We start from the raw sequence: 57,671 nt of genomic DNA, 5'->3' as shown, positions 1-57,671 counted from the left end.
TATATTTAGGATTGGACGAATTTTATTTCGATAATTATATCAAAAACGGAAACAGCATTTTGCGCCCGATCCACTATCCGCCAATTACAGATGAACCTGCTGACGGGGCTGTTCGCGCGGCAGCACACGGCGACATCAACCTGATTACGCTTTTAATGGGCGCTCAGGGCAAAGGATTACAAGTACAAAATCACGACGGCGAGTGGTTGGATGCCATTGCAGAACCGGATGAATTGGTGATTAACGTTGGTGATATGTTGTCGCGCCATACGAATAACAAATTGAAATCGACTATTCACCAGGTGGTAAACCCGCCGAGGGAATTGTGGGGTACTTCACGTTATTCGATCCCGTTTTTCATGCATCCGGTGAGCGATATGAAACTCGATTGCCTTGAAAATTGCATCGATTCTGAACATCCGAAATTATACGAAGACATCACTGCCGGCGAATTCCTGCATGAGCGTTTGGTTGATTTGGGATTGATCAAGAAATAATAATAAGCTTATATTTGTAAAAGGCATTGGGTTTTCCTGATGTCTTTTGCATTTTGGATTGACACAGATTTCACAAATTTTCACGAATTTATATTCGCGATTTAATTAGAAATTTGTGAAATTCGTGTTCAATAAAATTATAATAGCAAAGCGAGTAAAATGGACGTCAAAGACCAACTAAAAAACCTCTTCCCCGACCACCAACCTGAGCCGGAAGAAGCCCCAACCACCGAAGAAAAACAGCTCTGGGTGCAAAAAGAACCCATGATCTGCAAATTCGAAAAACGAAAAGGCAAACCCATAACCATAATAGAAGGCTACACCGGCGCAGACGAAGATTTCAAAATCCTCGCTAAAGAACTCAAAACAAAACTCAGCGTCGGCGGCACCTTCAAAGACGATTCGATAATCATCCAAGGCGATTACCGCGACAAGATCATGAAAATCCTAGTAGATAAAGGCTTTAAAGTCAAACGCGTCGGCGGATAAAACAGCCAGCAGATTGCAGACTGCAGTTTTCAGGCATACCAACACCCAAAACCCTATACCCAAACATGATCCTATCCTCAGAACTCATCCTAAACCCCGACGGCAGCGTATACCACCTGAGCCTGCGTTCCGGAACATATCGCGCACGACATCATTTTCGTTGGCGACCAGAACCGCGTAGAAAAAATCACGCAATTCTTTGACAGCATCGAATATTCCGCGCAAAAACGCGAATTCAAAACCCAAACCGGCATCTACAAAGGCAAACGCATCACCGTAATGTCAACCGGAATAGGCTACTGACAACATCGATATCGTCTTAAACGAACTCGACGCGCTCGTCAACATCGATTTGGTGACACGCGAACCAAAGGAAACGCTGGTGTCGTTAAATATCATCCGCATCGGCACATCAGGCTCGCTGCAGGAAAATATTCCCGTCGATAGTTTCGTAATGTCAAAATTCGGCCTCGGCCTCGACAACATGCTCCGTTCCTACCGCATCGACGAAGTTTCCAATAAAAATATCGAAGACGCCTTCATCAAGCATACCAATTGGGATGCGAGAAAGGCCATCCTTATGCCATCGCCTGCAGCGAAAAACTCGAAAAGTTAATCGAAAGCCAGCATATACACAAAGGCATCACCGCAACTGCCGGGGGATTTTACCGTTCCGCAAGGCCGCATCTTACGCTGGAAATCCAGGATCCGGAACTCAACAACAAAATGGATAATTTCAGTTTTGAAGACACGCCAATCACCAACCTCGAGATGGAAACCGCCGCCATTTACGGACTTTCAGCACTGCTCGGCCACAACGCGCTGTCGCTCAACGCCATCATCGCCAACCGCGCGTCGGGCACTTTCAGCAGCGACCCGTATAAAGCTGTCGATGAATTGATTGCTTACACTTTGAATAAACTCGCGAAATAATCTTATTTTTAGTTAGAAGCTAATCCCGCTATCCGCAGTAGTTTTGCGGCTGAACACCAGCCACAAAAGCTACTTGCTGCTATCGGGGCTAGGGCATCCGAGAAACCTGAAACAATATGCATTTAAGAATCGCCCGACATACTGGAAACCTTGAAAAATCACCGCTTTTTACACCAAAGTGCTCGAATTTAAAATTCTTGGGAGTTTCGAAAATCACAGCAATTACAACGGCATTTTCATCGGAAACCCTGAATCTGACTGGCACTTTGAATTTACATCTTCGCCGGAAAATCCAGTACATCAGCCAGACGATGACGATTTGATTGTATTATATCCCACCGAAAAAACAAAATTCGATCAACTGCTGCAAAACATTAAAAATCGCAATATCAAGATCCGCCAGGCCAAAAATCCATACTGGAATGAGAACGGCATTTTGATACAAGATCCCGATGGATATGGGATTGTGATTGCTGCTTTAAAAATAAGGTAAACACCAATTTCACGAATTTCCACAAATTATTTAAATTCGTGTAAATCTGTGTAATTTGTGTTTATTCAATTTAATTATGAATTCAATTATAACCGAACGACTTATATTGCGACCACTGACAATTTCAGATGTTGATGATTTTTTTCTGATGAACAACAATCCGAATGTAAACGCTTATTTGAGAAATCCAATCACAACAAAAGCAGAAGCGAAACAATACATCCAAAAAATCATATCTGAATACGAAAGGAACAATATTGCAAGATTTGGTGTAATTCTAAAAGCAACCAACCGCCTCATCGGCTTCTCCGGGTTAAAATACAGAAACACTCTTGAAAATAACCACATTGATTTTTACGATTTAGGTTATCGCTTTTCTGAAAAACAGTGGCGCAAAGGTTTCGCAACCGAAGCAGCACTGGCTTGGCTCGATTACGGATTTAACACAATGCAATTATCAAAAATTCATGCCTGTGCAGTTCGTGATAATATCGCTTCAAATTCGGTTTTAAAAAAAATTGGCTTTACATTTATGAACCAATATTCAGTCAATAACGAATTGCACAATTGGTACACCATCAAAAAACAAAATTTCAAACCATGAACCTGATTCTCGAAACCGAAAGGCTTCTCCTGCGCCCTATCACACCATCAGATGCCGAAGGAATGTTCGCGCTTGACAGCAACCCGAATGTCCATAAATATCTTGGCAATAATCCGGTGACATCTATTGAGCAAATCCATAAAGTCATTCAAATGATCAATGAACAGTACGAAAAAAATGGCATTGGTCGTTTTGCCGTAATTTTAAAAGAAATAGGTGAATTTATTGGCTGGAGCGGACTCAAATTCGTCACAGAACCTGAAAACCACCACGTCAATTACTACGACATTGGTTACCGGCTCATCGAAGAACATTGGGGAAAAGGCTACGCGCAAGAATCTGCGAAAGCTTGGCGCGATCATGCATTTGACGTAATGAAGGTGCCGGCTATATTTGCTTCAGCACATATTGAAAACGCAAGTTCCATCAATGCTTTGCAAAAAATCGGAATGGAAATCAAAGAACAATACCTGCATCAAAACCTGCCTTGCCATTGGTTGGAGCAAAAATCGCCTCATCGTGGAAAATAGACTTACATCAGACGGAAAATTTACACAACTAATACTTGAAAAAGGTATTGCGACATTTTCAGAAGCGATTCAATATGTTAAAAATCTTCCCTATGGAAGAAACGCGTCGCGCACAGATTTCAGTCTTGTCATTTCCGAAAATAAAGGAAGCTGCAGCACGAAACACGCTTTTTTAAAATCTTTAGCCGATGAAAATAAAGTTCCAGATGTAATGCTTTTCATCGGAATTTATCAGATGAATGGCACCAATACACCAAAAACTGCCAAAATTTTGTCAGAAAATAACATCGATTTCATTCCGGAAGCGCATTGCTATCTCAAAATCAAAAATGATTATCTCGATTTGACTTCTCCAACCGCTTGCTTCGACAATATAAAAAGCGTAATTTTAGAGGAAATAACAATCGATCCGTTGCAGGTCGGAGATTTTAAAATCGGTTACCATCAGGCATTCCTGAAAAAATGGCTTTCTGACTCCCAGTCAGCATTCTCATTTACCGGTTTCTGGAACATCCGCGAGCAATGCATCGAAGCATTATCATCCTGAATCTAAATGAAAACAATAAGAATCGCGGGCGTTCCCGAGCATTTTAACCTACCTTGGCATTTGTCGATCGACAACAATGAATTCGAAAAAGAAAACATCAACCTGCAATGGACAGACATTCCTGAAGGCACCGGAAAACTGTGCCAGATGCTGCGCAACAACGAAACTGATATCGCGGTAATCTTAACCGAAGGTATCGTAAAAGACATCGTTGCGGGAAATCCATCGAAAATCGTTCAGGTTTATGTGGAATCGCCTTTGATCTGGGGAATCCACGTTGCTGCCAGATCCAGATACAAAAAACTTTCAGAACTTGAAAATACCAAAGTTGCCATCAGCCGTCCGGGTTCAGGCTCGCAATTGATGGCGTATGTTAACGCGGGAAATCAGGGCTGGGACACGCAAAAACTCGAATTCGTGACCATCAATACCATTGGCGGCGCGGTTGAGGCCTTGACCAACGGAACAGCAGATTATTTTATGTGGGAAAGATTTATGACGAAACCGCTTGTTGACAATGGCACTTTCCGTAGAATTGCCGATTGCCCTACGCCGTGGCCTTGCTTCGTGATTGCAGTTACTGATAAATTGCTCGAAAGCGATCCTAAAATCGTTCGGAAAATCCTGAAAATCATCAACGAAAGAACCAAGGTTTTCAAGGAGATTCCGCATATTGACATTACGCTTTCCGATAATTACCACCAAAAAATAAAAGACATCCGCGAGTGGCTTTCGCTCACCAAATGGTCGCAAAAACAATTGTCTGAAGAAATGTTAAACAATGTTCAAAATCAATTGCTAACGCTTTCGATTATTGATAAAAAAGGTACTTTTGCTGAAATTGTTAAAAGCTGAACTGAGGTTCCTCACTTCCTGACATGATAAAAATCGGCAAATTTACTTTAGCAGAAATACGGCAGAAACTCCAGATCAAAAGGCCCTGGATTTGGTCATTATTTCTGTGTTGAACCTGCTGATTTCGATCCCGGTCTTTATCATCATTCACCAGAATCTTATTGATCCGGACTGGTATTTTCACATTGACAGGATTTTATTGTTTTTGGTAATTGTCACAGCTTTGTATTTTCTTTTGCGATTGGTGCGGCGCATCATATTAGCGTTCATTCTGCTGTATTTACTGGTACTTTTATACGGAACGCTGTTCAGCGACTACAGCTTTTCAAGCGTTGCAGAAGATTATCGCTCGATGATTTATACGATGTCTGATGATCCGAATCCGCAGGATATCATTATTTCCAAACTGCTTCCTTTTCCGAATAAAAATAAAATCCTGAAAGCCATCGATTTTGACAATCCGAAAGTGCGTAACTTCGCTTTGATGGCGACAACGAAGCATTTTCGCAATGTAAAAGATTACCACAAATACCGCATGATTATTCAGTGTTTCGCTGTTTTTAAGGAAATCCGGAACAATTGGAATTACGTCAACGACCCGAAAGGCCAGGAATATATTGCCAACGCCAGTGAATCGGTCGAACATTTTTCGGGCGATTGCGACGACCACGCGATTTTGATGTCGGCGTGCATCAGGGCAGTTGGCGGCACTCCGAGAATTATCAGTACAGATGCACATTTATATCCCGAAATGCTCATCGGCACCAAAGCCGATTTCGAAGACATCAATTACCTTATTAAAGAAGTGTTGTTCAAGGAAGAAAGCAAAGGAAAAGAACTGCATTACCACATTGACGAGCACGGGCAAATCTGGCTCAATCTCGACTATACAGCCAAATATCCCGGCTGTACCTTTTATGTCTGAGGAAGTTCTGGGTGCACTTACACTATATTAACTTTCTGCGATTTTTTCTGAATTTGATTTAAAATCAGGTATTTATACGTGTATTTTAACAAAGGTTAACATTTACATTTGTCATAACAAAATTAACCTTAACCAATAATCATGAAAAAAATTACATTAAAATTAATGGCTGTTGCTATAGTTGCAATTGCCGTTTTCTGGGCTTGTAAGTCCAGGGAAGAAGCAGAAATCGCAAGTTATTTGCCGCAGGATGTATTGCCGTCATGCACCTTGACCAATGCCGAATTCGACGCTTGGTTTGCCGACGGAAAAGCCACTGAAAACGGCTTCGTAGCTGCTGCGAACAGTCTCACTTTTCCACTCACGAAAAATTGCGATTTCTACCAATGGTCGGAACAAATGTTCTTGTGGATTACGTCGCCTGCAGGAAAAAAATTCGGTGATGGAAGATTTGTTATGGAATCGCCATCGTTCTACACCGTTTCTCCTGAAGATTCATTAGGAAAGCGTACTTTCATCCGCCACGAAAAAGGCAAATTATTGAGCGCTTTTCCAGGAGTAGAGAAAAGTTTCGGTGTTGACAGCGAGCAAGGCCAGGCAACGGGAGATGCATTGATGTCTAAAGATGGTGCCATCGTATATTATATTTCTATGGTCAACGACGTGTATGCACAGTGGCTTACTGCGGTTAAAAATAATCAGATGTCTGGATAAAGATTTCCTACTACACAAGCTGCAGTAGACAGTATTGCCGCATACGCAAAAACAAAAGGTTCTGTTTTACTCGATCCGGAAACACTGGCAATGGAGCTTAAGACTTCCTGGGTAGAAGCCAGCACATTAAAAGATGTAAGTTCTTATATCGTCATTGATGCGATAATTCCAACATACACCAAAACAAAAACCGCCTGGATCATCAGCAAACAGACAAAAACCAAATTGGCTTTGATTGGAATGCATATTGTCGGCAGTACCGCCGGACATCCGGAAATGATCTGGTCGACTTTCGAGCATAAGAAAGTGGCGCCAAATTTAGAATATACTTATCTCGACAAAGACAGCATCGTAAAAACCCGCGCGGCAGATACCGGAAACGACTGGATTTTGAATTCAAATTCAGCAGATACGACTTACAATCACTCACACATGAAATACAAAGGCGACAGTATTTATGCTGACTTTCCGGGAGCTCCTGCCAACAATACGGTTAGCCCGAGTAATACAAAACGCACCAAACCATGGGGATTCGCTAACGGCGGTGTTCCTAACAGGCAGACTGCTACTGTTGCCGAAGCGAACAGCCAAGTGATTTCAATCAACAATTCAATCGACGGAATGCTGGTAGGTAATGATGTGCGTAAGAATTATATGTTCGTAGGTTCTACATGGACACGCAACGGATTCGCGCCAGACGGAACAAGTTATGCTGTTGGTAATACACAAGATGGAACTGCGGTAGGAGGCAGCCAATTGGCCAATGCAACGATGGAAACTTACATTCAAAACGGCGTTTCTTATAACCTTGACGGAAGTTGCTTTAACTGCCATCACGATTATAAATCGCCAAAACCAACATTATTGCCGGATTATCTGAGTCATATTTTCAATGATTTGATTCCGTTGTATACGACGGCACCTGACGGCAAATTCTTCAACAGAAATATCGAAAGTGTGCGGACAGAACCGACCACTGCGAAAAGATCCTAACCAATTTATTTGGAAATTAAACGGGAAATGATTGGCGAAAGCTGATTATTTCCTGCTTTTTTTTTACCACTCAATTTCTTTCTTTCCTTTTGATTTCAGGAATGCATTCGTTTTGCTGAAATGTTTATTGCCAAACCATAATCCGCGATTGGCGCTTAATGGTGAAGGATGCCCACTTTCCAGAATACGGTGTTTGCTGCGATTAATGGCAGCGCCTTTTTTCTTCGCAAACCCGCCCCAAAGTAAAAAAACTACATTCTCTTTCTTATCCGAAATATGCCTGATCACCGCATCTGTGAATTCTTCCCAACCTTTATTCTGGTGGCTTCCGGCTTCGTGCGCGCGAACGGTTAAAGTTGCGTTTAAAAGTAAGACACCTTGGTTCGCCCATCTTTCGAGATTTCCAGATTTTGGAAAAGGTTTATTCAAATCGGTTTCGATTTCCTTGAAAATATTGACTAAAGATGGCGGAATCGCGATGCCGTCGTGAACAGAAAAACACAATCCGTTGGCTTGTCTTGGGCCGTGATATGGATCCTGGCCAATGATGACAACCTCCACTTTATCAAACGGGCAATGGTCAAAAGCTGCAAAAATTTCCAGTTCCAGGCGGATAACAAGTATGCGCTTTATATTCACTTTTCACAAAATCCATCAAATTATTGAAATATGGTTTTCCAAATTCCGGATTCAAATCTGCCTGCCATGATTCTTCAATTTTTACCGCCATTGCTTTTTTCCGTAAAGGTCAAAAAAATCGTTCATACAAGCACTTTTATTTAATAGATTTTAACTTCTGTTCTTCGTAACTTTGTGCGAAATACTGCCTGAGTGCCTGAGTACCTGACCAGCTTAGTTATAATACTGAACTCAGGCGCTAAGTTACTCAGCTACTCAGCAACTTAGTAAATGATATCGATTACCGAAAAAACCTTACAGGATTTACAATTTCCGACGGTTTTAGAGACTATTTCGGCGATTTGCAATACAGAAATCGGCAAACAGAAAGCCCTCGAAATAACACCTTTCAAAGACAAAGAAACCTTGATGGAAGCGCTTTTGCAGACATCGGAATATTTGTCTTCGTTCCAGAATAACAATGCGATTCCGAATCACGGATTTGATGCTATTTCGCATGAATTGAAATTCCTTGCGATTGAAAATAGCTTTCTCGAAGTGGGCAGTTTCAGGAAAATCGCGACTATTTCTGAAACTGCCAATACGCTTTTACAATACTTTAAAAAGTTTGACGATTATTATCCGACATTGAACAGAAAAGCTTCGGAAGTCCAATTAACAAAAGAAATCATCAAATTCATTGACGAAGTCGTAGACAAATATGGAGAAATCAAAGACAACGCTTCGCCTGCATTACTCGACATCCGACGTGATATGAATTTAGTGCGCGGAAAAGTCAACCAAAGTTTCGGAATGGCATTAACGCATTACAATTCGCTCAATTATCTCGATGAAATCCGTGAAAGTTTTGTGCAGAATCGTCGTGTTTTAGCCGTTTTGGCGATGTACAGAAGAAAAGTGAAAGGTTCAATTTTGGGAAGTTCCAAAACCGGAAGCATCGCTTACATCGAACCAGAAGCGACTTTGAAATATTCGCGCGAACTCGCCAATCTCGAATACGAAGAAAAGGAAGAAATTACGCGTATTTTAAAACAACTGACCAATAATATCCGTCCATATTTAGAACTTCTGATTCAATACCAGGATTTTCTGAGTGATGTTGATGTGATTGCCGCGAAGGCGAAATACGCAAGCCGTATCAATGGGATTTTGCCGACAATTACCGAAGAACGGCGATTGTATTTCCGTGATGCCTACCACCCCATTTTGTATCTGAATAATAAACAAAAAAACGAAATCACGCATCCGCAGACCATTGATTTGAATCAGGAAAAACGCATTATCGTGATTTCCGGACCGAATGCCGGCGGGAAAACCATTTCGCTGAAAACGGTCGGATTATTACAACTGATGCTGCAATCCGGGATGCTGATTCCTGTGCATGAACGCAGCGAGACGTTTTTATTTGACCGGATCCTGACGGATATTGGTGACAACCAGTCGATTGAAAATCATCTGAGTACGTACAGCTATCGACTCAAGAACATGAATTATTTCCTGAAGAAATGCAACAGGAAAACAATGTTCCTGATTGACGAATTCGGTACCGGTTCTGACCCTGAACTAGGTGGCGCTTTGGCAGAAATATTTCTCGAGGAATTTTATCATCGGGAAGCTTTCGGGATTATCACAACGCATTACTCCAACCTGAAAATTCTGGCGAATGAACTGCCTTTTGCCATGAATGCAAATATGCTTTTTGATGAAAAGACGCTTGAGCCGATGTACAAATTGGTTTTAGGGCAAGCAGGAAGTTCATTTACATTTGAGGTCGCGCAAAAAAATGGCATTCCGTTCGGACTCATCAATCGTGCGAAGAAGAAGATTGAAGTCGGAAAAGTACGCTTTGACAAAACGATTGCGACTTTGCAGAAAGAGCGCTCCAAGCTAGAAAAAACTTCTCATAATCTCAAAGAAGAAGAAACCAAAGCGCGTGAGGAAAGCAAAAAGATGGAAAACATCAACGTAAAAATCAAGCAAAAACTCGAAAGTTACCAGGAATTATACGACGCGAACCAAAAGCTGATTTACCTCGGGCAAAAAATCGATGAAATGGCTGACCGCTACGTCAACAACAAAAATAAAAAAGAAGTCATCGGCGAATTCCTCAAAATAATCGAAATTGAAAGCTCCAAGCGCAAAAAAGCAACAGTAAAGGAAGTCAAGGAAAAAGAAATAAAGCAAAAACAAATTATCAAGGAAGTCGAAGTCAAGGTCGAGGCAATCCGCAAGGAGAAGAAAGAAAAGAAAATCAAGGCAGCGATGGTGCCTGAAAAGCCGAAACATGTGCTGAAAGTCGGTGACCGCGTTCGTATGCAGGATGGCCGCTCAATTGGTTCAATTGATAAGATTGAAAAGAATAAAGCCGTTGTGAATTACGGGATTTTCACTTCGACTGTGAGTTTAGAATCGCTTGAATTTGTTGAAGCGAAGAAATAACACGAATTACACAAATTAACACGAATAAATTTGTGCTAATTTGTAACCCGAGCGTTGGCGAACTGACGAAGTAAATTCGTTGCAAATAAAAAAGTTATGGAAAATCTTCCAAGAAATAAAAAAATAATCTTGTTTGACGGCGTTTGCAATTTGTGCGATGGCATGGTGCAATATGTCATTAAACACGATAAAAAAGATGTATTCAGATTCGTGGCTTTGCAATCTGAATTGGGACAGCAAATCCTGAATTATATCAGAATTGACACCAAAAATATCGACAGCATCATTTTATACGAACCCGGAAAAGCCTATTTCTATAAGTCCTCGGCGGCAATTGAAATTGCGAAAGAATTGGGTGGAATTTTCACTATTTCAGGAATTTTCAGGATTATTCCGAAAGGACTGCGCAATTTCATTTATGATTACGTTGCGAAAAACCGTTACAAATGGTACGGCCAGAAACAGGAATGTATGATTCCGACGCCGGAATTAAAAGCAAAATTCCTTTAATCTTCTTTCTCCCATTTCCCCACAACAGAAGTTGCCAACGCGTTTCCTAAAACGTTGGTTGCGCTTCTGAACATATCACAAAAGTGATCGATCGGCAAAATCAATGCAATGCCTTCCACCGGAATTTTGAACATACCGCAAGTAGCAGCGACGACAACCAAACTGGCTCTCGGCACGCCTGCAATTCCTTTACTGGTGAGCATTAGAACTAAAAGCATTGTCATTTGTGTACCAATGTCAAGGTGAACGCCATAAGCCTGGGCAATGAAAATACTGGCGAAAGTCATATACATCATGCTGCCATCAAGATTGAAAGAATAGCCGAGCGGCAACATGAACGAAACGATTTTGTCTTTTACACCGAAACGTTCGAGTTCTTCGGTCAGCTTTGGAAAAACTGCTTCACTACTTGTCGTTCCGAACGCGATGAACAATCGGACCGACAATTCTTTTTAATAATGCGGTCATTCGGTTTTTCAGGAAAATGTAGCCGACGAGCAGCAGCACAATCCAAAGCGAAGAAATGCCGACCATGAAAGAACCGAAGAATTTGGCGTAGGTCACTAACAATTCATTGAAATCGCGAATGGCGAAAACGCCGCAATCGCTCCGAAAACACCAAGCGGCGCGAATTTCATCACATAATTTACCATTTTTAAAACGATGTGGGAAGCCTTGTCTAAAGCCGAAATCACGGGTTTTGCGGTGTCACCGATTGAAGCGGCTGCGAGTCCGAAGAAAATGGAGAAAATTACGATTTGCAGGATTTCGTTGCCAGACATCGCCTCGACGATACTTTTCGGGATAATGTGCTCGATGAAATTCTGTGCTGAAAATCCCTGTGTTTTTTCGGTCACCTCTGACGCTGTTGACATGTCGATGTCGGAAAGATGGAGTCCGTGGCCGGGTTGCAGGATATTTACCCAGAACATTCCAATCAATAATGAAATAAACGAAGCGGTAAAAAACCAGCCAAGTGCCTTACCTCCTATCCGCCCGACGGCTTTAATGTCGCCGAGTTTTGCGATTCCGACTACCAAAGTGGTGAAAACCAAAGGCGAAATGATCATCTGTACCAATCGGATGAAAACCGTTGCAAGCATTTTGATGTAACCGCTGAATTCCTTGGCAGCATTGGTGTCGTAACTATTGTGGATGAAGATGCCGAGCACTGCGCCGAGCGCCATCGCAATCAGGATTTGCACGGTAAGATTGGATGCAAAGGATTTCTTCTGGATAGTATTTGTTTCAGTCATTTTATGGTTGTTGGTTTACGGGATGCCTTAGCCCGGATAGCAGCGGTTATCCTTTTATTTTTTTCTTTAAAAAATAAAAGATATTAGCGGATAGCCGGATTAGCTTCTAAAATTATAAATAAGTTTTATTAATCAGGTAAAAATCGGCTAAAACTATGGCTGCCATGGCCTCGACAATCGGCACGGCGCGCGGGACTACGCAGGGATCGTGGCGGCCTTTGCCCTGCATTTCGACGATATTGCCCTGATTGTCGAGGGTTTCCTGCTTTTGCATAATGGTGGCGACGGGTTTAAAAGCAACGCGAAAATAGATGTCCATTCCGTTTGAAATGCCGCCCTGAATGCCGCCTGACAAATTTGATTTTGTTGTGCCGTCGGCGTTGTATATATCGTTGTGCTCGCTGCCTTTCATTTTCGCGCCGCAGAAACCGCTGCCGATTTCGAAGCCTTTTACAGCGTTGATCGACAGCATTGCTTTGCCTAATTCGGCGTGGAGTTTGTCAAAAACCGGTTCGCCAAGACCCATTGGTACGTTTTGGATGACACAGGTAATTGTACCTCCAACGGTATCGCCTTCTTTGCGGATTTCGCGGATGTAGGCTTCCATTTTTTCGGCGGTGGCTTCGTCGGGGCATCGCACAGCATTGCTTTCGGTTCTGGAAAAGTCTAAAGCCTGGTACGGTTTATCGATGAAAATTTCACCTACTGAAGAAACGAAAGCGTTGATTTTGATGTCTGGTAAAATTTGTTTCGCGACAGCTCCAGCCACTACCCGGCTCGCCGTTTCACGCGCTGAACTGCGTCCGCCGCCACGGTAATCACGGATGCCGTATTTTTTTTCGTAGACATAATCGGCATGACTTGGGCGATAAGTGTCTTTGATATGCGAATAATCGTCAGATTTCTGGTTGGTGTTCGGAATGATGAAACCGATTGGCGTTCCGGTGGTTTTGCCTTCGAAGATTCCGGAGAGGAATTGTACCTCATCATCTTCTTTTCTTTGCGTGACGATGGCCGATTGTCCGGGTTTGCGGCGTGTCATTTCGTTTTGGATGGCGGTGAAGTCGAGTGCGATTCCCGGCGGGCAACCGTCGATGATGCCGCCAAGTGCTTCTCCGTGCGATTCGCCGAAAGTGGTGATTCTGAATAATGTTCCGTAAGTATTTCCGGCCATTGCGTTGTATTTGGTTTTTACAAATGTAACGAATTAGATAATTAGTCAATCAGGCAATTAGCGAATTAGCCGATGCCAATATTGTGAAAAGTGGCAGTAGTGTCTTGCCACACTTAGTTTGATGCTTCCCGGCTTATATTCACTACCTGCCGCTGCCTCGCTGATGCTTTCGGCTTATGTTTGATCTTTGACGTTGCCTGGCTGATGTCTTCCGGAAACGGCAGTCATTACATCTGCTAATTTTCTCATTCGCTAATTCGCTAATTTTCTCATTACCTAATTGACTAATTATCTAATTGATAACATTCCCTTATCATCAACATTACACTAAATGTTTTTATTTGCTAAACTTCTAAACCAATTCCGATGAAAAAGAGGAAAGTAGAACTCGTCGTGATTTCCGATTTGCATTTGGGAACTTACGGCTGCCACGCAACAGAATTGTTACAATACCTTTCGTCGATAAAACCGAAAACTTTAGTGCTGAACGGCGATATTGTTGATATCTGGCAATTCCGTAAATCGTATTTTCCGAAATCGCACCTGAAAGTCATCAAGAAAATCATCGATTTTGCTTCGAAAGGAACCAACGTTTATTACATCACCGGAAATCATGATGAAATGCTTCGGAAGTTCAGCGATGCGGTAGTTGGTAATTTTTCAATTGTCGATAAACTCGTTTTAGAACTTGATGATAAAAAAGCGTGGATTTTTCACGGAGATGTATTCGACGCGTCGGTAAATCATGCGAAATGGATTGCCAAACTCGGCGGAATCGGCTACGATTACCTGATTTTAATGAACCGGTTTGTCAATTGGTGCTTGAAGAAGATGGATCGCGAACCGTATTCCTTTTCGAAAAAAATCAAGGCAAGCGTCAAAAAAGCAGTGAAATTCATTTCTGATTTCGAAACTACCGCAACTGATCTTGCGATTGAAAATAAATACGATTATGTGATTTGCGGACACATACACGAACCGAAAATCATTAGGAAAGAAAATAAAAACGGGTCAACGATGTACCTGAATTCAGGCGATTGGATTGAAAACCTTACTGCGCTGGAATACAACAAAAAGCGCTGGAAACTGTACAGTTATTCCGAAGATACCTCACAGGCGGAAGAAGATTATTTTGAAATGGAAAACCAATTGAGCCGACAACTTGTGGCATCGTTGATTTTTTCGAACCGATGAAATCGGAAATTCCGAAATTTAAATTCCAAATTCCAATACAGACATTTCTCGATTCGAATTTGATTTTTGAATTTGATTTTTGAAATTTATTTAGTTTGTTTTAGTATTTTAGCCAAAAAACTAAATTAATCTCAAATTATGAAACATACTGCTCTTATTGCAATTGCTTTGTTCGGTTTGCTGGCTTCGTGTTCACCAAGTGATGATGAAGGTTCGGCTTCGGCTAACGTTTATCTTCCTTTAGGCGCTGATAATTATTGGAATTATGATGTTACCGGAAGTGCCGCTGCCGCAGGGAGGGATTCGCTTTTTGTAGCCAATGATACGGTTATCAACACTAAAACTTACCAAAAATTCAAAACAGGTGCCTTGCCGGTTGGGTTTTATTCGAATTCGCTTAATGGCAACAGCGTAAGGAAAGAAGGCAGCAAATTATTATTAAGTGGCGGTGCCGGATTGGACGTAGCATCAACATTGCCGGTCGATTTAAATCTTACAGATTTTGTTGTTTTCGACGAAAATGCTGCTGATGGCCAAAGTCTGTCGGATGTAACTGATAATATCAGCCAAACATTCCAGGATATTCCGTTGACAATTAAGTATACATTGAAATCAGCTGCAGTAACAACGCTGCCAACCTACACTTCTCCGAATGGTGACACTTATACGGATGTGAAGTCTGTTAAGACTACGCTTCAGGTAAAAGTTGTCGCGACTTACACGGTTGAGGGCTTACCTGTGCCAATTCCGATTACGATTTTGGATAACTATGCAAATGATTCAAATCTCGTTTCTTCGACGCAATATTTTGCGAAAGGTATTGGTGTAGTTTATTCAACGACGACGATTTCTTATGCATTGGCAACCGCAATTCCGGGTACTGATATTCCGCAAAGCGGTACGCAGACACAGGAAGAATTCTTAGACACTTATCATGTTGAAAATTAATCTTATGTGATATAGATTTAACGTAAATCGAATTGAAAACTCCCGGATTGCTTCGGGAGTTTTCGTTTTATTGAGGCATTTCAAAAGTAGGTTTCGTCTGTAAAATCTATGTGCTGCAAAAGTTAATCTTTATATAATATCTTATGATTTGGGCATTTCTTACAGTAAATTAGTACAAATAACCCAAACATAATTATGAAAAAGATTGTTTTATCAGCTGCAATGTTAATCGCATTAGCGTTCAGCACACAAGCACAGGAAATTTCGAAGAACGCTATCGGACTTCGTTTAAGCGATGATAACGCATTTGGCGTGGAGGCAAGTTACCAGCGTGGTTTATCCAAAAACCATCGTTTGGAATTTGATCTAGGATGGCGTGATGCCGATTTTTATGACGAAGCCAAACTGGTTGGAATTTTCCAATGGGTTTGGAATATCGACGGCGGATTCAATTGGTATGCCGGACCGGGCGTCGGAGTTGGAATGTACAGATATGACCACTACTACGGTCGTGAAATTCAAATCATGACGAAGACAGAGGGGCTTTTGCAATCGCTACCGGAGATATTGGTGTTGAATACTTGTTCGACTTTCCGTTGCAACTTTCGCTCGATTTCCGTCCTGAGATTTATCTGAATGATTACAGGGACGATAATTTTGGTGCGAATTTAGGTGTAAGCGCGAGATATAGATTTTAGTGATCGGTATTCAGTGGTCGGTGTTCATTTTACGCTGCCGGACAGTTTGAAATTAAACAAAAACATCCTTTTTACGGGATGTTTTTTATTTTGATATAGCCTTGGAGTTATATTTTACTTTATAATGATCTCTTTTTAGAATTAATTCTTACCACGCAATAAGGCGCCGTAAAAGCATCAGTAGCCACTGCTCCGGGTTTCGGAGTGGTTTCTTTTACGGTAACGATGATGTTTTTATCAGTTTCAGTAACGGTATCAATACCAATTGAATAACCGCCAGTAGGTTTCTCACCCATGCTTAAAATCAGGAAATTAGCGGTATTGATATCATTCGCTCCGATTTTCGATTTTAGATCAGGATCATTTTTTATCATGATAAATTCATCCGGCTGCGAAATGATTTCGTAAAATTTGACTTTCGCACCGTCATAGCTTTTCTGCACTAAAATTTCATACAAAGGCTTTTCGCTAGAAGTTGATTTTGTTGCGCCACAAGAAACCATTATCACCGCTATTGTAAATATTAAAATTCTTTTCATGTTGTTTTCTGTTTTAGCGCCTTTCTGTATAAAGCTTCATACAACGGCAGGATATTTTTGATATCAAATTGCTGCGCAGATTTGAGCGCGTTTTCTTTAAACGTATTTAAAGTTTCATTATTGCTCAGGATTTTAATCGCATTTTCGGCCATTGCGTCAGTATCGCCGACATCACTAAGGTAACCGGAAATGCCGTCGAAATTGACTTCCGGTAATCCTCCAGAATTACTCGAAATCACCGGAACACCCAGGCCATCGCCTCTAAAGCTGCCAGACCAAAGCTTTCCGTTTCAGAAGGCAGCAGGAATAAATCGGAATAACTCAGGATTTTATCAATTTCGTTGCTGTTGCCAAAGAAAATCACTTTATCGGTTATATCAAGTTCACGGCACAGGCGTTCTGCTTTTTCTTTTCGGTTCATCGCCAACCATCATTAATTTTGCCGGCAATTCCTGTTGGATTTTATAAAATATTTTGATAATATCTGGAATACGCTTGACTTTCCTGAAATTACTGATGTGTGTGATAATTTTTTCTGATTCCTTTGCAATAACCGAACGGTAACACGGAATATTCTTATCATCGAGGTTTTTGCCGAGTTCAATAAAATTCGGAATTACATGAATTTCATTCTTGATATTGAAAAGTTTCTGCGTATCGTCTTTAAGGCTTTGGGAAACCGAAGTCACTATATCCGATTTATTGATGCTGAAACTCACCGCCGGCTTATAAAACGGGTGATTACCAACCAATGTAATGTCAGTGCCGTGCAAAGTTGTTACCATCGGGATCTTGATGCCTTCGCCTTTGAGCATCTGCTTGGCCATATAACCCGCGTAAGCGTGCGGAATGGCATAATGTACATGAAGCAATTCAATCTTATATAATTTCACCATATCAACGAGCTTGCTTGACAGCGCCAGTTCATAGGGTTGATAATGAAAAAGAGGATATTCCGGAACGTTGACTTCGTGGTAATGTACATTCGGACTGATCAATGCCAACCTGACGGGCTGGCTGTAGGTGATGAAGTGTATTTCGTGTCCGCGCCGTGCGAGTTCCAGTCCGAGTTCTGTAGCAACGACGCCACTTCCGCCAAAGGTAGGATAACAAACAATTGCTATTTTCATAGTAGGTTTTTAATGACCCGAATTTACAGAAAAATCGCGGATTTTATTTTAAAAATCCTCAAAATAAAAAAGCCAATCCTGAATAAGGATTGGCTTTAAATAATTCATAAATGTTAATCCGCTGATATTACATTTAAATAGAATGTGCTCTGGTAAAGTTTTGGAAAGATTGTCTCAGCCGTTGCCCGTATCTTTAAATTTACCTTCGATAAATCCTGTAATTGTTTTGTTTTCCGCTGAAGTAAGCACTCCGTTTGCAACTACATTGTTAAAGTCTATCCTGAACCTGTCATGGCCCAGATCTGTAAATTTTAACGTGCCACTTCCAAATTGGAAAATGGCATCATTACCTTTGGTAAAAAAAGCTTCAAGTATAAAATCCTGGGTGTTATCCGTAAATCCAAATGTTCCGTTGATTGATTGATTTATCGGTAATGTGATAGCTACCGTAATACGATCATTCGTTGCCTGTCCCACTTTTTTTATACTAAAGTTCCGATGATTTGTTGTTCCGTTATCGGTTACAACGAAACTTGTGGTAAGGTCAGCAGCTGAAGTTGGCGCAAATAAAACACCGTCAATAAAAATTTGAGAATTAAATGAATTGTCTTCGTCATCATCTTTTCCGGAGCATGAAATAAATAATGAAATTGCAACCAATGCCAGGCAGAGATTTTTCAGACTGCTCCCGTATTTAATTTTTATTTTCATGATTATTTGTTTTAAAATTTAACAAATATGATGAAAAAATTAAATATTAACAAAATTTTAACGAACAATTGCCTCTTGGATAACCTTTTGTATGTCTTCTCTCACATTCCCTTTAGAAAGATTATTAACGGGCGAATCCGGAAAAGTACGGTTGGATAAAAACACATAAACAATTTCAGTTTCCGGATCTGCCCATGCGATTGTTCCTGTAAATCCGGTATGCCCAAAGCTGGATGCAGACACGCAACCACAGGTGGCGTGTGTTCCGGGCAATTGCTGCTTGTCAAAACCCAATCCGCGTCGGTTGCCCTCTGCGCAGAAATAGCAGGTATTGAAATCGTCGAAAGTTTTAGGAGAAAAGAATTCAACACCGCCGTAATTGCCTTTCTGCAAATACATCTGCATGATTTTGGCGATATCCATCGCGTTGGAGAAAATCCCGGCATGACCTGCAACACCGCCTTCCATGGCTGCTTCCATATCGTGAACGTAACCCTGAATGGTTTGATGGCGGAAATAATTATCAATTTCAGTTGGCGGAATATTACTTTTTTCAAAACGCTGCAGCGGATTGTAAAGCGTATTGTTGGCACCGAGTTTCCTGTAGAAATTTTCGTAAGACAAAACATCAAGCGATTTGTGCGTGGTTTTTTCTAGATATTCTTTTAGAATAATGAAAGTAAAATCGCTGTATTTGTATTCTTTTTTCGGAAGCAACTTACTGTCGGCAATCGCCTTCATAATCGTGTCGTGGTAATCATTCCTCATGAAAAGGCTGTCAGTAACTTTCTTCGAAAACTGATGATCAGCAACTTTTCGGTAATATTTATCCGAAGGAAACGTCTTCTCATCAAGCGTCGCTTTGTAAAACGGAATCCATGCCTCGAATCTTGCATAATGCGACAGCAAATCCTTGAACGGAATGTCGGCTTTATCCGTATTTTGAAAAACCGGCAACATGTCACCTAATTTGGTTTCGAGATTCACCTTTTTCTTATCATACATTTGCATCACATTCGGCAAAGTCGACACCATTTTAGTCACCGAAGCTACATCATAAATATCGGCGTCCTGTACTTTTTGAGTATTGGTATAATCGTGAAAACCAAAAGATTTCTGGTAAATCACTTTTCCTTTTCTTGCAACCAAAATCTGGATTCCGGGCGTCATTTTTTTGTCGATGGCATTCTGCGCGAGCTTATCGATTTTGGCCAGAACCGCCGAATTCATTCCGACATTCTCAGGCGAGGTAAATCCTAAACGATTGATTTTATGCGTCGATAATCCGTCGTTGACTTTAAATTCGCTATTAATTGTCACAGGCAATTTTCCTTTGGCTTCGACGGCTCCGAAAAGTAATTCAGCCGAAACCTGTTGTGCAATGTCTGAATTTTGATAGGAAACGACAACTCCTTCGATATCAGGAAATGAAGTCACCGGCGAGAGCGAATACGGCTTGGTGAAAACATCTAAAATGACGTTGTTATTCTTGGCAATCTGGTCAAGCCAAAACAATTCCGTGTCTGAAAAATAGTGTTTTTTCCAGGCTTTGTCAGATTTGTGATAACCGATGATTACGGTATTAAATTCTTTTAATCTGCAATTGAGCGTGTCGACATTCGTATCTGCAACTTCTGTAACTTCTGTGTATTTTTTTAATGTCGAAAGGAAAGCGCTGTTCACATCGTCGCCTAATTTCACATAAGCGATTTTGTTGTTTTCAAGCGATTTTATCGGAAGAATTTCGTCTTTGTTTTTCAAAACCGTAATCGCATTTTCATACAATTGGTATTGCAAAGCGTCATTTGCAGGTGGATTGATGTCTTTCGGGATATTCACAATTTCAACCGGTTTGTAATGATTCAGTCCGATTTTATATTTGTATTTCAGGATTTTTTTAACCGAATAAGATAATCTTTCTTCAGTAATAATGCTGTCCTGGTAAGCGATACAGAGTTTTTCAACCGCTACCGGAACATTTTCTGCACAAAGCAGCATGTCATTTCCGGCCAGAAACGCTTCAAGATCTATTTCGCCTGGCTTTCTGTAGTTGGAGGCAGCTTTCATGTTGAGCGCATCGGTAAAAATCAGTCCGTCAAAGCCCATTTCCTTCTGCAATAAATTTGTCACGATATTATAAGAAATCGACGACGGATAACTTTCGCGCGGCTCTAAACTTGGCACATTAAGGTGTGCAACCATGACAGAAACCAATCCTTCGTTGAACATTTTCTTATACGGATACAATTCCACTTCTTCGAGCCTGTCCTTTGAAAAATTGACAACCGGCAGCGAATAATGGGAATCGGTTTCAGTATCTCCATGTCCGGGAAAGTGTTTTCCTGTTGAAAAAACGCCTTGGTTCTGAACACCTTTCATCATGGCAACAGCGTCGTCGGTCACCGTATTTTTATCTTCACCGAAAGAACGGAAACCAATGATTGGGTTTTTCGGATTCGTATTGATATCGAGCACCGGCGCAAAATTGAAATGTACGCCGACGCGTTTGCTTTCTTTTCCCATCTGCTCGCCAACTTTCTCAATGAGCTTGCGGTCTTTTATCGCGCCAAGCGTCATATTGAAAGGAAAACGATAGGTTGAATCGAGGCGCATGCTTAATCCCCATTCGGCGTCAATTCCTATAAATAAAGGTATTTTTGAAATGGCTTGAAAACGATTCGTCAATCTTGCCTGACGCACCGAACGGCCCTGAAAGAAAATCAAACTGCCGACTTTATAATTCTTTATCAGCTTATCAATTGCATTAAAATGAACCGTATCTTTATTTGAATACGCAGAAATCATGAACAATTGTCCAAGTCTTTCATCAAAAGTCATTTGGTTGTAAACGCTGTCAACCCATTTGGTTTCGGCATTGGAATCTTTCAGAAATGGGAATTTATCTTTCCGCGAAGACGGCAAAGAACTATTCAATTCTTCTGCTACAAATTTATGAACGGTGTCAGAATCGGCGACAACTTTCTTTATTACGGCAGGTTTCGAGCCGCCGCAATTAATCAGTAAAAAGGAAAGGAAAAAGAGCGCAAATATATATGGGAGAGATTTTTTCATCAAAAATTGTTTTAGAAGAATCGGCTGTGCCAGCTGTCTTCTGCGGGAACTTCCCACGATTCATTGTATTCGGCAATATTATTAACGAGGTTGTTGAATACAATCGTATTGCCCGAAACGGCTTTGTCTTTGGCCATCTTTTTGAATTCTATCAGTGGTTTGTGGGCGATGTGCTGTCCGAGTTTGAAAGTGACGTTCATTTTGTCGAGCAAATCGACTTCGTATTTTTGCTCCAAAGATTGTATAAATTGCACTGAAGAATCAATCGAACAACCGGTCGCTATTTGGTTTTCCTGATTGACGGCGAGAATGATGAAACGGTTGTATTTCAATTCGAAAGAAGCTTCCAAACCTGTTCCATGCGCTGCCCAATTTTCGACGAAAGTCTTTAAATCCGTTTCGATTGCGGCGAATTCTTCGTCGGTAAATTTTCTGTTCGACTGGTAAATCCACACTTTGGATTCTTCGGGTAGGGTTTCAAAAGGAACGTACATGATGATAGATTTTAGATTTTAGAATTGAGATTTCAATTCGTTACAAATCCTGCGCATTGGCAATTAATTCGGCGATGTCCATTACTTTGATTTCGCCTTCTTTTTCTTTGTTTTTTACGCCGTCGGTGAGCATTGTGTTGCAGAACGGACAGCCTGCGGCGATGATATGCGGATGGGTTTCGAGTGCGTCTTCGGTTCTTTCGATGTTGACTTCCTTGTTTCCGGGTTCTGCATCTTTGAACATTTGCGCGCCACCAGCTCCACAGCACAATCCGTTCTTTTTGGAGCGTTTCATTTCTACGAGCTCAACATCGAGTTTTTCGATTAAATCTCTTGGTGCTTCGTAAATATTATTGGCGCGTCCTAAATAACACGGGTCATGGAAAGTAATTCTTTTTCCTTTGAACTGTCCGCCTTCAATGGTTAATCTTCCGGCATCGAGCAAAGATTTCAGGAATTCGGTATGATGGATGACTTCGTATTGTCCGCCCAATTCCGGGTATTCGTTTTTTAAAGTATTAAAGCAATGCGGGCACGCGGTTACGATTTTCTTGGCTTCATAAGCGTTCAAAACCTCGATGTTCATCATCGCCTGCATCTGGAACAGGAACTCATTCCCTGCCCTTTTTGCAGGATCGCCCGTACAGCTTTCTTCAGTGCCTAAAACCGCAAAAGACACATTGGCGCGGTTCAAAATCCGCACGAACGCTTTGGTGATTTTTTTTGCCCTGTCGTCAAAACTTCCGGCACAGCCTACCCAGAAAAGAACTTCGGGTTGCTGTCCTTGGGCTAACATTTCGGCCATTGTCGGCACTGTTAATACTTCTGACATATCTTTATTTTAGTTGCAAAGTTACAAAGGCGCAAAGTTGCAAAGTTTTATTTACTCGTGTTTTCCGTCGTCGAAAACCTGGATGGTCACTTCTTTCTCAATCAAATCGGTGAAATGGCCTCTGTAACGCGTGGCTTTCACCAAATGATTGTCAATCCAGTGATAGTTGCCGCCGCGTGGTTTCCCGAAGACGATTCCGTGGTATTTGAAGCCGTGCTTTTTGAGCCAGATTTCGGTGTATTCACGGTGTGCTTCTGTTCTTGATGTGAAAAAAAAGATGATATGGCCTTCGTCGTACCAGCGGTTTAATGTTGCGAGTGCGTCCGGATACAATTCGGCTGTAAGCATTCTTTCCGGCTCTTCGTTCGGGATATCGTCGCAAACGGTGCCGTCGATATCAATGAGGTAATTTTTAATCCCTTCAGGCAAAATCGGACTAATCGTTTGTCCATTCTCTGTTGCAGTAACTAACTGCTTGTCTAAATCTTCAGTTTTCATTTTCGTTTTGTTTCTAATTTAATTTGAGTCAAATTCATTAAAAACACCCTTAACCTCACCTATAAGAGAATTTTTATTTTATGTTAGTTTTCGTTTTTCCAGTTTAAGCGGTCTTGCTGGCTGTATTGCCAAGGTGCGCCGTTGTTTTCGACATTCGTCATCATTGCGTTTAACGACATTGGCGCGGCACTTTGTTCCATTACCAAATATCTTCTCATGTCCATGATAATTGAGAGCGGACTGATATTTACCGGGCATTCTTCTACGCAGGCATTGCAAGACGTACATGCCCAAAGTTCTTCCGGAGTGATATAATCGTTTAGTAATGTTTTGTTATCAGGCACAAATACGCCTTTGTTCGCATCAATATTCTTGCCGACTTCTTCAAGTCTGTCGCGCGTATCCATCATGATTTTGCGCGGAGACAATTTTTTTCCGGTGATATTCGCCGGACAGGAAGAAGTACAACGTCCGCACTCCGTACAGGTGTAAGCATTCAGCAATTGCACCCAGTTTAAATCCTGCACATCACTGGCACCGAATTTCACCGGAGCAGCATTTGCATCGGGCGCAGGCGCTGCAAACGGATCGGCGTTTGGATTGAGCATTAATTTTACTTCGGCGGTAACCGATTCTAAATTGTTGAATTTTCCCTGTGGATTTAAATTCGCAAAATAAGTATTCGGGAAAGCCAGTAAAATATGTAAATGCTTAGAGAAATAAAGGTAATTCAGGAAAATCAGAATTCCGGTAATATGCAGCCACCACGCCGTTCTCTCAATCACCGCGACAACGCCAACGTTCATTCCGTCAAAAATTGGCTTGATGAAACCGCTGATCGGAAATGCGCCGGCTTCATGATAATGCGAATAGCCCATTTGCTGCAGCCATAAATCCGATGCGTTCATGATTAAGAAAAGGCTCATCAGGACCATTTCAAAATATAGAATGTAATTCGCGTCGCTTTTCGGCCAATTCTTCAAATCTGAAGAAACAAATCTTTTGAGTTTTATGATATTTCTTCTTGACCAGAAAATGATTACCGAAGCCAATACCAAAAAAGCCAGGATTTTCAAAAAAGCCAATCAGGAAACTGTAAAATCCGCCGAGGAAACTGAAAACGCGGTGCGTGCCGAAAATACCGTCAACAATGATTTCAAGTACTTCAATGTTAATGATTATAAATCCTGCGTAAACAATAATGTGCAGAAATCCCGCAACCGGACGTTTCACCATTTTAGATTGCCCGAGCGCAATCATTGCCATGTTTTTCCATCTGGCTGAAGGGTTATCGGAACGGTCAACATCCTGTCCTAACTTGATATTGCGGACGAGTTTTTTTACATTAATCGTAAAATACCCAACTGCAAGGCCGAGAATAATTACAAATAAAATATTGTCTAAATAACCCATATCTTACTTTTTTATAGGTACGCCCAGGCTGTCAACCTTCGTAGCGGTATAAGGCTTGTTTTTCTTTCCGAAAAGTGAAACGTTGATGTATCGTGTTGGATTCAGCCTCACATCCTGAAGCAATAATTCGAGTTCTTTTGAGGTTTTGGTCAGGTTATTGTAAAGCGCGTCATCTTTGAGCAGTTTGCCCATAGTGCCTTTTCCTGAATTAATATCAGCGATAATGCCATCGACTTTTGTAAGCGCATTTTCAAGCTTTTTAACCGTTTGCCCGAATTTGATTTTTGAAATGGAATCAGAAATCGTATTGAAATTTTCAGCCGCCTTGTTCAGGTTTTTCATCGTCCCGGCGATTTTTTCGCGGTTATCGGTGATGATGCCGTTGGCACCTTTGGCAACGCCGTTAAGTTCTTCGAGTGTTGTACTTAGGCTTGCAATGCTTTTTCTTAGATTTTCCCTTGATTTGGCGTCAAGGACTTTGTTGATGCTTGTCACCATTGTATCGGCGGAAACAATTACACGCTCTAATTTTTCCTGTAAAGGCGTCAGTTTTTCGCCGACTAAAGCAGTAAGTCCCGGAACTGTTCTTCCTTTTAGATATTCGCCTGATTCTGCGACGCTTTTATCTTCAAGATTTGGGATGATCTGAATTTGTTTCCCACCAATCAATCCGGGTTCGTAGATGTTGATTTCACTCGATTTAGAAATCGGAAAATCACTTTTCACCTGAATCTCAACGGTAGGCTTAGCCGTAACAGGATCAAGCATAATTGCAGTAACTTTACCTACTACGAGTCCGTTAATCGTTACCGGAGCCGATGCGGCAAGCCCTTCAACATTGTCATATTTAGCGTAAAAAGTGCGGTAGTGTACGAATAAATCCCTTCCTTTCAAAAAACTGTATCCCCAGATAAATAATAAAATCGAAGCGATTACGAGTATGGCGGTTTTAATTTCTCTTGTAATTTTCAAAGCGTGTATTTTTAACAAAATTAAGCTAAAAATTTAAATTGTGCTATTTTTTAGTAGCTTCCTGTATGGTTATTTTTTTACCGTCACGGAAAGCAACGAGGTAAGCAGAATCATATCCTTTGGCTTTGGCTTCGGCTAAATTTTCTTTTGCCGTTTCATAACTCGACGTTTCGCCATACATATATTTAAAGAGCGTACCGTTATCTGTCATTACGGATATATTTTTCAATCCTTTAAAATTTGAAGGTGTTGGATCCAATTTTTTACCGCTGGCGGAAATCTGCACTTTAAAAACCACTGCACCGTTTGAAGTCGTAGGTTTCGGCTCATCTGCTTTTGGTTTTTCTGTTGGTTTAACAGGTGTTTCCGGTTTTTGTGTTTCCGGTTCAGGTGTTTTATCAACCACTTTCGTAGATGGTTTGTCTTCTGTATCGTTAGCGCCGCTTCCGTAATATTCTTTTTGTAGCTGATGATGGCGTTCGCGATGGCCTGTGCGATATCCTGCTGGCCTTCTTCAGAATCAAGATCTGCGCCTTCTTTCGGGTTGGAGATAAATCCGGTTTCAATCAGCACACGTGGCATTGCGGCTTTGTGCAAAACCATATAAGGGCCTGTTTTACACCGCGGCTTTTCTTCTTGAGATCATCGCGGAAATTGGCCTGTATTTTTCCGGCAAGCGCAATACTGTTTTCCATGAACAATTCCTGCTCAATGGTAATTCCGATCATTGATTCAGGTGAATTTGGATCAAAACCATCATATTTTTCCTTATAATCTTTCTCCATTGTAATTACCTCGTTTTCACTTTTCGCGACAGCGAGGTTGGAAGCCAGTTTTGTCATACCCATCACGTAGGTTTCAGTCCCGTCGGCAGCGGTATTTTTATTGGCATTGCAGTGAATTGAAACGAAAATATTCGCATCGGCACGATTGGCAATATTCGCCCTTTCAATCAAATCGATGAAAACGTCTGTCTTACGCGTATAATTGACACTGACGCCGGGCGTATTTTCGAGGATTTTTCCAACTTTTAAAACAATTCCGAGCGAGACGTTTTTTTCAACGTGGCCGCTATACACGGCGCCCAGTCTTTTCCTCCGTGCCCGGCATCTAAAGTTACCTTAAATTTTCCGCTTTGGGCGAAAGCTGTAAGCATTCCCGTACACAGTAATAACAGGGTAAAATATTTGATTTTATTTTTGGAATTCATAATTGGTTAAAAGTTAATTTTAATAGAAAACTGTTAGTTATAATTTTGCAAAAGTGCTTATTTTGCTAAAAAATTATCTTAAGTTTGACCTTTCAAAAAGTAAGCCATATTTTTACAAAAATAGTATTAAAACCTTTGCGTACAAACTTATTTCATATCGTTTTATCAGCAACTTTCTTAACACTGGCTGCCTCAAAAGCTTACAGTCAGGAGGTGCCGAAAAAACCAAATTCACTGCCGCAAACTGCAAAGACAATTCCTACAACTACAACGAAAGAGGACACTTTAAAATTGCAGGGGAATGTTGTAAAAGATACGCTTCCGAAAAAACCGGTTTTAACGGATATTGTAAAGCGAAAAGCCGTTGATTACGAGAAAGTTAACCAAAAAACCAAGACTTCAACTTTATACAACAAAGCAGAGTTATATTATCAGGATATTGAGCTCAAAGCCGGAACAATCATCCTGAATTATGAAAAGAAGGAAGTGTATGCAAAAGGCATCAGGGATTCTGTCGGAAAATATACGCAACGCCCTGTTTTTAAGCAGGGATCTACGACCGTAGAACCTGATTCCATCCGATTTAATTACGATACGAAAAAGGTGTTGATTTATAATTCGAGGTCGAAGGAGGGCGAGCTTAATTACATTGCCGAAGTTGCGAAAAAAGAGAACGATTCAGTTTATTTTCTTTCACGGACGAAATTTACCACTTCTGAAGATATTGACGATCCCGAATATTATTTCCTCGCCCGGAAAGCTAAATTTGTTCCCGGAAAGAAAGTCGTTGTCGGTTTTACGAATATGTATATTGCCGAAGTGCCTACGCCTATCGCCGTTCCGTTTGCATTTTTTCCAATGACGAATAGCAGCCAGTCAGGAGTTATCATCCCGACTTTTCAGGATACGAATTTACGGGGCTATTCATTGCAAAATGGCGGTTATTATTTTGCTTTAAGCGATAATTACGACCTGACGGTTTTAGGGGACTATTATACCAACGGCAGTTACGCCATGCGATTTGAATCGTCTTATGCGAAAAGATACCGCTTCAACGGAAATATCAATATGCGTTTCGAGAATCAGATCACGAGTGAACGCGGTTTTCCGGATTATGCCCGGACGAAATTATACAACATTCAGTGGAGCCATTCCCAGGATGCGAAATCCAATCCGAATTCGAGGTTTTCTGCTTCTGTGAATCTCGGAAGCAGCACCTATTTTCAGAACTCCCTTAATCAGGTAAACCAGGGCTCGAGATTGAATAATACGCTGAGTTCTTCCATAAGTTACTCGAAAACTTTCAACTGGGAACCGCAGGTTAACGTAGCCCTGACAGCCACGCACAGCCAGAATACACAGACCAAACAAATCAACATGACGTTGCCGACATTGACGGCGAGTGTTGACAGGGTGTATCCGTTTGCTTCAAAAGACGGCGCGAAAAAGGGCATTATCAAGAACATCAATTTCCAATACAGCGTGATTGGAGAAAACAGGTTCCAGACCACGGATTCGTTGTTTTTCAAACCTGAAATGTTCAAGCAGGCCATGACCGGAATGAAGCATACGATTCCGGTAAGCACGAACTTCAAGTTATTTAAATATTTCAGTTTTCCGTTGAGCTTTAACTACAACGAAGTCTGGTATTTAAAAACCATCAATAAGACTTTTGACCGCAGCAATGACGCCGTTATAACCAAAGAAGTCGGCGGCTTTGACTCTTTCCGCACTTACAATTTCTCGAGTGGTGTCGGAACAACCATTTACGGAACATTTAATTTCGGTGCAGACAAAAAGATACAGTCCATCAGGCATGTAATGAAACCTAATATTTCCTACAGTTACACGCCTAGTTTTAAACAATATTATGATACTTATGCCACCAACGCCAGCGGTACGATGACGACTGAATACAGCCGTTTCGAAAAGAAATTTACGGCGCTCCGGGCAAAACCATGTCGAATTTGCTTGGAATTTCTCTGTCGAATACTTTTGAAGCGAAAGTGACCGACAAAGATTCTACCAAAACAGAGCCGAAAAAAATAATGTTGCTCAACAACCTGAATTTTTCCACGAGTTATGATATCTCTGCAGATTCCTTAAGATGGGCGCCTTTGCGTATCAGTGGCGGAACATTGTTATTCAAAGAAAAGATGAATGTGAATTTTGGCGCGACGCTAGACCCATACGCCATCAACAATGCGGGCAATCGAATTAATAAATTCAACATTGACAATGGCGGCAGCCTTTTCAGGATGACCAGTGCGAATATGACTGTAAATTACTCGATTTCAAGCAAAGGTGATTCGACGGAAAAAGACAATAATGAACAAGGCAAACGCAATGGTGGCCGTGAAGACGACCTTTTTGGCAGCAGCGCCGATCTTGGCGACCACAGACAGAGCCAGTTTGGTGATGACGATAAAAATAAGGACAAAACTCCTTCCGCATTTTACCATACTGAATTGCCCTGGATCTGACTTTTGCTTACTCCCTCACCTATGGAAATTCTAAAAGAGAAGATAAAATCACCGGAAATTCCGTAATGGTTTCAGGGAATATCGACCTTTCTCCAAAATGGAAAGTTGGTGTTTCCACCGGATATGATTTTGTTCAGAACGGTATCACTTATACCCAAATGCGATTTGAAAGGGATTTGTTAAGCTGGCGGATGGATTTCACCTGGGTGCCGATTGGGGCTTATAAATCGTGGGGATTTTCATCGGAATCAAATCCGGAATGCTGAGCGATATTAAGTGGGAAAAGCGGAATACGGGAAGACGATAATGATCAGTGGTTGTTGACCAGAACGCAGTTTACAGATGGCAGTCTTAGGAGCAATTTAAAATCTAAAATTTATTATGAAAAAAATTATTTATACAGATAAAGCACCGGCGCCAATCGGGCCATACAGTCAGGCGGTGCAAATCGGAAATACTTTATACACTTCGGGACAAATCGCGCTGAATCCGGCGACAATGGAATTGGTTTTAGACGATATCGAAACCGAAACCGAACAAGTAATGCAGAATTTAAAAGCGTTATTATCAGAAGCCGGAATGACTTTTGAAAACGTAATCAAAACCACCATTTTCATTATGGATATGGGCGATTTTGCAAAAATCAACGGCATTTACGGCAACTATTTTGATGAAAAGACCGCGCCTGCAAGGGAAACTGTTCAAGTGGCAGGATTGCCAAAAGGTGTGAATGTCGAGATTTCGATGATTGCTGTAAATTAAGCTTAAACATAAAAAAACCCGGTGAAAATCCGGGTTTTGCTTTTTTATTTACTTAATGAGTGATACGCAATCAAACCGTCGATTGGGCGGCGTAACACATTGCCAACCTTAATCTTATGCCTGCTTAAAACTTCTTCCAGTTCATCTTTCAGGTAGAATGCAATCGAGCCGATGAAATGTACCGGAACGTCTTTGTAATTTTCGTATTGCTTGATGTACAAATCGACAAAATCTTCCATGCATGAATAGATGATTTTTTTGCAGAATTCATGCTCTTTATGCTGGATAAGGAATTTTGCAAAAGTCGCCAGATAAGCATTTGGGTTCGGTTCTTTGTATAAATTATGCTTGATCACATCCGAATCTAAATCGTGGGCTTTTTCAAATTCAGTTGCTAAATCTTGCGGCATTTTATTAAAATAATAGCCTCTGATCAAATGGCGTCCGAATTGGTTTCCACTGCAGTCATCCATAGCGATGTAGCCTAATGAATCAACTTTCTGGTGCAAAACCACTCCATCAAAATAGCTGCAGTTCGAACCTGTTCCTAAAATTGCGACAATCGCTTTTTCATTTCTCGGTGTCGTGGCATAAACCGCGGCATAAGTATCTTCGTGTACTGAAACTACAGCATTCGGAAAATATTCCTTGAAAATTCCCGCAAGGAAATTCTTCATCCTTTCGGTACCGCAACCGGCGCCATAAAAAACAAATGCGTCACGCTTTTCTTGTTGTGCGAAATATCGAACTTATCTTCAAGGCGGGCAATGACCTGGTCTTTTCCAAGCACTTCAGGATTGAGGCCCAAAGTTTGTGTAGTGAACAAAACTTTTCCGGATTCGTCAATTGAAATCCAGTCAGCTTTGGTCGATCCACTGTCTACTAATAATTTCATAAGTTAACTTTTTGGTTGGTTATTTTGCCCGAACCATGACTCCGACGCCTCGGAAACCGGATGAATTTGCTACTGCAAACTGAAACCTATCGGGATAGTTTCAAAAGATAAAAATCCCGCTAATATAAACATTAACGGGATTTATGGAAATTATTAATTACTTTAAACCTGCGATATGTACTGACAAATCAATCAATTTGCTTGAATATCCGTATTCGTTATCATACCATGAAACCAATTTAAAGAAAGTAGAGTTTAATCCGATCCCGGCTTTTGAATCGATGATAGAAGTGCGTTTGTCAGAAACGAAATCCTGAGAAACCACGTCGTCTTCAGTAAAACCTAAGATGCCTTTCAATTCATTTTCAGAAGCGCTTTTCAAAACCGCCATGATTTCTTCGTAGGAAGTCTCTTTTGCCGTTTTTACGGTCAAATCGACTACAGACACATCAATCGTTGGCACGCGGAACGACATTCCGGTTAGTTTTCCGTTCAATTCCGGAATCACTTTTCCAACGGCTTTCGCAGCGCCGGTAGAAGACGGAATGATGTTTACGCTTGCTGCACGTCCGCCGCGCCAGTCTTTTCTTGAAGGCCCGTCAGCAACCATTTGTGTTGATGTTGAAGCATTAACCGTTGTCATCAAACCTTCAACAATCCCGAAATGGTCGTTGATTACTTTTGCCAATGGCGCAAGGCAGTTCGTAGTACATGAAGCGTTGGAAACTACGGTATCTGTAGCTTTTGCTTCTGTATGATTGACACCCATAACGAACATTGGGGCATCAGCAGAAGGTGCAGAAATAACGACTTTCTTAGCGCCTCCTCGGATGTGCGCCTGAGCTGATTCGATTGTGGTGAAAATCCCGGTTGATTCGGCTACAACGTCTACTCCTACTTCATCCCATTTCAATGTTGACGGGTCTTTTTCTGCTGTTACACGGATGTTTCTTCCGTTTACGTATAATTTTCCTTCTTTTACTTCAACCGTTCCGTCAAAACGTCCGTGAACCGAATCATATTTTAATAAGTACGCCAGGTGATCTACGTCAAGCAAATCGTTGATGGCTACCACTTCTACATTATCTCTGTTAAAGGTTTCCCTGAAAACAATTCTTCCGATTCTTCCGAAACCGTTAATTCCTAATTTTACTTTTGACATTTTGTTTAATTTTAATTTATTGTTTAAAAGCTTAAGGTTTAAAATCCAGCGTTTACACACTAAACTTTAAACCTTAATCAAATTTTTTATGTCGACATGATGTCTGAAACTCTCAATAATTCACGGTCAATTTCTGTATGGCCTTTAATCGCTTGTTCCAAAGGCGTCAATGCAACTTTATCATTTAAAATTCCAACCATATAATTGGATTTTCCTTCTAACAACGACTCGACAGCTTTTACACCCAAACGACTAGCCAACACACGGTCGTAACACGATGGTGCGCCGCCGCGTTGCATGTGTCCGAGAACGGAAACGCGCACGTCGTATTCTGGTAAATGCTCTTCGACGTAATCTTTGAGTTCGAAAACATTTTCCCGATCTTATCGCCTTCGGCAATCACTACGATACTTGATGATTTTCCTGACGCTTTACTTTTTTGAAGCGATTCAAGGAGTCTTTCGAGCCCGAGATCTTCTTCCGGAATCAGGATCTCTTCCGCTCCTGCGCCGATTCCTGCATTTAAGGCAATGTGTCCGGCATCACGCCCCATTACTTCCACAAAAAACAAGCGGTTGTGTGAACTTGCCGTATCACGAATTTTATCGATGACTTCAACCACAGTATTCAAGGCGGTATCGTATCCTAACGTGTGGCTGGTGCCGAAAATATCGTTGTCAATCGTACCCGGAATTCCCATCACAGGATATTTGTATTCATCGTTGAAAATTTCGGCTCCGGTAAAACTGCCGTCTCCGCCTATTACCACAAGTGCGTCAACGCCAGCTTTTACAAGGTTTTTATGCGCTTTTTCGCGGCCTTCTTTGGTCATGAATTCTTTCGATCTGGCCGACTTAAGAATTGTGCCTCCTTTATTGACAATATTATTGACGCTTCGGGCACCCATTTCCTTGAAATCTCCTTCAATCATTCCCTGGTAACCCCTGTAAATACCGATGCATTCGATATGATGATACGCACAGGTTCTGACCACTGAACGAATGGCTGCATTCATTCCCGGGGAGTCACCTCCTGAAGTCAGTACGCCTATCTTTTTTATCTGATTTGACATTTTTTTCAATATTAAAATGCTAATTTAACAAACATCTCCTATTAAAAATGTTGTGTTTTTAATAAATTAATAAAGTAGGCGTATTTCAATCGTTTTCGTTAATAAGTTTTTATTTTCGGGGATTTTATTAAGATTGCAGTCGGATGATTTCAGGTAACAGATGGCTGATTTCAGATAACAGATTTCAGGTGGCAGATTACAGTTTTAGAATTGATACTGAAAACAATTCTGAATAAAATAAAAACTATGGTCTGCAGCTGCCGACTGAAAACTGCAACCTGCAGACTAATCTTCCTTCTGCGGAACAGTTTCTTTAGGTTTTGGCTGATCCGTTTTTTTCTTCTTGATTTTCTGGAAATTCATGCCTTCAGGAACAATGACATCAGAATCGGGAACCTGATCGGTTGGTTTCTTGTCATCGGCCTTTTTCTTATTGAAGATTTTATTGACAAGTGACTGGAATGTATCAAAATCGACCTGATAAGTAATACCAAGTCCTTGCGTATACCCAATTCCTTCTCCCAAATAATTAATGTCATTTTCGCGGTTGAAGAAACGAAGGTTCATCGTGCCGTCTTCATTGACGCGGTATTGCACTTCTACATCACCAACGATTGCTGATTCGTTAATGCCTCCAACGGGAACTCCGACTTTTCCGTTGACACTGATCCTTTCATTGATTTGTGTGGAAACTGTCACGCCGATAGAACCGTCAGATTCATATCCCGGTGTTTTGTCTGCGGTAACGATGTCGAGCCCAACTTTCACCTTATCGTCAGGATTCTGGAAAATATCATCGAAAATTCCACCGGCAGTTTCATACAAATTCCGCGTAAGCGCACTTTGATTTACACCTTCATTGCTGGCGAATCCACCAGTTCCGAGTAATGTAAGTGCTTGTGTCTGACGAATATCTTTATCGTCTAATTTGGTCTGGATTTCAGATTTCAATACGGAACTTAAAGTTGGGAAATTAATCGTAAAATCCGGTTCCGGACTGCTTAAATTCCCTGTGATATTAATACCGACTTCCACGTCAACTTTCCTGTTCGCCGCATTGTTCTCGAGTAATACTGACGGATTGGCTTTCGCCTTATAAATCGCCTCAAGATTCAGCCTGGCGCGCATCGGGTCGCCTTCCCAAACAATAGAGCTGTAGCGTTTCAATTCGAATTTCTTATCAATCAATCCGCGGTATTTGAAATTGTAAGTCCCGTTATAAACCTGGTAATCTCCCGTCATCTGGAATTTCCCGAGCGTGTTGATTTCAAGCAATAAATTTCCGCTTCCGGTCGCCGTCATTCCGTGACCGGTTTCACGGTCCAGAATCACTTCAATGACAGCGTCACGCGTGATATCAAGATTAAAATTCAGCTCAAGTCCGTTGTAATCTCTGGTTTGGGTAATGATACCTTTCTGAAGATTAAATTTCTCCTGCGGCGTCAGAAAATGCATAAAATTCTTGCTGCCAACCGATTCCGAATTATTAATCGGAATCTTAATATTTGTGCCTTTGTTGGATTTCGCCTTCACATCAATAACCAAACCGTTCGTCGGAACCTGAAATTGTTGCATTTCCGTCGATAAAAGCAGTTCCGTAATAAGCCGCATCTTCTGAATCTTTAGTATCCAAAGCCAACAGATTATTTGCACTGAGGTACAAATCCAAATCCCATTTTGAAAAATTCTTATGCCTGATGGCGCCGTTGAGCCTGCCTTCAGTTTTATATTTCGTATCAACAATCGTCGCATTCTGGAACAGGAACTGGCTTTCAGAAAGGTCAACAATAGAATTTTCGCGGAAAGAATAATCTGTGTTCAGATACGGAATCCCAAAGCCAGCCTGTTCCAGGAACAATCGCCCGTTAATGTCAGGTTTGTCTATGGTTCCGGAAATATAAGACGCACCCGAAATATAACCCCGAATATTCGAAATGACGTTCCCGCCCAACGGACTAAGCGCCGCGAGGTTGAATTCGTTAAATCGCAAATCCATATCCATTAAAGTGCGCTTGTTTTCGATTCGGAAAGTCCCTTCTGCAAGAAACGATTCGACATTATCATTTGCAAGCGATGAACTGACCGTAAAATTCCTGAAACTGTTATCACCTGCAACATCAAGGCTGAGATCGCCAAGCACAATATTATTGACATTTAATCCATCAATCTTAAGTGACGAAGTGGGTTGGTAAATATTGTTATTCTGTTTAAAATTGACTTTTCCCTTCAGGTTTCCGGCAATTTTCAGGCTGTCAATAATTGGAATGATTTGCGATAAGTCTACATTGGCAAAATTAAGGTTCAAATCTTTGTAAGTGCTGTCTTTGAGCGTTCCCAAAAGTTCAATCTTCTGGTTCTCATGTGACATAATGATATTGTCGATGTTGAAATTTTTGAATTTTTTATCAAATACGATTTTATTGTCATCGGTACCTTTTTCGTTCAGGAACCATAGATAATCCTTGAATTTAAGTTCCGATTTCTTGATTCCGACCACGTTATTGTTGTCTTTATCTATCGTATGGAAGAAATTCAATTTATAAAAATCACTCGATTTTTTCCCTCCTTTAAACTCTGAACGAACGAACATCGTGTCTTTCATCGTCACGTTAATCAGGCTGAAGTCGGCTAATTTGTAATATTTAGTGCGAACGCTATCGAGTTCGATATATGCATTATAAAGCGGGTTTTTGTTGTCGACGCTTATGCGGATATTATCGAAGTTATTCTCATAGGCCTTAATATTCGGCGACGTAAAACTGAGTTTGAATTCGTCATTATCAGAATTGATGTTACCGCGGATAAAGGTATTCGTCGCGATTTCAATTCCGGGATAAAATATCTCAATAATCTTGTTGTAAACGCTGAAGTTGAATTTGAGGTATTGCCCTTTTTTGACTTTATTCGGTTTGTAATTGGTATACAAACTTCCGATGGAATTCTGCACCATTTTACCCAATTCACTAAACTGAAATTTACCAACTACCTGACCATCAATAATATTAGGGGAATTTATGGCAATTGTACGCACACGATCTGCATCAAAATTGGATGTGATACTGAAATCGTCAAAAATATAGGTGTCTTTCTGATTTTGGTAAGAGGCATCTGCAACAGTGACAGTTCCGCTCAAATTATCCAACGAATTTCCCGAAACGTCTGACCTGATTTCACCTTTAAAAATCGCAATAGAATCTTTAGTGAAATTGAGCTTATTCAAGTTCGCAAAATCGATATTCGCGTGAAAATCATAGCGTGTGTCTTTTTTCGAAAGGTCAAGAATTCCGTCAAAATCCATAAAAAGATTTGGGTCGTTGACAACGAGTTTTCCATTATAATACGGACTTTTCAATCCGCCATTCACGACAATATTAGAATAATTGTACTTGTTGTAACCCAACCTGAAAATCTTGCCGTCGATTTTGGTATCGAGGTTTTTCGACGTAAATCCTTTTCCGTCAACATTCAAATCCAAACTGACAATGCCAACGTCATTCCGGTCAAGGAAATTTCCGATATTGAAATTTTCAAGCACCACATTTCCTGAATATGACGCGTTATTGATGTCTCCGATATTGTCGATTTTTAGCGTCGACAAAACATTTCCAATGGCAGAAGTCAGGAAGAAATCAGATTTGAGATAAGTCGTCGTAACTTCAGAAGTACCCGTAAGGTTGTATTGCCCCAATTTTTTAAGCACAACCGGAAGTTTCTTTCCGAGAATATTCGGCAAAATCGACACCGCATCGTCGTAATTAGAATCGAGCCTGTCGAATTTCGCCTTCATATAAAAAGGCTTGGTCTTCGTATCGAAAAGATTTTTGAAATTCAATTCTCCGGCGATATAACTGCGCTTATTATCATCGATTTTGAAATTTTTCAACGTAAGATTGTTGAGCGTTCCTGAAATTTTGCTCGAAAGATTGAAAACCTTGTTGCGGCCAAGTTCTTTATAAAAATAACGGATGTCGTTCGTGGCAATCGTTGACGCGTCAATGCCGACTTTAAAAACAACTTTATTATTAAAATCCTTGAAATCTTTGCGGTCATAATACAAACCGACATTTCCTTTTATGGTAGAATATTTCGTTTGCACGGTCAAATCATCCAAAAGGATATTTTGCTTGGTATAAGTGAATTTCGCATTCAAATCTTTCACGAAAAGACCACGATGATCCTTAAACGACAGCGTGTTGATTTTCGCAGTGACTTCAGGTTCCATGAATCTTGAAATTGTTCAGCGAAGCATCTATTTTGGTGATATTCAGTTCTTTCGAAGTCGACCGATTTTCGTCGGTCAGCATGAATTTTCCGTTCGTGAAATAGGCATTTTGCGCCTTCAGCAGGAACTTATGCCCGGAACTTTTCTTTCCATCTTCAAAAAGCGTCACAAAACGATCGAGATTAGTATCTGTTTCGCCTTTGTAATTTTTGAGGTTAAAAACGAGTCCGTCGAGCCTGATATCACCAAACAGCAAATCGCCGTTGTATAATTTTTTAAAACTCAATACGTTGGTTTTAATTCGATTAGCATAAATCAACGTATCTTTATGATGGTCACGGATCATGACATTTTTGAGCTTAACACCGCCAAAAACAGAAATCGCAACCTGCTCAACTTTAATGTCGGTTTTATAATCTTTATTGAGCATTTCGGTAACATAATTACCTATTGCAGTCTGAACAACAGGCAGCGAAAGTACGATACCAAGCGTCAACAAAAGCAGCACCAGCCCGAGTAAGATGCGAACTACGATTTTTTTTGCTTTTCTGAGCCTTCCTGTTGTTTTTATTTTTTCCAAAAATCTTATTTTGCGCGTATAAACAAAGAACCTTTTATAAAAATAGCTACTTTTGTAAGCGTCGTAAAATTAAATATTTTTAATTTAAGGACTGTCAAATATAACCCAAAATTCATGCCCATTTATGCAATCCGAATCAGTTTTTATACTGGCCATTGAAAGTTCTTGCGACGATACTGCGGCTGCCGTATTAAAAAACGACAAAGTACTGTCAAATGTTGTGGCGAACCAGTCGATTCACGAGCAATATGGAGGCGTCGTGCCTGAATTGGCATCGCGCGCGCACCAGCAAAATATCGTTCCGGTAATTGACGCTGCGCTTAAAAAATCAGGCGTTGATAAATCGCAGCTAACCGCAATCGCCTTTACGCAAGGGCCGGGTTTGATGGGCTCTTTGCTTGTAGGAACTTCGTTTGCGAAGTCGCTGTCACTCGCGCTTGATATCCCGTTAATTGCTGTAAACCACATGCATGCGCACATCTTAGCGCACTTCATTGATGAGGATGGATTTGACAAACCAGAATTCCCTTTTCTGGCATTGACGATTTCAGGCGGCCATACGCAGATTGTAAAAGTCAACGATTTCTTTAACCTCGAAATCATTGGTGAAACGACTGATGATGCGGTTGGCGAAGCTTTTGATAAGACGGCGAAAATACTCGGGCTTCCCTATCCCGGCGGGCCTTTGGTCGATAAGCACGCCAAGTTGGGCAATCCGAAAGCATTTCCGTTTACAAAACCAAAAGTGCCCGGACTCGATTTCAGCTTCTCAGGATTAAAGACACAGATTTTGTATTTCGTTCAGAAAAATACTGCCGAAAATCCTGATTTTATTGCTGAAAATATCGATGATATTTGCGCATCAGTCCAAAATATCATTATCAAGATTTTGATGGACAAACTCAAATTGGCTGTTGAACAAACCGGAATCAAGCAAATTGCCATTGGTGGCGGCGTTTCAGCGAATTCGGGCATCAGGAACGCTTTGGTTCAAGCAAGGGAAAAATATGGCTGGAAGACCTTCATCCCGAAATTTGAATATACGACTGACAATGCGGCGATGATCGGAATTGCCGGTTACCAGAAATATTTACACGAAAAGTTCAACGATGCGACTGTCGTATCTAAAGCAAGAATCGAGTTTTAATATGCAGTTATTCTACAATCCTGACATCGATTCGACAACTGAAAGTTTCTTTTTTGATAAGGAAGAAAGTCGTCATATTATTAAAGTGTTACGTAAGAAAGAAACCGATATTCTATTTGTAACCAATGGTTTTGGATTTTTATTTAAAACCGAAATCACATTGGCTTCAGATAATAAATGTACGGTAAAAATTCTCAGTTCTGAAAAAGCTGAAAACCCAAAAGTGCACTTACATCTTGCCGTCGCACCAACAAAAATGAATGAGCGTTACGAGTGGTTTTTGGAAAAAGCTACCGAAATCGGCATTCAGGAAATCACGCCAATTATCTGTGATCATTCTGAAAGAAAAGTTATCAAAACGGAACGATTTGACAAAATTTTGCTTTCGGCGATGAAACAATCAAACCAGTATTTTTTGCCAAAACTAAATGATCCGATCGCTTACAAAGATTTTATTTCGCAGCCTTTTAGCGGACAAAGATTCATAGCCCATTGTGAAGAAACAGATAAAAAAAGCCTCAAGGATTTATTGAAACCATCCGAAAATATTACCATTTTAATTGGTCCTGAAGGTGATTTTTCTGAAAAAGAAATCCAATCGGCAATAAAAAATAATTTTTTGCCTGTATCTTTAGGCGCAACAAGATTAAGGACGGAAACCGCGGCGATTGTGGCTTGTCACAGCGTGGCTTTTGCGAATGAATAATTTATAACACGAATTGCACGAATTTTCACAAATTAATTAGCGTAAATTCGTAAAATTCGTGGCAAACTATTTTAAGATAAGAAATGAAAAAAATAACCTGGCTTATTTTACTTTTTACCACTTTTGGCTTTTCACAGGAAATTGCACTTTTGAAATACGGCGGCGGCGGCGACTGGTATGCAAACCCGACTTCATTGCCGAACCTGATAAAATTCTGCAACCTTAATATTGGCACGAAATTAAAACAAAAACCTCCAACGGTTGAAGTCGGCAGCCCGGATTTATTTTCTTATCCGTTTGTTCACGCGACCGGACACGGGAATGTCGTTTTCACGGATGTTGAAATCACCAATCTGCGCAATTATATGCTTGGCGGCGGATTCGTGCATTTTGATGATAATTACGGCATGGACGAATACATCAGAAAAGAAATAAAAAAAGTTTTCCCTAATAATGATTTGGTCGAAATTCCGGCCAGTCACCCAATTTTCCAGAAGCCCTATTCGTTTCCCGCAGGATTGCCTAAAATTCACGAACACGACGGAAAAAGACCGCAGGCTTTCGGGATTTTCATCGAAAACAGATTGGTGTTTTTATATACTTATGAATGCGATTTAGGCGATGGCTGGGAAGATGCAGAAGTACACAACGACCGAAAGACGTACGTGAAAAAGCACTGAAAATGGGCGCTAATATCATTAATTATATTTTTAATAATTAGAAAAAAATGACAGCAAAAACAATATCTGAAGGTATATTAAGGGCAATTTTATTTGTTGTACTCGTAGTTGTTTTGCTATACTTTTTTTATGAAATACAAACGGTAATTGCCTATCTGATTGTTTCTTTAATATTGACGATGATTGGCAATCCGATTGTGAAATTTTTCAGGAGAAAGCTCAAATTTTCAAACACGCTGGCGACAGTTGCTGTTTTGCTGATTTATGTATTGATTGTTGCAGGATTCATCTCGATGTTTGTGCCGTTGATTGTAAGTCAGGGCGCGAGCCTTTCGGTGTTAAATGTGGCATCCATTCAAAATAGCCTGAATGCTTTGTTAGCGCAGGTTGATGCTTACCTGAACAGTTTCAATATGAATTCAAAAGATTTGCTGAAAAGCTCGAATCTTGCGTCGAAACTGAATTTGGCTTTTATTCCGGTTTTTCTTAATACGATCCTCGACACCATCAGCGGTTTCGGAATGGGACTCGCCTCTACCCTTTTCATCACTTTTTTCTTCCTGAAAGACAAAATGATGTTCATCAACGGGATTAAAACACTGATTCCGCAAAGCCACGAAGAAAGAATCCTGAATTCACTTGACAAAATCAACGATTTGCTGAGCCGTTATTTCATCGGATTGTTGCTGCAATTGTTCATCGTTTTTATTTTATACCTGATTGTGCTTTTGATTTTCGGAATGGAAAACGCCGTAATCATTGCATTTTTGTGTGCGGTGTTGAATATCATTCCGTATATTGGACCGATAATCGCTTCAGTTCTGGTAGCAGTTTTAACGATGATTGGCAATTTGGGAAGCGATTTTCAAAGTGTAATGCTGCCACAAACCATTTACGTTCTGATTGGATTTTCTGTCGTACAAATCATAGACAATAACGTTTCGCAACCGATAATTTTCTCCAAAAGTACTTATTGCCATCCGCTAGAAATATTTCTTGTGATATTGACTGCCGGTTTCCTGTTCGGAATTTTAGGCATGATTGCTGCGGTTCCGATTTATACAATGCTGAAGGTTATCGGCAAGGAATTTTTCCCTGACAATAAGGTCATACAACTGCTTACCAAAAATATCTAGCCTTGTTTTCCGGAATTTTAGATCCTGAAATCCAGGCATTCATCAATAATAATATTGGTGTCGATATTTCAAAACTCGCGCTGCAGAAAAATCCATTTCCCGATGCTGATTGGCCGGAAATCCTGAACCAGATTGCAGCCAAAACAAAAGCAAAATCTAAATTGCCAACGTGGTTTTCAGCCGGAAATATCATTTATCCATCGAAAATTTCTATCGAGCAGACTTCTTCGGAAATTACGGCTTTATACAAATCAAGATTGGTTTCAGGCGACAATCTCATTGATTTGACCGGTGGTTTTGGCGTTGATGATTTTTATTTTTCGAAAGTGATAAAAGCTGTTGTGCATTGCGAAATGAATGCGGATTTATCGGAAATCGTAAAGCATAATTTCGGGCAATTAGGAATTGAAAATACTTCTTTTTACAGCAATGATAGTACATCGGTATTAAAAGAAATCAACCAGAAATTCAATTGGATTTATATTGATCCTTCAAGGCGAAATGACGCAAAAGGCAAAGTTTTCATGTTAAAAGATTGTTTGCCGAATGTGCCGGAATTGCTTGATTTATATTTTTCTTATACTGATAATATACTCATCAAAACCGCGCCGATATTAGACATTGCTGCTGGTTTGGGCGAATTGCATTTTGTAAAATCTATTCATATTGTAGCCGTTGATAATGAAGTGAAAGAATTGCTTTGGGAATTATCAAAAGATTACGATAATGAAATCGAAATTAAAACTGTCAATATTACAAAAGGAAAAGAAGAACATTTTAATTTTATTTTGGATGAAAATGTAAATGCAGAAATCGGGTTGCCTGAAAAATTCCTCTATGAGCCCAACAGCGCCATCATGAAATCGGGCGGTTTTGAAAATATAGGCAATCACTTCGGTTTAAAAAAACTGCATCAGCATTCGCATTTATACACCAGCGCTGAAATTATTGATTTTCCGGGAAGGGTTTTCAAAATCGAAAATTATTTTTTCTATACTAAAAATGACATGAAGAAATTCCTTCAAAACCAGAAATCAAACCTGACCACGCGTAATTTTCCCGAAACTGTCGAAAACATCCGCAAAAAATGGAAAATAAAAGATGGCGGCGACCAATATTGTTTTTTTACAACTGATGCGAATAACGATAAAATAGTTTTAATTTGCACCAAAATTTAAAGCACTCATGAAATATCCGCTTACGGTAATTATACTTTTGTTCAGCTTTGCAATATTCGCCCAAAAACCTTGTGAATATGCCACAAATGTGGTCGATAGCATTGGAAGCTATAAGTCTACGAAAGATTATATCGTGCACGAACGCAACTTCGCGGGCAACGAAGCTTATATGTTTTTTAACCTTTTAAAAGTTGACGACATGCCGTTGCTTAATCTGCAGTATATTCAGAAAAGTGCAGATATGATTAAGGTAAATTGCCTTGATGCCAACTCAAGAGTTTATCTTCAACTGCAAAATGGCCAGATTATAACTTTAATTCATACCAACGACGAAAGCTGCGGAACGATGGTACGTGTTCCCGAAGAAAACAAATATACACGCGTCATTACAGGGAATTTTATGTTTATGAAAGGTTCAATTGAAGCTTTGAAAGCATCACCGGTTACCTTGATGCGAGTAAAATTTTCTACTGAAATACTTGACTTTGTATTCAAAAAGGAATTAACTTCAGAAATGTCTAAGCAGACCTATCAGCCTGAAAAATATTTCATAGATTATTTGCAATGTGTTGATTAATGTGCATAGAGATAGCAGATAACAGATAACAGATAACAGATAACAGATAGCAGATAGCAGATAGCAGATAGCGAAAATATAAAAATTAAAAAGTTGAAAATAATTTGATTTATTTTCGGCTTTTTCTGCGGTCTGCAAACTGAAGACTGATCACTAATTGACGTCTGAAACTACTCACATTTCCATCGAAAATCTGATACCGGATCGTGGGACGCATCTTTCAGATTATAATGCCACCATTCTGAATCGAATGAAAGAAAATTATGTTGGAGCATTATTTTTTTAAGTAACTTCCTGTTTTCCAATACTTTTTCAGGTAAATTTTGATAATTATGGCTGGCCTTCTCACCGAAGAAATCAAAAGGCGTTCCCATATCAATTTCTTTTCCGTCGGCATCGACAATTGTCAAATCTACTGCGCCGCCTCGATTATGAATGGAACCTTTCGCCGGATCGGCAACATATTGCGGATCACTTACTATTTTCCACATTCTTTTCTGTACGGATAATGGGCGGTAACAATCAAATAATTTAAGATGATAGCCTGATTTAAGAAAATCTTCATTTGCGGCGATCAGCGATTTGACGGTTTTTAACCGGAGGTAGCATTCAGCGCAATCGTAGACTTTTGCATTTAGGAAATTGTCTTTGGTGGCGTATTTCATATCCAGCTCAAAACCGGAGCTGTAATCCCTGATATTTACGAATGAAGTATCGCTCACAATTGTCTGTTCCGTATTTACTTTCACGAAAGTGGCGTCAGTAAAATTTGTTTTGGCAGCATTTTTGTTTTCCGCAAGGACAAGCGTTTTCGAATTCTGGCATGAAAACAGCAAAAAGAAGCTCAGTATCAGGAATATATTTTTCATGTTTTGAAATTTTGGCTTTTTTTTACCATACAAATCTATCGATAATGATTAAATTTAGTAAATCAATTGTAAATAATTAATTATGAAAAAGATATTATTATTGGGCGGTGCGCTTTTATTTGGCGGAATAATGAGCGCCCAGTCGAAAACGACAGAGACCACATCAAAGTCGGTCACGGTCAAGAAAGACGCCAAAGATGTAGTCGCGCCTGAGCCTGCAAAAGCAGATGGAAAATCTACTACAACAGTAACAAAAGAAGTCAAAACAACGACTGTAAAAGATGGCGAAACTTATAAAGGGAAAACTGTCTTTAAGGACACCAAGGGTAAAAGATATTATCTTAACTCCAATGGCAATAAGACATACATTGACGAATAGTATAAAAAAACCACTGAATTTCAGTGGTTTTTATTTTTAAATGATGACATAATTTGTTTTTGGATCTCTTTTCATTGTTGAAAGAATTCGCCAATTACTAAATCCGATTTTGTCGAAGTGCGGCATGTCCTTAAACGACGCCCAGTTGCCACCCCAGCTCCATCCGTGTTTCGCGAATATTTTTACACATTCGTCCCAGTCGGAGACTTTGTCGCCGTCCCAGTCTTTTTTGGTATCCCAGCTCGCGGTTTTTCCATCTATAATCAAAACGATATCAACAGCGAAGCCGTAATTGTGAACGGATTGTCCGCCTTTGGCATTGGTCACTTTCGGGCGCTGTGCATAAAGTGCGTCTTGTTCGGCGAATGTTCGCAGGCCTTGGGCGATACGCATTTGTGAGCGTCCTTTTAATGCTGCATTGCATTCGTTTACAATAGTTGTAACTTCATCGCGCACTGAAGGGTGTAGTTTCTGAATCCTGTCTTGTGATGCTTTATCCATAAATTATAATTGGTTGGTTAGTGGCTAATTTAAAGCAAAAATTTGATTTATAAGAATATTTTAATAATTAAATCGCTAATTATGAATAAGTTAATAGAAAGTAACACACATAGATAATGAATTGGAAAATGACAGCAGTTTGCAGAAACAAAAAAACCACTGAAATCAGTGGCTTTCTGTGAACGCAGAAGGATTCGAACCTTCGACCGTCCCGATTAAAAATCGGGATGCTCTATCCGGCACTATCAATCAATTTTTGTATTCGTAAACTACTTTTCCACTTTTTAACTTCTAACTCCCTCCGATAGGCAAGTGATTTTGATTCATATGGTTCGGAATAAACTATAGCCCAATCTTTTGATTTGGAAGTAAAGCCCTTGTGGTCAGAAAGATGTTTTCGTAATCGCTCTGACAATGAGTGTGAAGTATGGCCTATATAAAATTTGTCAAGTTCAGCAGAAAAGAGTATATAGAAATGGCACATAAATCAAAACAAAAAAACCACTGAAATCAGTGGCTTTCTGTGAACGCAGAAGGATTCGAACCTTCGACCGCCTGCTTAGAAGGCAGGTGCTCTATCCAGCTGAGCTATGCGTCCGTTCCTTTATTTGTCGGGGTGGCAGGATTCGAACCTGCGACCTCCTGCCCAAACCAGGCGCGATAACCGGGCTACGCTACACCCCGAAAAAAACAGCGGAGAGACAGGGACTCGAACCCTGGCGACGTTTGCACGTCGACAGATTAGCAATCTGCTCCGTTACCACTCCGGCACCTCTCCTGTTTTTTCAATTGCTTCGATAGCTTCAAAGCGGTTGCAAATGTAAAGGTTCATTCTATATTTCACAAGTAAAAATTATGTTTTTTTGGAAGTTTTTTTACAGTTTGTTTTAAAATCCTTAACAATCAAATGCATAGCAGGTTAATTTCTTAAAATATTTTCCGAATCTCATTTAACAAAACATGTTACATTAGAAAATCTGACAATATAATATTCTTAAAAAACATATTTTTATTTTACAGAAATTGATTAAATTCGCAACTGATTTAAACAATTATTATTATATCCTGAAATAACAGGTCACAACCTAACAATATCCTACACAATGAGCAAAAAAGTAGTAATCGTATCAGCAGCAAGAACACCAATTGGAAGCTTTATGGGCGCTTTATCAACTGTAACCGCTCCGAAATTGGGAGCTGCAGCCATTAAAGGTGCTTTAGATAAAATCAATCTTGATCCAAAACTCGTTGACGAAGTTTATATGGGCAATGTCGTTCAGGCTGGTGTTGGTCAGGCACCTGCACGACAAGCAGCATTATTCGCAGGTTTGCCGGATACCGTAATTGCAACGACTGTGAATAAAGTTTGCGCTTCCGGAATGAAAGCAGTGATGATGGGCGCACAGGCAATCATGGCTGGCGATGCAGAAATTATCGTAGCCGGCGGAATGGAAAATATGAGCCTGATTCCTCATTACATGCACTTAAGAAATGGTTATAAATTCGGACCAGCTTCAATGGTTGACGGCATGCAGAAAGACGGGCTTACCGATGCTTACGACAATAATGCAATGGGGGTTTGTGCCGATTTATGTGCTTCTGAATATAAAATTTCAAGAGAAGAGCAGGATAATTTTGCGATTCAGTCTTACGAGCGTTCCGCGAAAGCGTGGGAAGCAGGGAAATTTGACAATGAAGTCGTTCCGGTTGCAGTTCCGCAAAGAAAAGGTGATCCGATTATGGTGACCAAAGACGAGGAATACACGAATGTAAAATTGGATAAAATCCCAACTTTAGCTGCGGTTTTCACCAAAGAAGGAACGGTAACTGCTGCCAATGCTTCAACAATCAACGATGGCGCTGGTGCAGTAATTTTGATGAGCGAAGAAAAAGCGCAGTCTCTGGGATTAAAACCGTTAGCTTATATCAAAGGTTATGCAGATGCAGCACAGGAACCAAAATGGTTTACAACTTCACCTGCGAAAGCTTTACCAAAAGCGTTGGACAAAGCAGGAATTTCAATTGCTGATGTTGATTTCTTTGAATTTAACGAAGCTTTTTCTGTTGTTGGATTAGCAAATGCAAAAATCCTCGGATTAGACAATGACAAAGTAAATGTAAACGGCGGCGCGGTTTCTTTAGGCCATCCGCTGGGATGTTCCGGCGTTCGTATCATCATCACGCTTATCAATGTTTTAGAGCAGAATAATGCCAAAATCGGGGCAGCAGCCATCTGTAATGGCGGCGGTGGTGCCTCTGCAATCGTCATCGAAAAAGCTTAAAAAAATATTCCAATATGATGAATTTTAAATTATGGGTTGTAACTTTAACCCGTAATTTAAAATTCAAAATGATCCTGAATGTACGGAATCTGTAATTTAGCCATTATTCCTTTAAGATTTGAAGCCAGCGACAGGAGCGAAATTGTATCCCAGGTCTTATTCGGTGAGCATTTCCAGGTGATTGAACAGTCGAAACAATGGTCAAAAATCAAGCTTCAGTACGACAATTACGAAGGTTGGATAGATTCTAAGCAATACCAATCTATTTCTGAATCAGAATATAAATTACTTTCTGAAGACGCCATCATTCTAAATGCTGACCTCATTGAATACATTACAGGCGCGAATAATATGCTGATGCCTGTTCCGCTTGGTGCCTCACTTTCGTTTTTAAACCATGCTGAAATCAATACAGGGAATTTTGAATTTGAAGGCATGAAAGTAAGCGGTATCAAACCGAAATCAAATCTCATAGAAACCTCTTTCCTCTACCAGAATGCCCCATATTTGTGGGGTGGGAAAACCCCATTCGGAATCGACTGCTCCGGATTTACACAAATGGTCTACAAACTCAACGGCTATCATTTATTGAGAGATGCTTCACAGCAGGCAACACAGGGTGATGCACTGAGTTTTATCGAAGAAAGCGAGCCTGGTGATTTGGCGTTTTTTGACAACGAAGAAGGCAATATCATCCATGTTGGCATCATTATGGAAGACAATTATATCATTCACGCCAGTGGAAAAGTGCGCATTGACAGGCTCGATCACTTGGGAATTTACAATGCCGAGACGAATCGGCATACACACAAACTCAGGGTCATTAAAAAGATTATATAAAAAAATCCCGAACGTTAAGCTTCGGGATTTTTTATTTATTATTTACCTTGTTTGGCTTTAAGTGCGTCTACCTTTTCTTTTAAAGGCTTGGCTTTGTCGGTCATTTCGAGTGCCTTGTAAACATTTAAAAGCGTTGATGCCGCTTCGAAATTATCTGCATTCAGCTCAACGGCTTTTTCCAGATATGGAATGGCACTTTTGAAAACATTTAAACGTTGCGTTTTCAGCACCTCGTATTTTTTGTTCTCTGCAGCTGAAGTACCAAGCGCGTTCATTTGGTTAATCAATCCTTCTTCAGGATCCAATTTAAGGATAGCCAGGTTCAGGTAGGCGTTACCATAATTCGGGTCAAGTTCAATTGCCTTAAGGTAATATTTCTCAGCCTCAGCCATTTCTTTATTTTGGTATGCCAACACACCAAGGTTAAATACCAATTCTGCATTATTAGGATTTTGTGCAAGAATTTCATTAATCAAAGACTTATAAGTAGTCAAATCTTTTTCCTGCAAATATAAATTGGCTTCAGTAATCATCAGCGAAGTATCCTGTGGATTGTTAGTTCTCGCTTCTTTGATGGCAGCTTTAGCTTCGGCATTTTTACCTTTCTGCACCAAAATCAACGCGATGTTTTTGTAGATTTCACCACGTCTTGATGGAATTTTTTCATCTCTTGGGCTTTTATGCGAACCCAACTTTACAAATCTGTCGCGATCAGCTTTGTTATTGAAAAATTCTTCAACGCCGTTGGCAACATTAACCGCATAATAAGCTGTGCCTTCGCCTGAATAATTGATTTTTTTCAGTTCATCGTAGTAAGATAAAGCCGTATCGTAATCCTCTCCATTTACGGCATAACTCGCAGCATAATACAAATTTTCTCCGTCTTTTTTATCGAGAAGATACATGCTGTACAACACCAACGCGGCATCTTTGTAGCGTTTTGCCTGGTCATTTCCCAGAGACATTGCGTAATTCAAAAGCATTGGCTTGAATGACGGATAATCTTCCTGGATTTCTTTCGTATAAACTACTTTACCACTTTTTTTCTCAAATTCAACAAGTTCGTCAGTCGCAACTGCCAATTCATTGATTACTTTCGGAGTAAAATAACTTAATGCAGCTGCAGGATTTTGTTGATTTTCAGGTTTTGCAAGCGCTACAGTCATTTCAAGAAAAGGAATATTTGCCTTAAAATACTTGAAATAAACCTTGTCCGATTCTGTAGAAGAAGCTATTAAAGGTTCAGCCTTGGCAACCGCATCTTTATATTCAGTGACGTCTTTTGCAGTAGGCTCGTCTTTATCGTAGATTTTCTTCAACGTTTTCATCTCGTCTTTCTGGGCAAAACTAGCTACAGAGATGAGCATTGCTGCAGCAAATGCAATATGTTTCATTTTCATATAATTGTTTTTAAAAATTGATTATTCTTCGTTATCGGTATCCGCATCATCTGAAATCGGTTCAGCAGCATCATCGCTTACTTCAGAAGTAGCATCAGAAGTTTCCAACGGACGCCCTTCAGAAACAGCTTCTTCAACTGCGCCTTCCAAAGCCTCTTCTTCATCTTCTTTCATTACTTTGGTAACGGCAGCAATGGAGTCGTTTCCTTTGATGTTGATCAGCTTTACACCTTGCGTGGCACGACCCATTACACGTAAGTCTTCAACGGCCATCCTGATTGTCAATCCGAATTTGTTGATGATCATCAGATCATCCGCATCAGTTACATTGTTGATTGACACTAATTTACCAGTTTTTTCCGTGATATTCAAAGTTTTAACACCTTTTCCGCCACGATTCGTCACGCGGTATTCGTCAAGGCTTGAACGTTTTCCGTAACCGTTTTCGGCCACAACCAGAATTTCGCTGTTCATATCATTAACAGCAACCATGCCAATTACTTCGTCTTTGTCGTCCTGAAGCGTGATGCCGCGTACACCGGAAGCCGTTCTTCCCATCGGACGCGTTTTGCTTTCCTCGAAACGAACCAATTTTCCTGATCTTACAGCGACCAGAATCTGGCTTTCACCGTTGGTCAGTTTTGCTTCTAATAATTCATCGTCTTCGCGGATGGTGATTGCCGCAACGCCGTTGACACGTGGACGTGAATATTGCTCCAGCGAAGTTTTCTTCACCTGGCCTTGTTTTGTTACCATAATAAGGTAATGGCTGTTGATGTACTCCTGCTCTTTTAAATCCTGCGTACAGATGAACGCTTTTACTTTATCGTCACTTTCGATGTTGATTAAATTCTGAATCGCACGTCCTTTTGAGGTTTTGCTGCCTTCCGGAATTTCGTAAACGCGCATCCAGAAACATTTTCCTTTTGAGTGAAGAACATCATGTATTGGTGGTTTGTCGCCACATACATGTGCTCTAAGAAATCGGCGTCACGTGTCCCGGCACTCTTCTGCCCTACGCCACCGCGGTTCTGGGTTTTGTATTCTGAAAGCGGCGTACGCTTGATATAACCGGCGTGCGAAATGGTAATTACCACATTTTCATCGGCAATCAAATCTTCGATGCTCACGTCTCCACCTGAATATTCGATGGTTGAACGACGCGCATCGCCGTATTTATCGCGGATTTCACGTAATTCTTCTTTGATCAGTTCCATTCTGAGTTCTTTACTTGCCAATAATGCACGTAAATGCTCTATCAATTTCATGATTTCTTCGTATTCTGCTCTTAATTTGTCCTGTTCAAGACCTGTAAGCTGACGCAGACGCATCTCGACAATTGCTTTCGACTGAATGTCGGACAATTTGAAACGCTCCATCAATCTTTCGCGTGCCTGATCGGTATTGGCAGAAGCACGGATGATAGCGATTACTTCATCAATATTGTCAGAAGCGATAATCAATCCTTCTAAGATGTGCGCTCTTTCTTCCGCTTTGCGCAAATCGTAAGTCGTACGACGCACCACCACATCATGACGGTGTTCAACGAAATAATGGATCAGATCTTTAAGGTTCAGCATTTGCGGACGGCCTTTTACGAGTGCGATGTTGTTCACACTGAAAGATGACTGCAATTGCGTGAATTTATACAAGGTATTGAGCACCACATTCGGCACCGCATCACGTTTCAGGATGTAAACGATACGCATACCGTTCCTGTCCGATTCGTCGCGGATGTTGGCAATGCCTTCGATTTTTTTGTCATTGACCAAATCAGCCGTTTTCTTGATCATATCAGCTTTGTTGACCTGATACGGAATTTCAGAAACGATGATTGATTCGCGTCCGTCAACTTCTTCAAAAGCGACTTTGGCACGCATTACGATACGGCCACGACCGGTTTTAAATGCTTCACGAACGCCTTCATAACCATAAATCACACCGCCTGTAGGGAAATCGGGTGCTTTGATGTAGTTCATTAATTCGTCGATTTCTATATCTTCATTGTCTATGTAGGCTAAAGTTCCGTCAACAACTTCGGTTAAGTTGTGCGGCGGCATATTCGTTGCCATACCTACTGCAATTCCGGAAGCACCGTTAATCAATAGATTCGGCACTTTCGTAGGCATTACTTTCGGCTCATATAAAGTATCATCAAAGTTCAATTGAAAATCAACGGTTTCTTTGTCGATATCGGCCATGATTTCTTCCGAAATCTTCTTCATTCTGGCCTCGGTATAACGCATTGCTGCCGGACTATCGCCATCGACAGAACCGAAGTTACCTTGTCCGTCGACCAATAAATAACGTAAACTCCATTCCTGCGCCATACGCACCATCGCGTCATAAACCGAAGTATCGCCGTGCGGGTGGTATTTACCCAAAACCTCACCGACGATTCTCGCTGATTTCTTGTGCGCCCTGTTGGAAAGGACTCCTAATTCATACATTCCGTAAAGCACCCGGCGGTGTACTGGCTTTAAGCCATCCCTGACATCCGGAAGCGCTCTGAGAGACAATTACCGACATCGAATAATCGATGTAAGCTGATTTCATTTCGTCTTCGATGTTTATAGGAATTAACTTTTCTCCGTCAGACATATTATAGTTATTTTAAAAAAATTATTTTGGTTAAAAAATCTTGCTAATATAACCCTTTCGGGCTATTTTTCGTATATATATTTGGAGAAATTTCCCTGATTTATTAACAAAAGACGCGTACTTTTCGGTTAATAAATTATTTCTGATTTAACTTTCGGGAATTGATATTTTTTGTCACTTAGCTGTCAGTACATATGTCAGGGTACGGTTTTTGCTTTTCCACAATAAATTCATTAAATTTACATTACAATATCTATTAATATGGATGATAATTTTTCACCTAGAGTCAAGGATGTAATCACGTACAGCAAAGAAGAGGCGCTTCGTTTAGGCCACGACTTTATTGGGACGGAACATCTTATGCTCGGCATTTTACGGGATGGTAATGGAAAAGCTATCAATATACTTAACAATCTGTCTGTAGATCTCGAACATCTTCGCAGAAAAGTTGAAATTCTTAGCCCTGCCAATCCGACTGTTGAAATCAGCAATGATAAGAAAAACTTACACCTTACACGCCAGGCAGAACGCGCATTAAAAACCACTTTTCTGGAAGCAAAAGTCTTCCAGAGCACCTCGATAAGCACCGCGCACCTTTTATTGTGTATATTGAGAAACGAAAATGATCCTACCACCAAGCTGTTGAATAAACTTAAAATCGATTACGATACAGCTAAAGAACAATATTTAAACATGACGCCAAACGAAGAAGAATTTTTGGAAAATTTACCGAAAAACGAATCTTACAACGAAGATTCAGGACAAGATGACAGTCTTAAAGGAGATAATTTTAATAATCCCGCCAATAAGTCCAATAAAAAATCTAAAACGCCTGTTTTAGACAACTTTGGACGCGATTTGACCGAAATGGCCGAAGAAGGGAAATTAGACCCTGTCGTAGGACGTGAGAAAGAAATCGAACGCGTTTCACAAATTTTAAGTCGAAGAAAGAAAAACAATCCGCTTTTAATTGGAGAGCCGGGCGTTGGTAAATCAGCGATTGCAGAAGGGTTGGCACTAAGAATCATTCAGAAAAAGTATCCCGGATTCTTTTCAACAAACGCGTTGTGACGCTTGATTTGGCGAGTTTAGTAGCCGGAACAAAATACCGCGGACAGTTTGAGGAAAGAATGAAAGCGGTAATGAATGAGCTCGAGAAAAACGACGACATCATCCTTTTTATTGACGAAATCCATACAATCGTTGGTGCCGGCGGCGCGACAGGTTCACTGGATGCATCAAATATGTTCAAACCCGCATTAGCAAGAGGCGAAATCCAATGTATTGGTGCTACTACACTTGACGAATACCGCCAGTATATTGAAAAAGATGGCGCTTTGGAACGTCGTTTCCAGAAAGTGATTGTCGAGCCGACTTCTGTTGAGGAAACGATTACAATCCTGAACAACATCAAAAATAAATACGAAGACCACCATAACGTTACTTACACTCAGGAAGCGATTGAAGCTTGCGTGAAGTTGACGAACCGCTACATGTCGGAACGTTTTCTTCCGGACAAAGCGATTGATGCTTTAGATGAAGCCGGATCACGTGTTCACATTACAAACATTGATGTCCCGAAACAAATTCTGGATTTGGAACGTCAGTTAGAAGAAGTACGCGAACTCAAAAACACTGTCGTTAAAAACAGAAATACGAAGAAGCAGCGAAATTACGCGACGATGAAAAACGTATCGAAAAAGATCTTGCAATCGCTCAGGAACAATGGGAAGAAGATTCTAAATCAAACCGCATTTTAGTAACAGAAGATAACGTTGCGGATGTCGTTTCGATGATGACCGGAATTCCGGTAAATCGTATCGCACAGACCGAAAGTAATAAATTAGCTAAATTACCGGAACTAATTAAGGATAAGGTAATTGGACAAAACGATGCAGTGTTAAAAATTGCACGTTCCATCCAAAGAAACCGCGCCGGATTGAAAGACCCGAACCGCCCGATTGGTTCATTTATTTTCCTCGGACAGACTGGAGTTGGTAAAACGCAATTAGCAAAAGTATTGGCGAAAGAATTGTTCGATTCTGAAGATGCTTTGGTTCGCATCGACATGAGCGAATACATGGAAAAATTCGCCATTTCAAGATTGGTCGGCGCGCCTCCGGGATACGTCGGTTATGAGGAAGGCGGACAGCTGACAGAAAAAGTAAGAAGAAAGCCATATGCAGTTGTACTTTTAGATGAGATTGAAAAAGCGCATCCGGATGTCTTCAATATGATGTTGCAGGTTCTCGACGATGGTTATTTGACTGATAGTTTAGGCCGTAAAATCGACTTTAAAAATACGATTATCATCATGACTTCCAACATTGGGGCTCGCCAGTTGAAGGATTTTGGCCAAGGTGTCGGATTTGGAACCGCCGCGAAAATTTCACAAGCAGATGAAAATTCAAAAGCTATCATTGAAAATGCTTTGAAAAAATCATTCGCACCTGAATTCCTGAACAGGATTGACGACGTTATTGTTTTCAATGCTTTGGAAAAACACGATATCGACCTGATTATTGAAATCGAATTGAAGAAATTGTACGCAAGAATCGCCGATTTGGGCTACAGATTGAATCTTTCTGATAAAGCAAAAGCATTTATCGCAGAGAAAGGTTTCGACAAGCAATTCGGCGCAAGACCTTTAAAACGTGCTATTCAAAAGTATGTTGAAGATGCTTTGGCAGAAGAAATAATTACTTCTAAAATTGGCGCCGGCGACGAAATCTACATGGATATCGAAGACGACGCACAGGAATTAAACGTGAAAGTTCAGAAAGCCGAAGAGCCTACGAATTAAGTTTTAAATTCAAAATATTCTCAATCAACCCGTAACATTAACCCAGTGTTACGGGTTTGTTTTTTTTAGGAAAATCTTAGTTTTATTTACAAGCAAATATTCTACATTTGGTATCCAATCAATCAAAATTCAAAAAATGTTACAGGAAAAAGTTATCGTCGGCAGTGAAGAATGGTGTTCCTTCCCTATTTTGGGAATACCGACGATTAAGGCGCGCGTTGATTCGGGTGCCAAGACTTCTGCACTACACGCCATCAATATTGCGCCTTTTATTAAAAATGAAGAGAATTGGGTCAAATTCGACATCAATCCGATTCAGAATAACGTCAAAACCATCATTCATTGCGAAGCAAAATTAGTAGGAAAAAGAATCGTAAAAAGCTCCAGCGGTTTTCGCGAACAACGCTATGTCATTGGTGCCGAACTCGAAATTGGCGGACAACACTGGTCTGTTGAAATTACGCTGACCAACCGTGACTCGATGGGTTTTCGCATGCTTTTAGGCCGCGAAGCCATGAAAGGCCGTTGTTTGGTTGATCCTGAAGAAAAATATCTTTTGGGCAACCCTCTGCAGAATACCTGAAAGAGTTATACAAAACCTCATTTACAGAAAAAAAAGGATTACGCATTGGTGTTTTGGCCAGCAATCCCGAACTATACAGCAACAAACGCATCATGGAAGCCGGTGAAATGCGCGGTCATGAAATGCATTTCCTCAACATCAAGGAATGTTATATGAAACTCGATGCGACGGCGCCTGAAATTCATTATCGCGGCGGAAGAACTCTGAACGATTTCGATGCTATTATTCCGAGAATTCGTCCAAGCATTACTTTTTATGGTTGCGCTTTGACACGACAATTTGAGGCTTTGAAAGTTTTTTGTTTGAATTCTTCGTCAGCAATTACGCAATCTCGAGACAAATTATATTCATTGCAATTACTTCTTAATCATGGTGTTGACATCCCGACAACCGGATTCGCCAATTCGCCTTTGGATACAAATGATTTGATTAAAATGGTCGGCGGACCGCCATTAATCGTGAAATTACTCGAAGGAACGCAAGGAAAAGGCGTGGTTTTGGCAGAAACCAAAAAAGCAGCCGAATCAGTAATCAATGCTTTTAAAAGCTTAAATGCCAATATTTTAGTACAGGAATTCATCAAAGAAGCCAATGGAAAAGACATTCGCTGTTTTGTGATCGATGGAAAAGTAGTGGCCGCCATACAGCGTGAAGCGTTGCCTGGAGAATTCCGCGCCAATATTCACCTTGGCGGAACGGCGTCAATTGTAAAAGTAACTGCCGAAGAAAAAAGAATCGCAATAAAAGCCGCAAAAGCAATGGATTTGAAAGTCGCCGGCGTTGACATCATTCGCTCTTCAAAAGTGCCGTTATTGCTTGAAGTCAATTCCTCTCCGGGATTAGAAGGAATTGAAGGCGCAACCAATAAGGATATTGCCGGAGAAATGATTCTCGCCATTGAGAAAAATTTCAGGCACAAACATTGAAAACCTAACCCATTATGAAATATAAACACTTACTCGTTTTGTTCCTGATCGCGTTTTTGGCAGACATTTTCGGGGCGTTTTTTAAGATTATTCACTTAGAATTTGCTAATTCATTTCTGTTAATTACAACTTCCATACAAGCAATAGCTATTTTATTATTGATTGTGAAATTGATAAGTGACGAGAAAACTGACTTTCTTAACCGTTAATGAATCCGTATTTAGATATTATTCTTCGCAGCACTGCCGTATACCTTTTTATGGTTGTTGCTTTACGTGTTTTCGGGAAGAAAGAACTTTCGCAACTCAACACCGCCGATGTCATCCTGATATTACTCATCAGTAATTCTGTTCAGAATGCAATGGTCGGGAGTGATACAAGTTTATCAGGTGGATTGGCGGCGGCGGCAGTGCTTTTTATATTGAATTTTATAGTTAAAAAACTCATTTTCAAATACAAGTTCTTCAGTAATTTATTCGAAGAAAAAGCACAAATTTTGTTCCATGACGGGAAAGCTGATTTTAAGAAATTAGCAAGCGAAAATATAACTCACGATGAATTAATGGAAGCTGTTCATG

General features: G+C 40.5%; 41 protein-coding genes, 3 tRNA genes and 14 pseudogenes (2 of these 58 cut by a window edge). 30 read left to right on the top strand and 28 right to left on the bottom strand.

What is annotated here, in order from left to right; genetic code table 11:
• The 11 genes and pseudogenes from ACSLFW_RS12760 to ACSLFW_RS12710 all read left to right on the top strand — a co-directional run.
• On the top strand, window positions 1-497 hold the 3' portion of the coding sequence (locus ACSLFW_RS12760; RefSeq protein ID WP_436556055.1) for an isopenicillin N synthase family dioxygenase. It extends 457 nt beyond the left edge of the window; 497 of the gene's 954 nt are visible here — the last part of the coding sequence; its start codon lies beyond the left edge, outside the window; its stop codon occupies window positions 495-497.
• Between the two features lie 159 nt (window positions 498-656).
• Window positions 657-986: a translation initiation factor gene (locus tag ACSLFW_RS12755; protein WP_436556054.1), complete on the top strand. Its 330-nt coding sequence runs from the start codon at window positions 657-659 to the stop codon at window positions 984-986.
• A 65-nt stretch (window positions 987-1,051) separates the two neighbouring features.
• Window positions 1,052-1,919 (top strand): annotated as a pseudogene (locus ACSLFW_RS12750) (nucleoside phosphorylase).
• A gap of 178 nt (window positions 1,920-2,097) precedes the next feature.
• Complete coding sequence (locus tag ACSLFW_RS12745) at window positions 2,098-2,412, top strand: VOC family protein (RefSeq protein ID WP_436556053.1); 315 nt, start codon at window positions 2,098-2,100, stop codon at window positions 2,410-2,412.
• Between the two features lie 76 nt (window positions 2,413-2,488).
• Window positions 2,489-3,016, top strand: a complete 528-nt coding sequence (locus ACSLFW_RS12740; protein ID WP_436556052.1) for a GNAT family N-acetyltransferase — start codon at window positions 2,489-2,491, stop codon at window positions 3,014-3,016.
• Window positions 3,013-3,546 (top strand): GNAT family N-acetyltransferase, encoded by a 534-nt coding sequence (locus ACSLFW_RS12735; RefSeq protein ID WP_436556051.1) that lies wholly within the window; start codon window positions 3,013-3,015, stop codon window positions 3,544-3,546. The genes ACSLFW_RS12740 and ACSLFW_RS12735 overlap by 4 nt, the downstream gene beginning before the upstream one ends.
• The gene (locus ACSLFW_RS12730) at window positions 3,536-4,093 is read left to right on the top strand and encodes a hypothetical protein (protein ID WP_436556050.1); all 558 of its coding nucleotides are present in this window, start codon (window positions 3,536-3,538) and stop codon (window positions 4,091-4,093) included. The genes ACSLFW_RS12735 and ACSLFW_RS12730 overlap by 11 nt, the downstream gene beginning before the upstream one ends.
• Before the next feature lie 6 nt (window positions 4,094-4,099).
• Window positions 4,100-4,948: a substrate-binding domain-containing protein gene (locus ACSLFW_RS12725; protein WP_436556049.1), complete on the top strand. Its 849-nt coding sequence runs from the start codon at window positions 4,100-4,102 to the stop codon at window positions 4,946-4,948.
• 91 nt (window positions 4,949-5,039) lie between these two features.
• On the top strand, window positions 5,040-5,873 hold the full coding sequence (locus ACSLFW_RS12720; RefSeq protein WP_436556048.1) for a transglutaminase domain-containing protein: 834 nt from the start codon (window positions 5,040-5,042) through the stop codon (window positions 5,871-5,873).
• Between the two features lie 141 nt (window positions 5,874-6,014).
• Window positions 6,015-6,587: a hypothetical protein gene (locus ACSLFW_RS12715; protein ID WP_436556047.1), complete on the top strand. Its 573-nt coding sequence runs from the start codon at window positions 6,015-6,017 to the stop codon at window positions 6,585-6,587.
• A gap of 90 nt (window positions 6,588-6,677) precedes the next feature.
• Window positions 6,678-7,580, top strand: a complete 903-nt coding sequence (locus ACSLFW_RS12710; RefSeq protein ID WP_436556046.1) for a hypothetical protein — start codon at window positions 6,678-6,680, stop codon at window positions 7,578-7,580.
• A 63-nt stretch (window positions 7,581-7,643) separates the two neighbouring features.
• On the opposite strand, the pseudogene ung reads toward ACSLFW_RS12710, so the two are convergent.
• Window positions 7,644-8,310 (bottom strand): annotated as a pseudogene (ung, locus tag ACSLFW_RS12705) (uracil-DNA glycosylase).
• Window positions 8,311-8,489: 179 nt separating this feature from the next.
• Here ung and ACSLFW_RS12700 point away from each other — a divergent pair.
• Both ACSLFW_RS12700 and ACSLFW_RS12695 read left to right on the top strand, forming a co-directional pair.
• A complete protein-coding gene (locus ACSLFW_RS12700) occupies window positions 8,490-10,658 on the top strand; it encodes an endonuclease MutS2 (protein WP_436556045.1) in 2,169 nt (722 codons plus the stop codon).
• 96 nt (window positions 10,659-10,754) lie between these two features.
• On the top strand, window positions 10,755-11,168 hold the full coding sequence (locus ACSLFW_RS12695; protein WP_436556044.1) for a thiol-disulfide oxidoreductase DCC family protein: 414 nt from the start codon (window positions 10,755-10,757) through the stop codon (window positions 11,166-11,168).
• On the opposite strand, the pseudogene ACSLFW_RS12690 reads toward ACSLFW_RS12695, so the two are convergent.
• Together ACSLFW_RS12690 and aroC are read right to left on the bottom strand one after the other, a co-directional pair.
• A pseudogene (locus ACSLFW_RS12690) lies at window positions 11,165-12,424 on the bottom strand (dicarboxylate/amino acid:cation symporter). The gene ACSLFW_RS12695 and the pseudogene ACSLFW_RS12690 overlap by 4 nt on opposite strands.
• Before the next feature lie 112 nt (window positions 12,425-12,536).
• A complete protein-coding gene (gene aroC, locus ACSLFW_RS12685; protein WP_436556043.1) occupies window positions 12,537-13,598 on the bottom strand; it encodes a chorismate synthase in 1,062 nt (353 codons plus the stop codon).
• A 366-nt stretch (window positions 13,599-13,964) separates the two neighbouring features.
• Here aroC and ACSLFW_RS12680 point away from each other — a divergent pair, with 366 nt between their 5' ends.
• The 3 genes and pseudogenes from ACSLFW_RS12680 to ACSLFW_RS12670 all read left to right on the top strand — a co-directional run bounded on the left by ACSLFW_RS12680 (window position 13,965) and on the right by ACSLFW_RS12670 (window position 16,438).
• The gene (locus ACSLFW_RS12680; protein WP_436556042.1) at window positions 13,965-14,792 is read left to right on the top strand and encodes a UDP-2,3-diacylglucosamine diphosphatase; all 828 of its coding nucleotides are present in this window, start codon (window positions 13,965-13,967) and stop codon (window positions 14,790-14,792) included.
• Between the two features lie 138 nt (window positions 14,793-14,930).
• The gene (locus ACSLFW_RS12675) at window positions 14,931-15,740 is read left to right on the top strand and encodes a hypothetical protein (protein WP_436556041.1); all 810 of its coding nucleotides are present in this window, start codon (window positions 14,931-14,933) and stop codon (window positions 15,738-15,740) included.
• Between the two features lie 195 nt (window positions 15,741-15,935).
• Window positions 15,936-16,438: pseudogene (locus ACSLFW_RS12670) on the top strand (hypothetical protein).
• A 119-nt stretch (window positions 16,439-16,557) separates the two neighbouring features.
• Here the strand turns inward: ACSLFW_RS12670 and ACSLFW_RS12665 are convergent.
• The 11 genes and pseudogenes from ACSLFW_RS12665 to ACSLFW_RS12615 all read right to left on the bottom strand — a co-directional run bounded on the left by ACSLFW_RS12665 (window position 16,558) and on the right by ACSLFW_RS12615 (window position 27,178).
• Window positions 16,558-16,977, bottom strand: a complete 420-nt coding sequence (locus ACSLFW_RS12665) for a protease complex subunit PrcB family protein (protein WP_436556040.1) — start codon at window positions 16,975-16,977, stop codon at window positions 16,558-16,560.
• Window positions 16,974-18,107: pseudogene (gene bshA / locus ACSLFW_RS12660) on the bottom strand (N-acetyl-alpha-D-glucosaminyl L-malate synthase BshA). The gene ACSLFW_RS12665 and the pseudogene bshA overlap by 4 nt, the downstream one beginning before the upstream one ends.
• A gap of 174 nt (window positions 18,108-18,281) precedes the next feature.
• Entirely contained in the window at window positions 18,282-18,818 is a 537-nt protein-coding gene (locus ACSLFW_RS12655) for a hypothetical protein (RefSeq protein WP_436556039.1), read from the bottom strand.
• A 57-nt stretch (window positions 18,819-18,875) separates the two neighbouring features.
• Window positions 18,876-21,890, bottom strand: a complete 3,015-nt coding sequence (locus tag ACSLFW_RS12650; RefSeq protein ID WP_436556038.1) for a glycoside hydrolase family 3 N-terminal domain-containing protein — start codon at window positions 21,888-21,890, stop codon at window positions 18,876-18,878.
• An 11-nt stretch (window positions 21,891-21,901) separates the two neighbouring features.
• A complete protein-coding gene (locus ACSLFW_RS12645) occupies window positions 21,902-22,384 on the bottom strand; it encodes an ABC transporter ATPase (protein WP_436556037.1) in 483 nt (160 codons plus the stop codon).
• A gap of 40 nt (window positions 22,385-22,424) precedes the next feature.
• Complete coding sequence (locus ACSLFW_RS12640) at window positions 22,425-23,216, bottom strand: (Fe-S)-binding protein (RefSeq protein WP_436556036.1); 792 nt, start codon at window positions 23,214-23,216, stop codon at window positions 22,425-22,427.
• A gap of 51 nt (window positions 23,217-23,267) precedes the next feature.
• On the bottom strand, window positions 23,268-23,714 hold the full coding sequence (locus tag ACSLFW_RS12635) for an LNS2 domain-containing protein (RefSeq protein ID WP_436556035.1): 447 nt from the start codon (window positions 23,712-23,714) through the stop codon (window positions 23,268-23,270).
• 83 nt (window positions 23,715-23,797) lie between these two features.
• A pseudogene (locus ACSLFW_RS12630) lies at window positions 23,798-25,127 on the bottom strand (4Fe-4S dicluster domain-containing protein).
• Between the two features lie 3 nt (window positions 25,128-25,130).
• A complete protein-coding gene (locus tag ACSLFW_RS12625) occupies window positions 25,131-26,099 on the bottom strand; it encodes an MlaD family protein (RefSeq protein ID WP_436556034.1) in 969 nt (322 codons plus the stop codon).
• Between the two features lie 43 nt (window positions 26,100-26,142).
• Complete coding sequence (locus ACSLFW_RS12620; protein ID WP_436556033.1) at window positions 26,143-26,328, bottom strand: hypothetical protein; 186 nt, start codon at window positions 26,326-26,328, stop codon at window positions 26,143-26,145.
• Window positions 26,325-27,178: pseudogene (locus tag ACSLFW_RS12615) on the bottom strand (N-acetylmuramoyl-L-alanine amidase family protein). The gene ACSLFW_RS12620 and the pseudogene ACSLFW_RS12615 overlap by 4 nt, the downstream one beginning before the upstream one ends.
• Window positions 27,179-27,393: 215 nt before the next feature.
• On the opposite strand from ACSLFW_RS12615, the pseudogene ACSLFW_RS12610 reads away from it, so the two are divergent.
• Together ACSLFW_RS12610 and ACSLFW_RS12605 are read left to right on the top strand one after the other, a co-directional pair.
• Window positions 27,394-30,099: pseudogene (locus ACSLFW_RS12610) on the top strand (putative LPS assembly protein LptD).
• A gap of 74 nt (window positions 30,100-30,173) precedes the next feature.
• Complete coding sequence (locus ACSLFW_RS12605) at window positions 30,174-30,554, top strand: RidA family protein (protein ID WP_436556032.1); 381 nt, start codon at window positions 30,174-30,176, stop codon at window positions 30,552-30,554.
• Between the two features lie 44 nt (window positions 30,555-30,598).
• Here ACSLFW_RS12605 and ACSLFW_RS12600 read toward each other — a convergent pair.
• The 6 genes and pseudogenes from ACSLFW_RS12600 to ACSLFW_RS12575 form a co-directional block, all read right to left on the bottom strand.
• Window positions 30,599-31,449: pseudogene (locus ACSLFW_RS12600) on the bottom strand (N-acetylglucosamine kinase).
• A 157-nt stretch (window positions 31,450-31,606) separates the two neighbouring features.
• Entirely contained in the window at window positions 31,607-32,611 is a 1,005-nt protein-coding gene (gap, locus tag ACSLFW_RS12595; protein WP_436556031.1) for a type I glyceraldehyde-3-phosphate dehydrogenase, read from the bottom strand.
• An 86-nt stretch (window positions 32,612-32,697) separates the two neighbouring features.
• Window positions 32,698-33,683 (bottom strand): annotated as a pseudogene (gene pfkA, locus ACSLFW_RS12590) (6-phosphofructokinase).
• Window positions 33,684-33,968: 285 nt separating this feature from the next.
• A complete protein-coding gene (locus tag ACSLFW_RS12585) occupies window positions 33,969-35,258 on the bottom strand; it encodes a translocation/assembly module TamB domain-containing protein (protein WP_436556030.1) in 1,290 nt (429 codons plus the stop codon).
• Window positions 35,218-37,905, bottom strand: a complete 2,688-nt coding sequence (locus ACSLFW_RS12580) for a translocation/assembly module TamB domain-containing protein (protein WP_436556029.1) — start codon at window positions 37,903-37,905, stop codon at window positions 35,218-35,220. Before ACSLFW_RS12580 ends, ACSLFW_RS12585 begins: the two co-directional genes overlap by 41 nt.
• Complete coding sequence (locus ACSLFW_RS12575; RefSeq protein WP_436556028.1) at window positions 37,895-38,485, bottom strand: hypothetical protein; 591 nt, start codon at window positions 38,483-38,485, stop codon at window positions 37,895-37,897. Before ACSLFW_RS12575 ends, ACSLFW_RS12580 begins: the two co-directional genes overlap by 11 nt.
• A gap of 124 nt (window positions 38,486-38,609) precedes the next feature.
• On the opposite strand from ACSLFW_RS12575, the gene tsaD reads away from it, so the two are divergent.
• The 6 genes and pseudogenes from tsaD to ACSLFW_RS12545 all read left to right on the top strand — a co-directional run bounded on the left by tsaD (window position 38,610) and on the right by ACSLFW_RS12545 (window position 43,909).
• The gene (gene tsaD, locus ACSLFW_RS12570) at window positions 38,610-39,632 is read left to right on the top strand and encodes a tRNA (adenosine(37)-N6)-threonylcarbamoyltransferase complex transferase subunit TsaD (RefSeq protein WP_436556027.1); all 1,023 of its coding nucleotides are present in this window, start codon (window positions 38,610-38,612) and stop codon (window positions 39,630-39,632) included.
• 1 nt (window position 39,633) lies between these two features.
• Complete coding sequence (locus ACSLFW_RS12565; RefSeq protein WP_436556026.1) at window positions 39,634-40,338, top strand: 16S rRNA (uracil(1498)-N(3))-methyltransferase; 705 nt, start codon at window positions 39,634-39,636, stop codon at window positions 40,336-40,338.
• 83 nt (window positions 40,339-40,421) lie between these two features.
• Window positions 40,422-41,059: pseudogene (locus ACSLFW_RS12560) on the top strand (DUF4159 domain-containing protein).
• Window positions 41,060-41,065: 6 nt separating this feature from the next.
• Window positions 41,066-42,154, top strand: coding sequence for an AI-2E family transporter (locus ACSLFW_RS12555; protein WP_436556025.1), 1,089 nt, complete (start codon window positions 41,066-41,068; stop codon window positions 42,152-42,154).
• A 2-nt stretch (window positions 42,155-42,156) separates the two neighbouring features.
• The gene (locus ACSLFW_RS12550) at window positions 42,157-43,332 is read left to right on the top strand and encodes a THUMP-like domain-containing protein (protein ID WP_436556024.1); all 1,176 of its coding nucleotides are present in this window, start codon (window positions 42,157-42,159) and stop codon (window positions 43,330-43,332) included.
• 7 nt (window positions 43,333-43,339) lie between these two features.
• On the top strand, window positions 43,340-43,909 hold the full coding sequence (locus ACSLFW_RS12545; protein WP_436556023.1) for a hypothetical protein: 570 nt from the start codon (window positions 43,340-43,342) through the stop codon (window positions 43,907-43,909).
• 170 nt (window positions 43,910-44,079) lie between these two features.
• Here the strand turns inward: ACSLFW_RS12545 and ACSLFW_RS12540 are convergent, their stop codons facing one another.
• Complete coding sequence (locus tag ACSLFW_RS12540) at window positions 44,080-44,778, bottom strand: M15 family metallopeptidase (protein ID WP_436556022.1); 699 nt, start codon at window positions 44,776-44,778, stop codon at window positions 44,080-44,082.
• Between the two features lie 82 nt (window positions 44,779-44,860).
• Here ACSLFW_RS12540 and ACSLFW_RS12535 point away from each other — a divergent pair, with 82 nt between their 5' ends.
• Window positions 44,861-45,157 carry a hypothetical protein gene (locus tag ACSLFW_RS12535; protein ID WP_436556021.1) on the top strand — a complete coding sequence of 99 codons (297 nt, stop codon included), beginning with the start codon at window positions 44,861-44,863 and terminating at the stop codon, window positions 45,155-45,157.
• A gap of 36 nt (window positions 45,158-45,193) precedes the next feature.
• Here the strand turns inward: ACSLFW_RS12535 and ACSLFW_RS12530 are convergent, their stop codons facing one another.
• The 5 genes from ACSLFW_RS12530 to ACSLFW_RS12510 all read right to left on the bottom strand — a co-directional run bounded on the left by ACSLFW_RS12530 (window position 45,194) and on the right by ACSLFW_RS12510 (window position 46,436).
• Complete coding sequence (locus ACSLFW_RS12530; RefSeq protein WP_436556020.1) at window positions 45,194-45,658, bottom strand: M15 family metallopeptidase; 465 nt, start codon at window positions 45,656-45,658, stop codon at window positions 45,194-45,196.
• Between the two features lie 232 nt (window positions 45,659-45,890).
• Window positions 45,891-46,142, bottom strand: coding sequence for a GIY-YIG nuclease family protein (locus tag ACSLFW_RS12525; protein WP_436556019.1), 252 nt, complete (start codon window positions 46,140-46,142; stop codon window positions 45,891-45,893).
• Between the two features lie 40 nt (window positions 46,143-46,182).
• Window positions 46,183-46,256 (bottom strand) — tRNA-Arg (locus tag ACSLFW_RS12520).
• Window positions 46,257-46,269: 13 nt separating this feature from the next.
• Window positions 46,270-46,342 (bottom strand) — tRNA-Gln (locus ACSLFW_RS12515).
• A gap of 10 nt (window positions 46,343-46,352) precedes the next feature.
• Window positions 46,353-46,436: transfer RNA gene (locus tag ACSLFW_RS12510), tRNA-Ser, on the bottom strand.
• 325 nt (window positions 46,437-46,761) lie between these two features.
• Between ACSLFW_RS12510 and ACSLFW_RS12505 the strand changes: the two genes are divergently transcribed.
• Together ACSLFW_RS12505 and ACSLFW_RS12500 are read left to right on the top strand one after the other, a co-directional pair.
• Window positions 46,762-47,940 (top strand): acetyl-CoA C-acyltransferase, encoded by a 1,179-nt coding sequence (locus ACSLFW_RS12505; RefSeq protein WP_436556018.1) that lies wholly within the window; start codon window positions 46,762-46,764, stop codon window positions 47,938-47,940.
• 78 nt (window positions 47,941-48,018) lie between these two features.
• Window positions 48,019-48,780: a C40 family peptidase gene (locus tag ACSLFW_RS12500; protein WP_436556017.1), complete on the top strand. Its 762-nt coding sequence runs from the start codon at window positions 48,019-48,021 to the stop codon at window positions 48,778-48,780.
• 38 nt (window positions 48,781-48,818) lie between these two features.
• Here ACSLFW_RS12500 and ACSLFW_RS12495 read toward each other — a convergent pair whose 3' ends face one another.
• Together ACSLFW_RS12495 and gyrA are read right to left on the bottom strand one after the other, a co-directional pair.
• Window positions 48,819-50,180: a tetratricopeptide repeat protein gene (locus ACSLFW_RS12495; protein WP_436556016.1), complete on the bottom strand. Its 1,362-nt coding sequence runs from the start codon at window positions 50,178-50,180 to the stop codon at window positions 48,819-48,821.
• Window positions 50,181-50,201: 21 nt separating this feature from the next.
• Window positions 50,202-52,781, bottom strand: a pseudogene (gene gyrA / locus ACSLFW_RS12490) (DNA gyrase subunit A).
• A gap of 261 nt (window positions 52,782-53,042) precedes the next feature.
• Between gyrA and ACSLFW_RS12485 the strand changes: the two are divergent.
• From ACSLFW_RS12485 to ACSLFW_RS12475, 3 genes and pseudogenes are all read left to right on the top strand, one after another.
• Window positions 53,043-55,584, top strand: a pseudogene (locus ACSLFW_RS12485) (ATP-dependent Clp protease ATP-binding subunit).
• Window positions 55,585-55,720: 136 nt separating this feature from the next.
• A pseudogene (rimK, locus tag ACSLFW_RS12480) lies at window positions 55,721-57,093 on the top strand (30S ribosomal protein S6--L-glutamate ligase).
• Between the two features lie 208 nt (window positions 57,094-57,301).
• A protein-coding gene (locus tag ACSLFW_RS12475; protein WP_436556015.1) for a DUF421 domain-containing protein crosses the window boundary here: on the top strand, window positions 57,302-57,671 show its 5' portion. Its footprint extends 146 nt past the window's final position; 370 of the gene's 516 nt are visible here — the first part of the coding sequence; the start codon lies at window positions 57,302-57,304; its stop codon lies off the right edge, out of view.

Origin of the sequence: Flavobacterium sp. 3HN19-14 (assembly GCF_051373205.1) — a bacterium.
In the GTDB taxonomy this organism is placed as follows: Bacteria; Bacteroidota; Bacteroidia; order Flavobacteriales; family Flavobacteriaceae; genus Flavobacterium.
Note: the sequence above shows the minus strand (reverse complement) of the source record. Positions and strands in the feature narration are given on the sequence as shown.

Bases quoted from the DNA above. Each gene is read 5' to 3' on its own strand.
- ACSLFW_RS12755 (WP_436556054.1), top strand. From the start codon at position 657: ATGGACGTCAAAGACCAACTAAAAAACCTCTTCCCCGACCACCAACCT.
- ACSLFW_RS12740 (WP_436556052.1), top strand. From the start codon at position 2,489: ATGAATTCAATTATAACCGAACGACTTATATTGCGACCACTGACAATT.
- ACSLFW_RS12735 (WP_436556051.1), top strand. From the start codon at position 3,013: ATGAACCTGATTCTCGAAACCGAAAGGCTTCTCCTGCGCCCTATCACA.
- ACSLFW_RS12725 (WP_436556049.1), top strand. From the start codon at position 4,100: ATGAAAACAATAAGAATCGCGGGCGTTCCCGAGCATTTTAACCTACCT.
- ACSLFW_RS12715 (WP_436556047.1), top strand. From the start codon at position 6,015: ATGAAAAAAATTACATTAAAATTAATGGCTGTTGCTATAGTTGCAATT.
- ACSLFW_RS12710 (WP_436556046.1), top strand. From the start codon at position 6,678: ATGGAGCTTAAGACTTCCTGGGTAGAAGCCAGCACATTAAAAGATGTA.
- ACSLFW_RS12700 (WP_436556045.1), top strand. From the start codon at position 8,490: ATGATATCGATTACCGAAAAAACCTTACAGGATTTACAATTTCCGACG.
- ACSLFW_RS12695 (WP_436556044.1), top strand. From the start codon at position 10,755: ATGGAAAATCTTCCAAGAAATAAAAAAATAATCTTGTTTGACGGCGTT.
- aroC (WP_436556043.1), bottom strand. From the start codon at position 13,598: ATGGCCGGAAATACTTACGGAACATTATTCAGAATCACCACTTTCGGC.
- ACSLFW_RS12680 (WP_436556042.1), top strand. From the start codon at position 13,965: ATGAAAAAGAGGAAAGTAGAACTCGTCGTGATTTCCGATTTGCATTTG.
- ACSLFW_RS12675 (WP_436556041.1), top strand. From the start codon at position 14,931: ATGAAACATACTGCTCTTATTGCAATTGCTTTGTTCGGTTTGCTGGCT.
- ACSLFW_RS12665 (WP_436556040.1), bottom strand. From the start codon at position 16,977: ATGAAAAGAATTTTAATATTTACAATAGCGGTGATAATGGTTTCTTGT.
- ACSLFW_RS12655 (WP_436556039.1), bottom strand. From the start codon at position 18,818: ATGAAAATAAAAATTAAATACGGGAGCAGTCTGAAAAATCTCTGCCTG.
- ACSLFW_RS12650 (WP_436556038.1), bottom strand. From the start codon at position 21,890: ATGAAAAAATCTCTCCCATATATATTTGCGCTCTTTTTCCTTTCCTTT.
- ACSLFW_RS12645 (WP_436556037.1), bottom strand. From the start codon at position 22,384: ATGTACGTTCCTTTTGAAACCCTACCCGAAGAATCCAAAGTGTGGATT.
- ACSLFW_RS12640 (WP_436556036.1), bottom strand. From the start codon at position 23,216: ATGTCAGAAGTATTAACAGTGCCGACAATGGCCGAAATGTTAGCCCAA.
- ACSLFW_RS12635 (WP_436556035.1), bottom strand. From the start codon at position 23,714: ATGAAAACTGAAGATTTAGACAAGCAGTTAGTTACTGCAACAGAGAAT.
- ACSLFW_RS12605 (WP_436556032.1), top strand. From the start codon at position 30,174: ATGAAAAAAATTATTTATACAGATAAAGCACCGGCGCCAATCGGGCCA.
- gap (WP_436556031.1), bottom strand. From the start codon at position 32,611: ATGTCAAAAGTAAAATTAGGAATTAACGGTTTCGGAAGAATCGGAAGA.
- ACSLFW_RS12585 (WP_436556030.1), bottom strand. From the start codon at position 35,258: ATGCAACAATTTCAGGTTCCGACGAACGGTTTGGTTATTGATGTGAAG.
- ACSLFW_RS12580 (WP_436556029.1), bottom strand. From the start codon at position 37,905: ATGGAACCTGAAGTCACTGCGAAAATCAACACGCTGTCGTTTAAGGAT.
- tsaD (WP_436556027.1), top strand. From the start codon at position 38,610: ATGCAATCCGAATCAGTTTTTATACTGGCCATTGAAAGTTCTTGCGAC.
- ACSLFW_RS12565 (WP_436556026.1), top strand. From the start codon at position 39,634: ATGCAGTTATTCTACAATCCTGACATCGATTCGACAACTGAAAGTTTC.
- ACSLFW_RS12555 (WP_436556025.1), top strand. From the start codon at position 41,066: ATGACAGCAAAAACAATATCTGAAGGTATATTAAGGGCAATTTTATTT.
- ACSLFW_RS12545 (WP_436556023.1), top strand. From the start codon at position 43,340: ATGAAATATCCGCTTACGGTAATTATACTTTTGTTCAGCTTTGCAATA.
- ACSLFW_RS12540 (WP_436556022.1), bottom strand. From the start codon at position 44,778: ATGAAAAATATATTCCTGATACTGAGCTTCTTTTTGCTGTTTTCATGC.
- ACSLFW_RS12535 (WP_436556021.1), top strand. From the start codon at position 44,861: ATGAAAAAGATATTATTATTGGGCGGTGCGCTTTTATTTGGCGGAATA.
- ACSLFW_RS12530 (WP_436556020.1), bottom strand. From the start codon at position 45,658: ATGGATAAAGCATCACAAGACAGGATTCAGAAACTACACCCTTCAGTG.
- ACSLFW_RS12525 (WP_436556019.1), bottom strand. From the start codon at position 46,142: ATGTGCCATTTCTATATACTCTTTTCTGCTGAACTTGACAAATTTTAT.
- ACSLFW_RS12505 (WP_436556018.1), top strand. From the start codon at position 46,762: ATGAGCAAAAAAGTAGTAATCGTATCAGCAGCAAGAACACCAATTGGA.
- ACSLFW_RS12500 (WP_436556017.1), top strand. From the start codon at position 48,019: ATGTACGGAATCTGTAATTTAGCCATTATTCCTTTAAGATTTGAAGCC.
- ACSLFW_RS12495 (WP_436556016.1), bottom strand. From the start codon at position 50,180: ATGAAAATGAAACATATTGCATTTGCTGCAGCAATGCTCATCTCTGTA.